Origin of the sequence: Spirillospora sp. NPDC048819 (genome assembly GCF_040650055.1) — a bacterium.
Classification (GTDB): domain Bacteria; phylum Actinomycetota; class Actinomycetes; order Streptosporangiales; family Streptosporangiaceae; genus Spirillospora.
Genome location: NZ_JBEZGN010000015.1, coordinates 113,038 through 170,708, shown reverse-complemented (window position 1 = coordinate 170,708; position 57,671 = coordinate 113,038). Strand labels below are relative to the sequence as shown.

At 72.6% G+C, this 57,671-nt stretch carries 46 protein-coding genes (2 of these 46 only partly in view); 19 read left to right on the top strand and 27 right to left on the bottom strand.

All coding sequences use genetic code 11. From position 1 onward, the window contains the following. The 4 genes from AB0C35_RS21525 to AB0C35_RS21510 all read left to right on the top strand — a co-directional run. Positions 1-1,215, top strand: partial view of an MFS transporter gene (locus AB0C35_RS21525; RefSeq protein ID WP_358458433.1) — the 3' portion only. Its footprint begins 207 nt before the window's first position; the window shows 1,215 of its 1,422 coding nt (coding positions 208-1,422); its start codon lies off the left edge, out of view; the stop codon is at positions 1,213-1,215. Positions 1,216-1,229: 14 nt separating this feature from the next. After that, positions 1,230-2,936 carry an AMP-binding protein gene (locus AB0C35_RS21520; RefSeq protein WP_358458431.1) on the top strand — a complete coding sequence of 569 codons (1,707 nt, stop codon included), beginning with the start codon at positions 1,230-1,232 and terminating at the stop codon, positions 2,934-2,936. 29 nt (positions 2,937-2,965) lie between these two features. After that, positions 2,966-3,883 carry a phosphotransferase gene (locus tag AB0C35_RS21515; protein WP_358458429.1) on the top strand — a complete coding sequence of 306 codons (918 nt, stop codon included), beginning with the start codon at positions 2,966-2,968 and terminating at the stop codon, positions 3,881-3,883. Between the two features lie 67 nt (positions 3,884-3,950). Then, a complete protein-coding gene (locus AB0C35_RS21510) occupies positions 3,951-4,223 on the top strand; it encodes a zf-TFIIB domain-containing protein (protein WP_358458427.1) in 273 nt (90 codons plus the stop codon). A gap of 122 nt (positions 4,224-4,345) precedes the next feature. On the opposite strand, the gene AB0C35_RS21505 is transcribed toward AB0C35_RS21510, so the two are convergent. Genes AB0C35_RS21505 through AB0C35_RS21495 form a run of 3 tightly spaced genes read right to left on the bottom strand, consistent with a single transcriptional unit; the run spans position 4,346 to position 9,221 of the window. Beyond that, complete coding sequence (locus tag AB0C35_RS21505) at positions 4,346-6,904, bottom strand: polynucleotide kinase-phosphatase (RefSeq protein ID WP_358458425.1); 2,559 nt, start codon at positions 6,902-6,904, stop codon at positions 4,346-4,348. Beyond that, on the bottom strand, positions 6,901-8,313 hold the full coding sequence (locus AB0C35_RS21500) for a 3' terminal RNA ribose 2'-O-methyltransferase Hen1 (protein ID WP_358458424.1): 1,413 nt from the start codon (positions 8,311-8,313) through the stop codon (positions 6,901-6,903). The genes AB0C35_RS21505 and AB0C35_RS21500 overlap by 4 nt, the downstream gene beginning before the upstream one ends. A 56-nt stretch (positions 8,314-8,369) precedes the next feature. Then, entirely contained in the window at positions 8,370-9,221 is an 852-nt protein-coding gene (locus AB0C35_RS21495; RefSeq protein ID WP_358458422.1) for a DUF3152 domain-containing protein, read from the bottom strand. A gap of 77 nt (positions 9,222-9,298) precedes the next feature. On the opposite strand from AB0C35_RS21495, the gene AB0C35_RS21490 reads away from it, so the two are divergent. Next, positions 9,299-10,126, top strand: a complete 828-nt coding sequence (locus AB0C35_RS21490) for a TIGR02452 family protein (protein WP_358458420.1) — start codon at positions 9,299-9,301, stop codon at positions 10,124-10,126. Between the two features lie 4 nt (positions 10,127-10,130). On the opposite strand, the gene AB0C35_RS21485 is transcribed toward AB0C35_RS21490, so the two are convergent. Beyond that, positions 10,131-10,778, bottom strand: coding sequence for a TetR/AcrR family transcriptional regulator (locus tag AB0C35_RS21485; RefSeq protein WP_358458466.1), 648 nt, complete (start codon positions 10,776-10,778; stop codon positions 10,131-10,133). Between the two features lie 69 nt (positions 10,779-10,847). On the opposite strand from AB0C35_RS21485, the gene AB0C35_RS21480 reads away from it, so the two are divergent. Beyond that, a complete protein-coding gene (locus AB0C35_RS21480; RefSeq protein ID WP_358458465.1) occupies positions 10,848-12,479 on the top strand; it encodes a DHA2 family efflux MFS transporter permease subunit in 1,632 nt (543 codons plus the stop codon). A gap of 58 nt (positions 12,480-12,537) precedes the next feature. Here AB0C35_RS21480 and AB0C35_RS21475 read toward each other — a convergent pair whose 3' ends face one another. Together AB0C35_RS21475 and AB0C35_RS21470 are read right to left on the bottom strand one after the other, a co-directional pair. Further along, positions 12,538-13,464: an LLM class F420-dependent oxidoreductase gene (locus tag AB0C35_RS21475; RefSeq protein ID WP_358458418.1), complete on the bottom strand. Its 927-nt coding sequence runs from the start codon at positions 13,462-13,464 to the stop codon at positions 12,538-12,540. Between the two features lie 105 nt (positions 13,465-13,569). Next, positions 13,570-14,082, bottom strand: a complete 513-nt coding sequence (locus tag AB0C35_RS21470) for a hypothetical protein (protein ID WP_358458416.1) — start codon at positions 14,080-14,082, stop codon at positions 13,570-13,572. A 213-nt stretch (positions 14,083-14,295) separates the two neighbouring features. On the opposite strand from AB0C35_RS21470, the gene AB0C35_RS21465 reads away from it, so the two are divergent. Then, entirely contained in the window at positions 14,296-15,324 is a 1,029-nt protein-coding gene (locus AB0C35_RS21465; protein ID WP_358458414.1) for a glycoside hydrolase domain-containing protein, read from the top strand. 16 nt (positions 15,325-15,340) lie between these two features. On the opposite strand, the gene AB0C35_RS21460 is transcribed toward AB0C35_RS21465, so the two are convergent. The 4 genes from AB0C35_RS21460 to AB0C35_RS21445 all read right to left on the bottom strand — a co-directional run bounded on the left by AB0C35_RS21460 (position 15,341) and on the right by AB0C35_RS21445 (position 20,709). Further along, a complete protein-coding gene (locus AB0C35_RS21460; protein WP_358458412.1) occupies positions 15,341-15,841 on the bottom strand; it encodes a DUF6221 family protein in 501 nt (166 codons plus the stop codon). A 44-nt stretch (positions 15,842-15,885) separates the two neighbouring features. Continuing rightward, positions 15,886-17,070 (bottom strand): GNAT family N-acetyltransferase, encoded by a 1,185-nt coding sequence (locus AB0C35_RS21455; RefSeq protein WP_358458410.1) that lies wholly within the window; start codon positions 17,068-17,070, stop codon positions 15,886-15,888. A gap of 266 nt (positions 17,071-17,336) precedes the next feature. Next, the gene (locus AB0C35_RS21450; RefSeq protein ID WP_358458408.1) at positions 17,337-18,683 is read right to left on the bottom strand and encodes a class I SAM-dependent RNA methyltransferase; all 1,347 of its coding nucleotides are present in this window, start codon (positions 18,681-18,683) and stop codon (positions 17,337-17,339) included. After that, positions 18,676-20,709: an APC family permease gene (locus tag AB0C35_RS21445; RefSeq protein ID WP_358458406.1), complete on the bottom strand. Its 2,034-nt coding sequence runs from the start codon at positions 20,707-20,709 to the stop codon at positions 18,676-18,678. Before AB0C35_RS21445 ends, AB0C35_RS21450 begins: the two co-directional genes overlap by 8 nt. 236 nt (positions 20,710-20,945) lie before the next feature. On the opposite strand from AB0C35_RS21445, the gene AB0C35_RS21440 reads away from it, so the two are divergent. Both AB0C35_RS21440 and AB0C35_RS21435 read left to right on the top strand, forming a co-directional pair. Continuing rightward, positions 20,946-21,611, top strand: a complete 666-nt coding sequence (locus AB0C35_RS21440; protein WP_358458404.1) for a TrkA family potassium uptake protein — start codon at positions 20,946-20,948, stop codon at positions 21,609-21,611. After that, positions 21,611-22,270 (top strand): TrkA family potassium uptake protein, encoded by a 660-nt coding sequence (locus tag AB0C35_RS21435; protein WP_358458402.1) that lies wholly within the window; start codon positions 21,611-21,613, stop codon positions 22,268-22,270. Before AB0C35_RS21440 ends, AB0C35_RS21435 begins: the two co-directional genes overlap by 1 nt. Positions 22,271-22,309: 39 nt before the next feature. Here AB0C35_RS21435 and AB0C35_RS21430 read toward each other — a convergent pair whose 3' ends face one another. Further along, positions 22,310-22,924 carry a DUF3159 domain-containing protein gene (locus tag AB0C35_RS21430; RefSeq protein ID WP_358458463.1) on the bottom strand — a complete coding sequence of 205 codons (615 nt, stop codon included), beginning with the start codon at positions 22,922-22,924 and terminating at the stop codon, positions 22,310-22,312. Positions 22,925-23,117: 193 nt separating this feature from the next. Then, entirely contained in the window at positions 23,118-23,540 is a 423-nt protein-coding gene (locus AB0C35_RS21425) for an OB-fold nucleic acid binding domain-containing protein (protein WP_358458400.1), read from the bottom strand. Between the two features lie 132 nt (positions 23,541-23,672). Here AB0C35_RS21425 and AB0C35_RS21420 point away from each other — a divergent pair, with 132 nt between their 5' ends. Both AB0C35_RS21420 and AB0C35_RS21415 read left to right on the top strand, forming a co-directional pair. Next, positions 23,673-25,163, top strand: coding sequence for an MFS transporter (locus tag AB0C35_RS21420; protein WP_358458398.1), 1,491 nt, complete (start codon positions 23,673-23,675; stop codon positions 25,161-25,163). Between the two features lie 131 nt (positions 25,164-25,294). After that, positions 25,295-26,212, top strand: a complete 918-nt coding sequence (locus AB0C35_RS21415; RefSeq protein WP_358458396.1) for a TIGR03619 family F420-dependent LLM class oxidoreductase — start codon at positions 25,295-25,297, stop codon at positions 26,210-26,212. Positions 26,213-26,218: 6 nt separating this feature from the next. On the opposite strand, the gene murJ is transcribed toward AB0C35_RS21415, so the two are convergent. The 4 genes from murJ to AB0C35_RS21395 all read right to left on the bottom strand — a co-directional run bounded on the left by murJ (position 26,219) and on the right by AB0C35_RS21395 (position 34,451). Further along, complete coding sequence (gene murJ, locus AB0C35_RS21410) at positions 26,219-28,051, bottom strand: murein biosynthesis integral membrane protein MurJ (protein WP_358458394.1); 1,833 nt, start codon at positions 28,049-28,051, stop codon at positions 26,219-26,221. A 110-nt stretch (positions 28,052-28,161) separates the two neighbouring features. Continuing rightward, positions 28,162-29,520: an FtsX-like permease family protein gene (locus AB0C35_RS21405; protein ID WP_358458461.1), complete on the bottom strand. Its 1,359-nt coding sequence runs from the start codon at positions 29,518-29,520 to the stop codon at positions 28,162-28,164. 5 nt (positions 29,521-29,525) lie between these two features. Continuing rightward, the gene (locus tag AB0C35_RS21400; RefSeq protein ID WP_358458392.1) at positions 29,526-30,323 is read right to left on the bottom strand and encodes an ABC transporter ATP-binding protein; all 798 of its coding nucleotides are present in this window, start codon (positions 30,321-30,323) and stop codon (positions 29,526-29,528) included. A 135-nt stretch (positions 30,324-30,458) separates the two neighbouring features. Further along, positions 30,459-34,451: a HEAT repeat domain-containing protein gene (locus AB0C35_RS21395; protein WP_358458390.1), complete on the bottom strand. Its 3,993-nt coding sequence runs from the start codon at positions 34,449-34,451 to the stop codon at positions 30,459-30,461. 48 nt (positions 34,452-34,499) lie between these two features. Between AB0C35_RS21395 and AB0C35_RS21390 the strand changes: the two genes are divergently transcribed. Beyond that, a complete protein-coding gene (locus AB0C35_RS21390) occupies positions 34,500-35,201 on the top strand; it encodes a PIG-L deacetylase family protein (protein ID WP_358458389.1) in 702 nt (233 codons plus the stop codon). Between the two features lie 241 nt (positions 35,202-35,442). On the opposite strand, the gene AB0C35_RS21385 is transcribed toward AB0C35_RS21390, so the two are convergent. Then, the gene (locus tag AB0C35_RS21385; RefSeq protein ID WP_358458387.1) at positions 35,443-36,276 is read right to left on the bottom strand and encodes a DUF3710 domain-containing protein; all 834 of its coding nucleotides are present in this window, start codon (positions 36,274-36,276) and stop codon (positions 35,443-35,445) included. Positions 36,277-36,279: 3 nt separating this feature from the next. Next, a complete protein-coding gene (dut, locus tag AB0C35_RS21380) occupies positions 36,280-36,771 on the bottom strand; it encodes a dUTP diphosphatase (protein WP_358458385.1) in 492 nt (163 codons plus the stop codon). A 300-nt stretch (positions 36,772-37,071) separates the two neighbouring features. On the opposite strand from dut, the gene AB0C35_RS21375 reads away from it, so the two are divergent. Beyond that, entirely contained in the window at positions 37,072-38,358 is a 1,287-nt protein-coding gene (locus tag AB0C35_RS21375; RefSeq protein ID WP_358458383.1) for a cytochrome P450, read from the top strand. 54 nt (positions 38,359-38,412) lie between these two features. Here the strand turns inward: AB0C35_RS21375 and AB0C35_RS21370 are convergent, their stop codons facing one another. Then, positions 38,413-39,300 carry a metal-dependent hydrolase gene (locus AB0C35_RS21370; RefSeq protein ID WP_358458381.1) on the bottom strand — a complete coding sequence of 296 codons (888 nt, stop codon included), beginning with the start codon at positions 39,298-39,300 and terminating at the stop codon, positions 38,413-38,415. Positions 39,301-39,395: 95 nt separating this feature from the next. Further along, complete coding sequence (gene valS / locus AB0C35_RS21365) at positions 39,396-41,921, bottom strand: valine--tRNA ligase (protein ID WP_358458379.1); 2,526 nt, start codon at positions 41,919-41,921, stop codon at positions 39,396-39,398. Between the two features lie 170 nt (positions 41,922-42,091). On the opposite strand from valS, the gene AB0C35_RS21360 reads away from it, so the two are divergent. Then, entirely contained in the window at positions 42,092-42,379 is a 288-nt protein-coding gene (locus AB0C35_RS21360; protein WP_358458377.1) for a DUF4235 domain-containing protein, read from the top strand. 66 nt (positions 42,380-42,445) lie between these two features. Here the strand turns inward: AB0C35_RS21360 and AB0C35_RS21355 are convergent, their stop codons facing one another. Further along, positions 42,446-43,270, bottom strand: coding sequence for a hypothetical protein (locus AB0C35_RS21355; protein WP_358458375.1), 825 nt, complete (start codon positions 43,268-43,270; stop codon positions 42,446-42,448). Positions 43,271-43,286: 16 nt separating this feature from the next. Beyond that, positions 43,287-43,583: a DUF4193 domain-containing protein gene (locus AB0C35_RS21350; protein WP_358458374.1), complete on the bottom strand. Its 297-nt coding sequence runs from the start codon at positions 43,581-43,583 to the stop codon at positions 43,287-43,289. A gap of 506 nt (positions 43,584-44,089) precedes the next feature. Between AB0C35_RS21350 and AB0C35_RS21345 the strand changes: the two genes are divergently transcribed. The 3 genes from AB0C35_RS21345 to AB0C35_RS21335 all read left to right on the top strand — a co-directional run bounded on the left by AB0C35_RS21345 (position 44,090) and on the right by AB0C35_RS21335 (position 51,356). Then, the gene (locus AB0C35_RS21345; RefSeq protein WP_358458372.1) at positions 44,090-45,760 is read left to right on the top strand and encodes a serine/threonine-protein kinase; all 1,671 of its coding nucleotides are present in this window, start codon (positions 44,090-44,092) and stop codon (positions 45,758-45,760) included. Further along, positions 45,757-48,540, top strand: a complete 2,784-nt coding sequence (locus tag AB0C35_RS21340; protein WP_358458370.1) for an ABC transporter substrate-binding protein — start codon at positions 45,757-45,759, stop codon at positions 48,538-48,540. Before AB0C35_RS21345 ends, AB0C35_RS21340 begins: the two co-directional genes overlap by 4 nt. Before the next feature lie 122 nt (positions 48,541-48,662). Continuing rightward, a complete protein-coding gene (locus tag AB0C35_RS21335) occupies positions 48,663-51,356 on the top strand; it encodes an ABC transporter substrate-binding protein (RefSeq protein WP_358458368.1) in 2,694 nt (897 codons plus the stop codon). A gap of 20 nt (positions 51,357-51,376) precedes the next feature. Here the strand turns inward: AB0C35_RS21335 and AB0C35_RS21330 are convergent, their stop codons facing one another. Then, positions 51,377-52,780, bottom strand: a complete 1,404-nt coding sequence (locus AB0C35_RS21330; protein ID WP_358458366.1) for a HAMP domain-containing sensor histidine kinase — start codon at positions 52,778-52,780, stop codon at positions 51,377-51,379. Further along, the gene (locus AB0C35_RS21325) at positions 52,777-53,430 is read right to left on the bottom strand and encodes a response regulator transcription factor (RefSeq protein WP_358458364.1); all 654 of its coding nucleotides are present in this window, start codon (positions 53,428-53,430) and stop codon (positions 52,777-52,779) included. The genes AB0C35_RS21330 and AB0C35_RS21325 overlap by 4 nt, the downstream gene beginning before the upstream one ends. 207 nt (positions 53,431-53,637) lie before the next feature. Between AB0C35_RS21325 and AB0C35_RS21320 the strand changes: the two genes are divergently transcribed. After that, on the top strand, positions 53,638-53,814 hold the full coding sequence (locus tag AB0C35_RS21320) for a hypothetical protein (RefSeq protein ID WP_165950362.1): 177 nt from the start codon (positions 53,638-53,640) through the stop codon (positions 53,812-53,814). 82 nt (positions 53,815-53,896) lie between these two features. Here the strand turns inward: AB0C35_RS21320 and AB0C35_RS21315 are convergent, their stop codons facing one another. The 3 genes from AB0C35_RS21315 to AB0C35_RS21305 all read right to left on the bottom strand — a co-directional run bounded on the left by AB0C35_RS21315 (position 53,897) and on the right by AB0C35_RS21305 (position 57,063). Then, the gene (locus tag AB0C35_RS21315; RefSeq protein WP_358458362.1) at positions 53,897-54,706 is read right to left on the bottom strand and encodes an inositol monophosphatase family protein; all 810 of its coding nucleotides are present in this window, start codon (positions 54,704-54,706) and stop codon (positions 53,897-53,899) included. Then, a complete protein-coding gene (locus tag AB0C35_RS21310) occupies positions 54,703-55,617 on the bottom strand; it encodes a ferrochelatase (RefSeq protein WP_358458360.1) in 915 nt (304 codons plus the stop codon). Before AB0C35_RS21310 ends, AB0C35_RS21315 begins: the two co-directional genes overlap by 4 nt. A 75-nt stretch (positions 55,618-55,692) precedes the next feature. After that, entirely contained in the window at positions 55,693-57,063 is a 1,371-nt protein-coding gene (locus AB0C35_RS21305; protein ID WP_358458358.1) for a lytic transglycosylase domain-containing protein, read from the bottom strand. Positions 57,064-57,332: 269 nt separating this feature from the next. Between AB0C35_RS21305 and AB0C35_RS21300 the strand changes: the two genes are divergently transcribed. Next, positions 57,333-57,671, top strand: partial view of a D-arabinono-1,4-lactone oxidase gene (locus AB0C35_RS21300; protein ID WP_358458356.1) — the 5' end (the start) only. Its footprint extends 972 nt past the window's final position; the window shows 339 of its 1,311 coding nt (coding positions 1-339); the start codon lies at positions 57,333-57,335; its stop codon lies beyond the right edge, outside the window.

Genomic DNA, 57,671 nt, shown 5'->3' with positions numbered 1-57,671 from the left:
CGGCGCCGGACCTTCGCCGCCGGGGTCGCGCTGTTCTGCACGAGCGGGCTGTTGAGCGCGGTCGCCGGGGACATCGTGACGCTCAACGCCGTCCGCCTCCTCGGCGGCGTCGGCGCGGCCGCGGCGGCCACGGGCGGCTCGGCGATCCTCGCCCAGGTGTTCCACGGGCGGGCGCGGGTGCGAGTCTTCGGCGCGCTCGGGACGGTGCTCGGCATGGGGCTCGCCTTCGGGCCGACGATCGGCGGGCTGCTCGTCGACGTGCTCGGCTGGCGCGCGGCGTTCGCCGCCCCGTCCGCCGTCGCGGGCCTGGTGCTGCTGCTCGCCCCGATGCTGCCCGCCGGGCGGGACGCCCGCGGACGCGGGGTCGACTGGCGGGGCGCGGTCCTTTTCACCTCGTCGCTGCTGCTGCTCATCTCCGCGGTCGTGGAGGGCGGCCGGCTCGGGTTCGGGCATCCTGCCGTCGTCGGCGCGTTCGCCGCGTCCGCCATGCTGGGCTCGCTGTTCTGGGTCGCCGAGCGCCGCGCGGAGGACCCGATGTTCGAGCTCGGGCTGCTGGCCGACCGCCGCTTCTCCTCGCTCGCCGTCGCGGCGGGCGCGATCGTGTTCGTCCTGGTGCCGTTCCTGGTGTACCTGCCGTCGTACCTCATCTCCGTGGTGGGGCTGGACGCGGGCGAGGCGGGCCTGTGGCTGCTGATGCTCACCGCGCCGACGGTCGTGCTGCCCACGGCCGGGTCGGCGCTCGCCAAGCGGGTGCCGAGGGTGGTGCTGGTCGCCGGCTCGGTGGCCGTGACCGGGGCCGGCGCCCTGCTGCTGATGACCATCGGCCCGGACAGCACGCCGGCGGGGCTGGCAGTCCCGCTCGTGCTCACCGGCGCCGGCTTCGGGCTGTCCACGGGCCTGCTGGACGGGCTGGCGATCAGCGTCGTGCGTCCCGAGCAGGCCGGGACGGCGGCGGGCATGTTCGCCACCTCCCGCCTCGCGACCGAGACCATCGGGATCGCCGTCGTCGGCGCGATGCTGGCGGCGCTCAGCGGCGGTCGCCTGGAGGGCTCCGCCTACACCGGCGCCCTCCACACGGTCTGCCTGGCCCTGGCCGCGTTCGCCGCCGTCGCCACGTGCTGCGTCCTGCTCCTCTTCCGCGGCGGCGCGGATCGCGGGCCGCACACGGCCGCGGGTAAAGATCTTGAACCCGCGACGCGGACGCCCGATAGATGATTGAATCGTCTCCTATGTGGCACTCGTCACAACGATCTTCTCCGTGGCGGCGGTCGTATCAGCCCGGCGTTCCCGGCGATCTCAACATCCCGGACATTCCCGTCACACGGCTGCTCGACGACGCGGCGGAGCGGTACCCGCGCAGGCCCGCGCTGTACTTCTTCGGCCGCGAGATCTGCTACCGGGACCTGCGCGAGGCCGTGGACCGGTTCGCCGACGGCCTCCACCGGCTCGGAGTCCAGCCCGGCGACCGGGTGGCGCTGATCCTCCCGAACTGCCCGCAGCAGGTCATCGCGTTCTACGGCGTGCTGCGCAGGGGGGCGATCGCGGTGCAGCACAACCCGCTGTACACCGAGGAGGAGATGCTCCATCAGCTCGCGGACTGCGGCGCCCGGGTCGCCGTGGTGCTGGATCGTTCCTACGCGACGGTGAAGGCCGTCCACTCCAAGCTGCGGCTCGAACACATCGTGGTGACGTCGCTCGTGGACTTCCTGCCGCTGCACAGGCGGATCGCGCTGAGGCTGCCGCTGGTGCAGATGCAGCGGCGGCGCGCCGCCATCACCGCGGACGTGCCGGCCGACCCGGCCGTGGTCCCGTTCAAGGAACTGCAGAGGGTGCCGCGGCAGCGCGTGGGCCAGCTGCCGATCGAGCCGTCCCGGCATCTGGCCGCCATCCAGTACACCGGCGGGACGGAGGGACGCCCCAAAGGCGCGATGCTGACCCACCGCAACCTCATCGCCAACGCCTGCCAGCAGCACGCGTGGGATCGCGACGGGCGCCCGGGAGAGGACGTGACGCTGGCCGTCCTGCCGCTGTTCCACTCGTTCGGGCTCATGAGCTGCCTCGTGGCGCCGGCGATGACGGCCGGGGCCGTGGTGCTGCTCCCGCGCTACGACGGCGACCGGGTGCTCAGCGCCATCCGCAAGTACCGGCCGACCATCTTCCCCGGCGTGCCGACGCTGTACGAGAAGGTGCTCGACAGCCCCCGGTTCCAGCCGTCCGACCTGAAATCGCTGCGCATCTACATCTCCGGCGCGATGGGACTGGGGCAGGGCACCATCGACCGCCTCGGACGGCTCGGCGCCCGGGGGCTGATCAACTGCTACGGGCTCTCGGAGGCGTCCCCCGCCGTCACCGGCAACCCGCTGGACGGCCGGGCCCGGAACCTGACCGTCGGCCTGCCGCTGCCCATGACCGACGTCGTCATCGTCGACCAGGACGAGCCGACGAAGGTCCTGCCCCCGGGCGAGCCCGGCGAACTCGTCGTGCGCGGGCCCCAGGTGTTCGTCGGCTACTGGAACGCGCCGCTCGCCACCGCCCAGGCCCTCTCGAAGGGGTGGCTCCGCACGGGTGACATCGCGGTGATGGACGAGGACGGTTTCATCACCATCCTGGAACGCCTGCGGGACATGATCAAGATCAGCGGGTTCACCGTCTCCCCCACCGAGGTGGAGAAGGTGCTGCGGCGCCATCCCGCCGTCTACGACTGCGCCGTCGTCGGCGTCCCGGACAGCCGGCGCGGGGAGCGCATCATCGCCCACGTGGTGGAACACCCCGCCTACCCGTTCTCGGCGGACGAGCTGCGGCGGCACTGCGAGCGCTTCCTGTCGCACTACAAGGTGCCGGACGAGTTCCGGCCCCGAACCGAGCTGCCGCGCAACATCATCGGCAAGGTCATCCGTCAGCGGCTCCGCGACGAGGCCGTCAACTCACCGGCGTAGACGTCGTGCGCCGGGTGTTTACTGGGCGGGTGCACATCGAGACCGTCCAGCCGGAGCTCCTCGCCCGGCTCGTTGAGATCGGACGCGACTCGGCCCGCGTCGCACCGCCGTCCTCCGCGCCCGCGGAGCCGGAGACGCTGTACGACCGGCACGGCGTGCTGGTCGTGCGGGTCGGCGACGTGGTGGTGAAGGCGCATCAGGCCGACCGTGAGCACGGGGCCCCGTTCCTCGAACGGATACGCCTGGCGGGCACCCTGCCAGGCGTCGTGATCGGGCCCCTGGGGCAGCCGCTCAGCGTGCAAGGGCGGACGGTCACGGTCTCCGTGTTCGGTGACCCGGTGGATCCTCAGCAGGACCTTCCCTGGGAGGACGGCGCGCGGCTTCTGGCGGAGCTGCATTCCACGACGATCCCGGCCTACGCGCCCCGCTGGGGACGTCCGACCCGTGTGGCGCGGCTGGTCTCCCGTCTCGCCGGCGGTTCCGCCGAGGACGAGGTGCGGCGGGCCTTCGCCACGCTCCCCTCCTGGATACGCGGTGAGGGCCGGGAACCGTCCGGGACAGGGGAACGCCTCATCCACGGCGACTGGCACCTCGGCCAGATGGTTCGCGCGCAGGACGGACGGTGGCGGCTCATCGACATCGAGGATCTCGGCAGAGGCGACCCCGCGTGGGACCTCGCCCGTCCCGCCGCGCTCTACTCGGCGGGTGTCCTGCACCCCGATGAGTGGGGCCGCTTTCTGGGTGCGTACCAGTCGGCGGGCGGTCCGGCGGTGCCCGCCGGCGGCGACCCGTGGACGGCCTTGGACGTGCCCGCGCGAAGTCTTGCGATCCAGATCGCCGCCACGTGCGTCATATCAGCCAGAAGGGAAGATCGGCCACTTGACGGGCCAGAGCAGGCGATGGTCGACGCCTGCGCGAGAATATCCGCGGCAGGGGGCACGGCATGACGTGGCGCGAAACCTGCCCTACATTTAGCCTCTACCTGGGGATCCAGACCGGAAGGACGACAAGGCGATGCACTGCCCTAAATGTCGTGGCGTAATGCGGACCTACACCCGCAGCGGCGTCCACATCGAGCAATGTGACAGCTGCCGGGGAATCTTCCTCGACTACGGGGAGCTTGAGGCCCTGGCCCAGATGGAGGCCCAGTACCGGGCGGCGCCGCCGCCCGCCGGGGCGCCGGGATGGGGAGCGCCTGCCGGAGGGGCGGCGGTGGTTCACCACCACCACGGCGGGCACCGCCGCCCTCACCACGGCAGCGTGTTCAACATGCTGTTCTCCACCTGAGCCGCTCCTCCGGAGCAGCCAGGCGGCGGCCTTGGCGCGGCCCGCCTCGCAGGGGTGCCCCCTGGAGGCGGGCCGCACGGCCATGGGCACGGGCCACACGGCCGCAGCCCTTGGCCGCCCGGTCACAGACGCGGGTCGACGGGTTCGGATTCGAGCGCCAGGACGGCGAAGACGGCCTGGTGGACCCGCCACAGCGGTTCACCGCCGGTGAGCCGGTCGAGCGCCTCGACGCCGAGCGCGTGCTCCCGCATCGCCAGTGAGCGCTTGCGGCCGAGCGACCTGCCGCGCAGCCGGTCGAGGTTCTCCGGCTCGGCGTAGTCCGGGCCGTAGATGATGCGCAGATACTCCGGGCCGCGGCACTTGACGCCGGGCTGGATCCGCCGGTCCTCCGGGAACGGCCCCAGCGGCTTGACGACCATGCCCTCGCCGCCGGCGGCGGTGAGCTTCTCCCACCACTCGGTGACGGCGGCCTCCGACTCCGCGGCGTTCAGGTCGGCGGTCACCGAACCCGTCCGCTGGACGAGCCCGGTCGGGTCGCCGTCCGCCAGCCGCCCGGCCACGGCCATGTGCCACTCGTGGTCGCGTTCGACGGCCCAGTTGCGGCCCTCTCCCGCGAGGATCTGGAACGGCGCGAGCCGGAGCCCGCTCAGCCCGTCCACCGTCCAGCAGTACCGCGCGTAGGCGTCCCGGAAGCGGGACGCGTTCGCGGCACGCCGGTCGACCCGCTCACGGAGACCACCGAGGTCGAGGCCGCGTTCGTCCGCGCGCGCGAGAACGTCGGCGGCCATCGGCAGGGCGGCGCGGGCGGCCGCGCCGGTCGCCGCGTACTGCGTGCGGATGAGGTCCATGGCCTTGGCCGACCACGGCATCAGCTCGCTGTCGATGACGAGCCATCCGGTTTCCAGCTCGTCCCAGAGCCCGGCGGCGCCGATCGCGCCGCGGAGCCGGTCCAGGACCTCCGCCGTGCGCGACGCGTCCCTGAAGAAGGACCGTCCGGTGCGGGTGTACACGGCGCCGGTCGTCCCGTCGGCCACGCCGAAGCGGTCGGCGGCGACGGACGCGTCGCGGCAGACGACCACCACGGCCCGCGAGCCCATGTGCTTCTCCTCGCACACCGCGCGGACGACGCCCTTGTCCCGGTACGCGGCTAGGGCCTCGGCCGGGTGCTCCAGGTATCCGGGCAGTGACGACGTCTCCGCAGGGGCCATGGTGGGCGGCAGGTAGACGAGCCACCGCGGGTCCACGGCGAACCGGCTCATCACCTCAAGCGCGGCCAGGGCGTTCTCCTCGCGGACGGCGACGCGGCCCATCAGGCGGGTCTCGACGCCCTGGTTGCCGAACACGTCCTCGATTTTGAGGACCTCGCTCTCCCTGTGCCCGCCCGCGCTGGAGGAACCGGCCGGCGCCTCCAGCGGACGGGTCGGCTCGTACCAGACCTGCCGCGCGGGGACGGACTCCAGCTCGCGTTCCGGATAGCGCAGCGCGGTCAGCTTCCCGCCGAACACCGCGCCGGTGTCCAGGCAGATCGTGTTGTTGATCCACTCCGCTTCGGGGACGGGCGTGTGCCCGTACACGACCATGGCCTTGCCCCGGTAGTCGCGCGCCCACGGATAGCGGACGGGCAGCCCGTACTCGTCGGTCTCCCCGGTGGTGTCGCCGTAGAGCGCGAACGACCGCACCCGTCCGGACGCGCGGCCGTGGTAGTCCTCCTTCAGGCCGGCGTGGGCCACGACGAGACGGCCGCCGTCCAGGACGTAGTGGCTGATGAGGCCGTCCATGAAGCTCAGCGCCGCGTCGCGGAATTCTTCCGTTTCCGCGGAGAGCTGCTCCATCGACTCGGCGAGCCCGTGCGCGAGGCGCACCTTGCGGCCGCGCAGCGCGCGCACGAGCTTCGCCTCGTGGTTGCCGGACACGCAGAGCGCGTCGCCGGCGGCCACCATGCCCATCACCAGGCGCAGCACGCCCGGCGAGTCGGGGCCGCGGTCGACGAGGTCCCCGACGAACACGGCGGTGCGCCCGCCGGGGTGGTTCGCCCCCGCGGCGCGTCCCTGCGCGTCCCGGTCGATCTCGTAGCCGAGGTCGGCGAGGAGGTCCTCCAGTTCGGCGCGGCAGCCGTGCACGTCGCCGATGATGTCGAACGGCCCGGTCAGCTCGCGCCTGTCGTTCCACGCCTTCTCGTAGGTGATCGTGGCGGCGTCGATCTCCTCGACGCCGTTCAGCACGTGGAACCGGCGGAACTCGCGTGCCAGCGTCCGCAGGCCGCGCCGCAGCTCGCGGCGCTGCCGCGGGATCACGTGCGCGGGCAGGTCCCGGTCCGGGCGGGCGGCGTTGCGTTCGGCGGCGACGCTCTCGGGGACGTCCAGCACGATCGCGACGGACCGCACGTCGTGGTCCTTGGCGATCTGCAGCAGCGACTGCCGCGCCCTGCTCTGCACGTTCGTCGCGTCCACCACGGTCAGCAGGCCGCGCCGCAGCCGCTTGGCCACGATGTAGTGCAGCAGGTCGAAGGCGTCGCCGGTGGCGGACTGGTCGTTCTCGTCGTCCGACACGACCCCGCGGCAGTAGTCGGACGACACCACCTGCGTCGGCTTGAAGTGCTTGCGCGCGAAATGCGACTTGCCCGAGCCGGTCACGCCGACCAGCACGACGAGTCCCATGTCCGGGAGCTTGATCTCGGTCATCGTGTGAACACCCCCATCTGCGTCGGTGCGCCGACCTCGGGATCGTCGTCGCCGACCGGCACGTACCGGACGCGGTAGCCGTGCGCGGCGGCGACCCGGCCGGCCCACGCGCGGAACTCGGCCCGCGTCCATTCGAACCGGTGGTCTGGGTGGCGCATGGCCCCCGGCGCCAGCCCCTCGTAGCGGACGTTGTGCTCGGCGTTCGGGGTCGTCACGACCACCACGCGGGGCGAGGCGTGCCCGAACACCACCCGTTCCACGGCTCCGAGGCGCGGCGTGTCGATGTGCTCGATGACCTCCATCAGCACGGCCGCCTCATAGCCGCGGAACCGTTCGTCGGCGTAGGTCAGCGCGCCCTGGAAGACGTCCTGGACGCGGTCGTTCTCCCGGCGCGGCTGCTTGTCCCAGCGGAGCCGCCGCCACGCGTGGCTGAGGGCGCGGTGTGAGACGTCCGAACCGGAGATCTCGCTGAAGAAGTCGTCCTTGGCGAGTCGCGTGAGCAGTTTCCCTGAGCCGCAGCCAAGGTCGATGACGCGCCGGGCGTTCTCGTCGCGCAGCTCCTGCACGACCGACTGGAGACGGCGTTCGGCCAGCGAGACGGACTTCTCCTCCGTCTCCTCCGCCGCCGGCTCCTCCTCGACCTCCGCGGGGTCGAGGGCCTCGTCGGGCGCGTCCTCGGCGTCGGCGAGGCGGCCCAGCGCCGTGCGGACGAGACCGCGCCGGTTGGCGAGATAGCGGCGGGTGATGGCCCCGCGGTCCGGGTGCGCGGCCAGCCAGCCCTCCCCCGCGCGGATGAGCTTGTCCACCTCGTCAGGAGCCATCCAGTAATGCTTGGCGTCGTCCAGGACGGGCAGCAGCACGTACAGCTGGTTGAGCGCGTCGGCGAGCCGCACCGTCCCGGTGAGCGTGAGCGTCACGTACCGGGAGTCGCCCCACTGGGCGAACTCCGGGTCGAGCGGAACGGGCACGGCCGAGACGTCCCAGCCCAGCGGCTCGAAGAACCGCTCGGCCTGCCGGGCCCCACCACGGCACGGAAGGGCCGGCAGGACGATTTCGAGCGGAATCGGCGTCGCCGCCAGTTCGGGACGCAAGTCGCACCGTCCGCGCATGGCGGTGCGGAACACGTTCGCCATCGCGGACGCCAGCAGCGAGGACGCCGCGTACGGGCGGTCGTTCACGTACTGGCCCAGGGAGAAGTCCGGCGTGCCTCTGCCGCGCGTGCGCACGAGCTTGACCGGATCGACGTCCATCAGCAGCGCCGCCGTGCACTGCCGCTCGCCGGCGTCGGGGTAGAAGACGTGCGCCGTGCCGAAGGACTGCTCGAACCTCTGCACCCGGTCGGGGTGCTTGTGCAGGAGGAACCCCAGGTCGGTCGCCTGGCCCATGGTGGTCTTGATCGTCAGAAGCACGCCCCAAGTCTGGCGGACCCCGCCGGATGCCCCACATCCTTTTTCGGGGCGAGGGCTCAGGGAACGGACGGCCCCTTGATGAACCGCCCCTTCCGGTCGTACGGCCAGCCGTTGACGCGGCAGCCCTTGAGCCCGAAGATCTGCTGTTGCATGACGGGCGCGAGACGTCCGCGTCCGGAACACGTCATGTGGCCGAATCCGAGGCGGTGACCGACCTCGTGGTTGATCGTCAGCGCGTGGTAGTGCTCGGGCTGGCCCTTGTAGTAGGTGGTGAGCAGCAGCCAGCGCTTGAGGTTGACGACGACCTGCTTGCCCGCGGCGCAGTTCACCTTGCCCTCGGTCGTCATCCCGTAGGCGCCGCAGATCTTGTCGACGGTGCCGGGCGAGGCCAGCTTCACCACGAAGTCGTACGGGCCCGAGTCGACGCGCTTGAACGCCCACTTGCCGCCGGCCGTCCATCCGCGCGGGTCCGCGAGGATGTCGTCGACGCCCTTCGCGAACGCCTCGGGGCTCTGTTTGAGGCCGCCCTCGACTTCGACCATGTAGCGCATCAGCTTGCCGTGCCCGTGCACTTTGCCGCTCGTGGCCGGACGATGGAACTTCCCCGACCCCTTGGCCGGGATGAACGGGCTGCGCTTCGGCTTGACGAGCGGCGGGTCGGACGGCTCCTCCTCCACCCTGGCATCGCTCCCCTGACCGGGGCGGCCGGCGGCGGACGTGCCGCGCGACGGCTCCGCACCCGGGAGGCGGAACCAGGCGAGCGCCCCGCCGAGCCCGAGCACCAGGACGAGCGCGGTGACCCCGGTGATCATGCCGCGTACCCGCGCCCGCCGAGCCCGCTCGAACTCCCGATCGAGGTCGGGCATCGCGCCGGGACGGGCTCCGTCCCGTGATCGTGTGGACCGCATGGCCCGCCAGCATGGCAGAAAATGATCTTAAAAGGGTTTGCGGACGGGTTCGCGGGACCAGCACAATCTGGGGCGACATGAGCAGACATCCACGCCGTATGACCGCGCAGGAGACCGTGACCATCCTCGAACGCGGCGGCTACACGGCGCCTTCCGGCCGCACCGTCCAGGTCGCGGACGGCTTCGCCCGTACCGTCGAGGGCACCGTCCTTTACCGGCCGGACGAGCTGAACGCACTCCTCAAGCGGCTTCCCGCCGGAGCCTCCGCCGAGACGCGCATCGAGGTCACCGGCGAGACGACCCTCGCCGCCGCGCGCCGGCTGTGCGGCGAGAGGACGGCCCCGTTCGCGCTCAACTTCGCGTCCGCGAAGAACCCGGGCGGAGGTTTCCTCAACGGAGCGCACGCCCAGGAGGAGGGGCTGGCGCGCTCGTCCGGCCTGTACACGTCACTGCTGTCGGCCAGGGAGTTCTACGACTTCCACCGCGCCCAGCGCGACCTCCTCTACAGCGACCACATGATCTACTCGCCGGACGTGCCGGTGTTCCGGGACGACGACGGACGGCTGCTGGAGGAGCCGTACGACGTCGCGTTCCTGACGTCCCCGGCCCCCAACCGCGGCGCGATCCGTGACGCCGAGACGGCGGAGCGGATTCCCGGGGTGCTCCGTCTGCGCGCCCGCAAGCTTCTCGCCGTGGCGCTGGCCAACGGGCACGACCGGCTGGTGCTGGGCGCGTGGGGCTGCGGCGTGTTCCGCAACGACCCGGCGGAGGTCGCGGAGGCGTTCGCCGAGCCGCTGCGTCCGGGCGGGGAGTTCGCCGGACGATTCGAGCACGTCGTCTTCGCGGTGTGGGACACCGCCAAGGGCGCCCCGAGCCGCACCGCGTTCGAGCGCGTCTTCTCCTGACCGGTCAGGCCGGGGGCGGCTCCTCGACGTAGGAGGCGATGCCCCGGACGATGAGGTCGAGCCCGAACTCGAACCGGCCGTCGTCGTCGGCGTCCGTGAGCTCCCGCACCATTCCGGAGAGGACCGGATAGCGATCGCGGGGCAGGGCGGCGAAGTACTCCTTGAACTGCCCGAAGTACTCCTCGAAGTACGCGTGCGGGTCTTCGCCGGCGGGCGCCTTCGCGTAGTAGATCGTCCCTTCGACGGCATCGGCGTCGAGGAACATGCCGAGCGTGTCGACGGCCATGCCGGCGATCTCCTTCGGAACGCCGCCGGCCCGCATGAGCGCGAGCTGTGACTCGGCGACGTCCAGCAGGTGGGGGCCGGTGGGGATGAGCCCCATCGACACCATCGCGATGTCGCGGTGCGAGATGTAGACGCGGCGGATCTCGCGTGCCAGGTCCTTCAGCTGCTCCTGCCAGCGCTCCGGGTCGGGAACGGGGAGCCTGATCTCGGCCGCGACCCGGTCGAGCATCAGCTCGCGCAGCTCGTCCTTGCCGGAGACGTGGGCGTAGAGGGACGCGGGACCGGTGCCCAGCTCCTGGGCGACCCGCCGCATGGTGACGGCTTCCAGCCCCTCCGCGTCCAGGACGCCGATCGCCGTCTCGACGATGGCCTCCTGGCTGAGCGGATGCTTCGGCGGTGCGGCCTTGCGGGGCCGGCGTCCGGGCGGCGTCGGTTCGTGATCCTGGCCGCCGAGATCATGGACATGCTGGACGCGCTGATCACCAACATCGCGGCCCCCACGATCCGCGCCGAACTCGGCGGATCGGCCGCCACCGTCCAGTGGCTCGCCGCCGGTTACACCCTGGCCATGGCGGTCGGCCTGATCACCGGCGGCCGGCTCGGCGACCTCTACGGGCGGCGGCGGATGTTCCTCGTCGGCGCGGCCGGGTTCACGCTCGCCTCGCTGCTGTGCGGCGTCGCGGTCTCCCCCGGAATGCTGGTCGGCGCCCGCGTCACCCAGGGTCTGTTCGGGGCGCTCATGCTGCCGCAGGGCATCGGGATGATCAAGCAGATGTTCGGGCCTAAGGAGATGGGCGCCGCGTTCGGCCTGTTCGGGCCGGTGATGGGGCTGGCGTCGGTCGGCGGCCCGGTGCTGGCCGGCTGGCTGATCGGCGCCGACCTCTTCGGCACCGGCTGGCGGATGATCTTTCTGATCAATCTGCCGTTCGGCGCCGCCGCCGTCGTGGCCGGCCTGAAGTTCCTTCCCGCCGGACGTTCCGAGCACGCCTCCCGCCTCGACCTCACCGGCGCGGCGCTCGCGTCCCTCGGCGCCGGGCTGCTGATCTACCCGCTGGTGCAGGGCCGCGAGCACGACTGGCCCGCCTGGACGTTCCTGATGATGGCCGCCTCGCTCGCCGTCTGGGCCGTGTTCACCTGGTACGAGACCCGCAAGCAGCGCGCCGGCGGCGACCCGCTCATCGTCCCGAGCCTGTTCCGCAAGCGCGGCTTCACCGGCGGCCTGGTCGTCGGCCTGGTGTTCTTCTCCGGCATGGCGGGGTTCGCGCTGGTGCTGGCCCTGTTCCTCCAGATGGGTCTCGGATTCTCCGCGCTCAAGGCCGGTCTCGCACAGATCCCCTGGTCGGTCGGCATCGTCATCGGGTTCGGCGTCGCGCAGGGCCTGCGGCGCTTCGGCCGCAAGGTCATCCACGGAGGCACACTCACCATGGCCGCCGGCATCGCTGGGCTCTTCGCCACGCTGCAGTACGCCGGCATCGACGTCACGCCCTGGCAGATCGTCCCCGCCCTGACGGTGACCGGGCTCGGCATGGGCATGCTCATGGCGCCGTTCTTCGACACCGTCCTCGCGGGCGTCGACCCCGAGGAGACCGGCTCGGCGGGCGGGACGCTCACCGCGGTCCAGCAGCTCGGCGCCGCGTTCGGCGCGGCCGTCCTCGGGACGATCTTCTTCGGCCTGCTGGGCGGCCACGTGACGGCCGCGGCGGACGACGGAGCCGCCGGGCTGCGCGAAGACCTCGCCGCCGCGTCCGTCCCCGCCGCACAGCGCGACCGCGTCGTGGACGGCCTGCGCGCCTGCGGACACGACCGCGCCACCGCCAAGGACGCCGCGGCCGTGCCGGCGTCCTGCCACCGGCTCCAGACCGGCGTCCAGGCGGCCATCGCCTCCGCGCCGCAGTCGGCCGCCGCCGTCCAGAAGGCGGTCGCGGACGCCGGCGAGCACTCCGCCAAGGCCGGCTTCACCGCCGCCATGAAGATCACGCTGTGGGTCGAGGTCGGGCTCCTCGGCCTCACGTTCCTGGCGACCTTCCTGCTGCCCGAGCACGCGCGTCCAGAGGAAGAGACCGTCTGACGGAAACGACGAGGCCCGCGGCCGGGGGACGTCCCCGGGCGCGGGCCTTCGCCGTCCGTCACACCTTGGCGAGGACCTCCGCGGCCAGGAGCTCCAGGTGGTCCAGGTCCTGCAGGTCGAGCACCTGCAGGTAGATGCGCTCGGCGCCCAGCTCCCCGAACCGGCCGATCTTGTCGACCACCTCCCCGGGCGTGCCGGCCAGGCCGTTCTCGCGCAGCTCCTGCACGTCCCGGCCGATGGCGTCGGCGCGGCGCTTCAGCTCGGCCTCGTCGCGGCCGCAGCACACGACCTGCGCGGCCGAGCAGACCGGCGGCGTCGTCCGGCCGGCGTCCGCGCACGCCGCGCGGACCCGCTCGAACGCCTCGCCCGTCTCCTCCACCAGCTTGAACGGGACGTTGTACTCGTCGGCGTACCGGGCGGCCAGCCGCGGAGTCCGCTTCAACCCGAACCCGCCGATGATGATCGGCGGGCCGCCCGCCTGGGCGGGCTTGGGCAGCGCGGGCGAATCGGCCAGGGTGTAGTGCTCGCCGCTGAACGCGAACGTCTCGCCGGCGGGCGTCCCCCACAGCCCGGTGAGGATCCGGACCTGCTCCTCCAGCCTCTCGAACCGCTCCCCCAGGCTCGGGAACGGGATCCCGTAGGCGGTGTGCTCCTGCTCGAACCATCCCGTCCCGATGCCGAGGTCGACCCGTCCGCCGCTCATCTGGTCGACCTGGGCGACCGAGATCGCCAGCGGCCCCGGGTGGCGGAACGTCGCGGACGTCACCAGCGTGCCGAGCCTGATCCGGCTGGTCTCCCTGGCCAGCGCACCCAGGGTGATCCAGGAGTCGGTCGGGCCCGGCTCACCCGTCACGCCGCCCATCTTGACCCAGTGGTCCGAGCGGAAGAACGCGTCGAACCCGAGGTCCTCCGTCGCCTTGGCGACCGCCAGCTGTGTCTCGTAGGTCGCCCCCTGCTGGGGCTCAGTGAAGATCCGAAGTCGCATGCCCCCATCCTGCTACCTGCGCGGCGCTGCTCGGGCCACCGGGTCAGAGCCCCTGACGATCCCGGGTGCCGGTGGTCGGCGAGGCCGCCTTCCGGGACGACTCCCCTACGGGATCGTCGCGCCGGCCCGGGCCGTCGCGAGGGCCGACTCGGTGAGGGCGAGGTCGGCGGTCTTGGCGACGCGCACGGCCGGGAAGCCGCGGGTGGCGTCCGCCTTGCCCCACGTCACCTTCCCCCGGAAGGTGATCTTCTGCCCGGCCGCGGCCCGCCCGGACACCTTGGCCTTGATCACGCCCTTGACCTTCCGCCCCTTCTTGACTGTGCCGAGGCGGCAGACGACCTTGCGCTTCTTGGACGTGCAGTTCTTCTCACCGGACACGAACTCCAGCGACCTCGGCAGCGTCGTCCGGAACACCGCCTTGCCGGACTTCGCCGGGCCCTTGGCCGCCACCTTGAACGTCCACGCGTAGGTGCGCCCCGGCATCACGTCCTTCTTGGGGGCGGCCGTGCGGAGCACCACGCCCTCATCGGCGTGCGCCCCGGACCCCAGCGGGACGACTCCCAGCAGCGGCACGGCCGTCAGCAAGGCGAGACCGCGCTTCTTCCCCGTCCAGATCACAATGAGCCCCCCGTGGCCTGCGGTTTCTTTCGGACACGTCCGTTCTAGCGATCCCCGGGCCGTCGACCTAGCGCCATGTCGGTGTGTCGTCACAGACAGTGATCTCTGGCCTCCGCGCCCGTATTGGAGCGTCTTCCGCCGAATCCCCTGCGCCGTCCCGGGAGCGCGCTGTTGAATCGACGATGACCGACCCCCCGACCGTGGAGTTCACCGGTGGCCGTTTTCGGTGTCGACTACTCATGGGGCCGCCCCGGCGTGGCCGCGCTGAAACGCGCCGGGGTGAAGTTCGTGTGCCGCTACCTGTCGCACGACACGACCGGCAAGAACCTGACCCGCGCGGAGGCCGACGACCTCTCCGGCGCCGGAATCTGGCTGGTGGTCGTCTGGCAGACCACCAAGTCCAGGCCGCTGGCCGGACGGTCCGCCGGAGAAGCCGACGCCAGGGACGCGGCCCGCCAGGCCGAGGCCTGCGGCATGCCCGGCGACCGCCCGATCTACTTCGCCGCCGACTGGGATGCCTCCCCGGGCCAGCAGGACGAGATCAACGCCTACCTCGACGGCGCGGCGAGCGTCATCGGCCGCGGGCGGGTCGGCCTCTACGCCGGCCACGGGCCGATGAAGCGAGCGTTCGACGCCGGGAAGATCAGCTACGGCTGGCAGACCTACGCCTGGTCGGGCGGCCGATGGGAGGCCCGCGCCCAGCTCCAGCAGTACTCCAACGAGCACACGCTCAACGGCGCCGCCGTCGACTACGACCGTGCCGTCGCAAGCGACTACGGGCAGTGGCGCGTCGGCGTCTCGCCCGAGGGAGACGACATGCCCGACTACGTGTCCGTCGGAACCGGCACCGAGCAGCGCCTCGCCCCCGGAAAATGGACGAACGTCACCTGGGAGGACGAGTACTCCGACCGGGAGCGCCAGCATCGGGACCAGGGCGGCCCGGACGTCCTGACCGGCTCCGCCCACTACAGCATCTCCGTGGGGGCGACGGTCACCGGCGTTCCCGCGGGCACCCTCATCCAGGCCCGCGTGATCGAGGTCGAGACGGAGGACACCGCCAAATACCAGGGCGGCCCCGTCCAGGACTTCCTGTCCGTCGGCGACAGCACCCACCTGGTGTACGGGCTCGCCGCCGACACCGTCACGGCGGGCCACCGGGTGCGGTTCCAGCTGATCCAGCACGGCACCGCCGACGCCGCGGTCGCGGGCGGCAGCGCCAAGGTCCTCTTCTGGAGACGGTGACGCCCGGAAAGTTCCCTCAGACCCGCCAGGCCGCCCGGTACGCCGGGTGGTCGGCGTACGGCATCGCGAGGAGCCGCAGCGTCGTGCAGCCGCCCTCCCGGACGCGCTCGCCGCACGCCTGGCAGACGCCCGTCCCGTTCATCCGCGAGTGCATTCCGAGCAGCCGCCGCTTGACCTGCACCTCCGCCACCACCCGCCCCGGCGAGTGGCGTGCCATGTGCAACGCGACGCCCTCCTTCACGAACGACACGTCCAGGACGAGATGCGGCCCGAAACCCGGTCGGCTCTGCCACGGGTACTCGTTGACGCTCCGCAGCGAAACCGGCCTCTGCAGATGGTCCATCGGCCGCCGCCCCAGCCGCAGCCGCTCCCCGGTGTGCGGATCGACCCACTGCCACCGCTCGTCCCCCGACAGGTCGGCTCCGCCGTTCGGACGGGAACGGTAGTCGGCCGCCCACCGCGCGGTGTCCTCGTCCTCGAAGAGCCGGGCCCGCAGGAACTCCACCAGATCGCTCACAGCCACTCCAGTACCGCCGTCCACAACCGGCACCGATCTTGCCATCAGAAATCGTCGTTGATGTACGGGGCCAGCGGGACGGTCAGCGCGGCGTCCAGCCGTGCGGCCGCGCCCGGCGCGTGCTCGGCCACCGCGCCGACGCGGGCCAGGGTGGCCAGGCGGTTGCCGCCCAGGTAGACGGCGGCCAGGTCGGCGGCCGGCAGCGTGAGATCCGGCGCCGCGGCCGTCCGGTCGCAGGCGGGGGCGGCGCCGGTGGTCAGGCGCCAGCGGCCCTGGTTCGCCGGGATCCGGTCGTCGAGGACCTCCAGGACGAACGTGTCATCGGTGGCCCAGGACCGGGAGCGCAGCGCGGCCGGGACGTCGACCAGCCGGAGCCAGAGTGCGCCGTAGTCGCGGTTGACGACGACCTGGTCGGGGTCTGCGGCCATGTGCGGGAGCAGGTCGTCCACGGGACGGCTCGGCGCCTGGATGCGGGATGTCAGGTCGATCGACGCGAGATACCGCCAGAGCGCCGCCTCCGCCTCCGGGGTTTCGGCGACGAGATCCACGACCCTGACCGTTTCCTCTTCGCTGGTGCGGTACACGGCGTAGCCGGCCGGATGGACGACGACGCGCGGCTCGGTGAAACCCGGGGCCTCATGGCCGACGGGGCGCAGGACGGCCCGCGTCCACCATTCCGGGTCGCGGACCAGGCCCCCCGGGCGACGGGCGAGCGCCCGGCCGTGGATCGGGTCGAGCGTTCCCGGCGCGGAGGCGGCGTCGACCATCCGGAGGGGCCGCTCGTCGGGGACGGTGCGCAGGCCGAGGGGCCGCGACGTGTCGACCTCCAGGCTGATCGCCCGGGTCGCGAGACCGAAGCCGTACCGGCCGTAGATGACGCCCTGGGACGCCCAGAGCGCGGCGACGGGACGGCCGGCGGCGACGGCGTCGGCGTGCATCCGGTCCATCATGGACGTGAGGACGCCGCGCCGCCGGTGAGTGGGCAGCACGCCGACGAACGTGACCGCCGAGCAGTCGAGGAACGCGCCGGGGACGGCGAGCCGCATCGGAATGGAGGCGAGCTGCCCGGCCAGGACCTCGCCGTCATAGGCGCCGATCCGCTCGGCGCGGCGGACCCGCCACGAGTCGCGCTCGTAGTCGTCCTTCTCGATGCGGATATGGAACACCATGCCCGCGAGGTCGACCATGCGGTCGACGTCGGCCTCGGGAATCTCCCGGATCTCGATCACAAGTCCACGGTATGCCGCGGCGCAACCCGGTTTTCCAGGTGGCCGGCCGTGTCTCCGCCCAGGCTCCAGCCCCGGCCGCGGCCCCCGGTGTCCTCCGCTAGAGCCGGCGCTCCACTCCGGACGGCGCTCCGCCCCGGACGGCGGTCAGCCGGACGGCGCTCCACTCCGGACGGTGGTCGGCCGGACGGTGGTCAGCCGGACGGTGGTCAGCCGGACGGTGGTCGGCCGGACGGTGGTCGGCCGGACGGTGGTCGGCCGGACGGTGGTCAGCCGCGGATCAGGGTGGCCAGGCATTCGACGTGCTGGGTCATCGGGAAGGCGTCGAAGGCGCGCAGGGACTCCAGCGTCCAGCCGCGCTCGCCGAAGTAGGACAGGTCGCGGGCCAGGGTGGCGGGATCGCACGACACGTAGGCGATCTTGCGGCCGGCGAGCCGGGTGATCTGCTCGACGACGTCGCGGCCGGCGCCCGTGCGGGGCGGGTCGAGGACGACGAGGTCGGCGCGGCGGACCCGCTCCCCGCCCCGGTGACCGGCGCTCCCGCCGCCGCGCTTGTTCTGCGCGCGGGACCCGCCGGACGCGCGGCCGAACTCCAGGTCGGCGACGACCTCCTCGACGGGGCCGCGCTCGATGGACACGTTCGGCAGGTCGCGCAGGTTGAAGCGGGCGTCGCGGACGGCCTGCCCGTCGGACTCGACGCCGACGACGAGCCCGTCCCGCCCGACGCGGTCGGCGAGGACGCCGGCGAACAGGCCGACGCCGCAGTACAGGTCGAGGGCGATGTCGCCCGGCTTCGGTTCGAGGGCGTCGGCGACGGCGTCGGCGAGGAGCTGCGCGGCGCCGGGGTGAACCTGCCAGAAACCGCTGCCGCTGATCTGGTACAGCCGTCCCGAGACCTCTTCGCGGACGTAGGGCAGCCCGGCGCCCGGCTCGGGCTTGCCCCGGACGAGCCGGACCGGCACGTCCAGCCGGGGCACCCGGATCTTGCGGCGGTCACGGCCGCGGAGCACGACCAGGCGGTCGCCGGTGGTGGCGGAGACGATGCCCTCGACACCGGACGCGCCCGGCCAGCGCTTGCGTTCGATGCCCATCAGCTCCACGCCGGGGTGGGCGATCAGGCATTCGTCGATGGGCTCGATGTCGTGGGAGCGGTGCCGGCGCAGGCCGACGGCCCCCGACGAGACGGAGAACTGCACGCGGGTTCGCCAGCCGAGCCCGGGCGGCGGCAGCACTTCGCTCTCGACCGGGTACGGGACCTCTTCGACGGTCACCGTGCGGGTGATCCCGGCGAGGCGCTCGAGCTGCTCCTCGACCACGGCGGCCTTGAGGGCGCGCTGCGCGGGCAGCGAGGCGTGCTGCCAGTCGCAGCCGCCGCAGCGTCCGGGACCGGCGAACGGGCACGGCGGCTCGACACGGTCCGGGGACGCCTTGATGATCTCCACGGCGTCGGCGCGGAGGAAGTTCTTGGTGCGGTCGGTGACGCGGGCCCGCACCCGTTCGCCGGGCAGGGCGTGCCTGACGAAGACCACGCGGCCCTCGTGCCGGGCGACGCAGAAACCGCCGTTGGCGACGTTGCCGACCTCCAGGTCGAGGACGTCGGGCTCCAGATCAGTCACGGTCCGAAACACTACCGCCACCGGGGCGTGCCCCGGTCCGCGGCGGCCGCCGCGACGCGCCGGGCCCGGGGGGCTCGACCCGTCCCTTGAGCCGGTCGGACGACTGCAGCTGCCACGCGACGCTCGTCACCATGACGCCCGGCTGGAAGAGCAGCCGGCCCTTCAGCCGCAGGGCGCTCTGGTTGTGCAGGAGCTGCTCCCACCAGTGGCCGACGACGTACTCGGGGATGAACACGGTGACGACGTCGCGGGGGCTCTTGCGCCGGACGCCCTTGACGTAGGCGAGGACCGGGCGGGTGATCTCCCGGTACGGCGAGTCGAGGATCTTCAGCGGGACGGGGATGTCGAGCGCGTCCCACTCCGCCTGGAGGCGCTGCGACTCCTCGGCGTCGACCGCCACGGTCACCGCCTCCAGCGTGGAGGGCCGGGTGGCGCGGGCGTAGGCGAGCGCCCGCAGCGTCGGCTTGTGGATCTTGGAGACGAGCACGATGCCGTGGTTGCGGGCGGGCAGCACGACGTCCTCACCGGAGGGCACCAGCTCCTCGGCGACCCGGTCGTAGTGCCGCCTGATCCCCTTCATCAGCAGGAACAGGACGGGCATCGCGATGCAGACGATGTAGGCGCCGAGCGCGAACTTGGTGGTCAGCACGACGACCAGCACGATGCCGGTGAGGGTGGCGCCGAACGCGTTGATGCCGCGGGAGGTCTTCATCCGGCGGCGCTGCGCCGGGTCGCTCTCGGCGGCCAGCAGCCGGTTCCAGTGCCGGACCATGCCGACCTGGCTGACGGTGAAGGAGACGAAGACGCCGACGGTGTAGAGCGGGATCAGCCGGCTGACGGACGCGTCGTAGGCGTAGATCAGCAGCCCGGCCATGGTGGCGAGGATGACGATGCCGTTGCTGTAGGCGAGCCGGTCGCCGCGGGTGTGCAGCTGCCGCGGCAGGAAGCGGTTCTGCGCGAGCACCGAGCCCAGCACCGGGAACCCGTTGAAGGCGGTGTTGGCGGCCAGGAACAGGATCAGCGCGGTCATCGCGGCGACGAGCGCGAAGCCGACCTCGAAGTTGCTGAACACGGTGTGGGCGACCTGCGCGATCACCGGGTCGGCGTGTTCGACCGTGCGCCCGGTCCCGGGGTCGACCAGGTGGGCGCCCTGGTCGGGCTCGGCGACCTTCACGTCGGTGATGTAGGCGAACGCGGTCACGCCGCCGAACATCGTCATCGCGACGAGACCGAGCATCAGCAGCGTCGTCGCGGCGTTCTCCCCCTTGGGCTTGCGGAACGCGGGCACGCCGTTGCTGATGGCCTCGACCCCGGTGAGCGCGGCGCAGCCGGACGAGAACGCCCGCAGCAGCAGGAAGACCAGCGCGAACCCGGCGAGGTCGGTCTCGTCGCCGCGGATCTCGTAGCCCGCGGTCTCGGCCTCCAGGTCGTCGCCCGCGACCAGGCGGACCAGGCCCCACGCCAGCATGCTGAAGATCGCGAACATGAACAGGTAGGTGGGGATCGCGAAGGCGACCCCGGCCTCCTTGAGGCCCCGCAGGTTGCCGATCGTGAGCAGCACGACGATGCCGATCGCGACGGCGACCTCGTGCGGCCGCATGAACGTCAGCAGGGCGCCGAGGTTCTCCACGCCGGACGACACCGACACCGCGACCGTGAGGACGTAGTCGACCAGCAGCGCGCTCGCGACGACGACGCCCCAGTTGCCGCCGAGGTTGGTGGTGGCGACCTCGAAGTCGCCGCCGCCGCTCTGGTAGGCCCGGACGTTCTGCCGGTACGAGGCGACGACCGTCAGCAGGATCACCACGACCGCCGCGGCGACCCACGGCGTGTAGCTGTACATCACCAGGCCGCCCGCGGCGAGGGCGAGAAGGATCTCCTGCGGGGCGTAGGCCACCGACGAAAGGGCGTCGCTGGCGAAGACCGGCAGCGCGATGCGCTTCTTGAGGAGCTGTTCGTGCTGCTGGGCGCTGCTGAGCGCGCGGCCGACGAGCAGCCGCTTCGCAAGGTCCGAAACCTTTGGCACGGGAGGAGACTCTAGCTCTTGGGAGGGACGCCGCGGTTCCGCTCCCCGGCGTCCCGTGAGGGAAAGCTGGTTGGGTAGTACTCGCCTGGGCGCATGTGTAGGTTTGCAGCCCGGCAGGGATCATTCACTGGAAACGATCCTCGGGTGCAGCACGGCGTCGGCGGCGCAGCGACGAAGCCGTGCGCGGCGCGGGGGGTACAGGGGGAGGGTCCCCCTGGACGGAAGAAGGAACGGCCGTGCATATCGTGATCATGGGGTGCGGGCGGGTCGGGTCGACCCTCGCCCACATCCTTGAGGACAAAGGCCATTCGGTGTCCATCATCGACCAGAACCCGGAGGCGTTCCGCCGGCTGCGCAGCGGGTTCCGGGGCCGCCGCATCACCGGTTTCGGATTCGACCGCGACGTGATAGCCGAGGCGGGCATCGAGCGCGCGTCGGCGTTCGTGGCCGTCAGCAGCGGCGACAACTCCAACATCATCTCGGCCCGGGTGGCGCGCGAGACGTTCGGCGTCGACAACGTGGTGGCCCGGATCTACGATCCCCGCCGCGCGGAGGTCTACCAGCGGCTCGGCATACCCACGGTCGCGACGGTGCGGTGGACCGCCGACCAGATCCTGCGCCGGCTGCTGCCCGAGGGCGCCGAGCCGCTGTGGCGCGACCCGACCGGCGCGGTCGTCCTCGCCGAGCTGGACTCCGGGCACCTGTGGGTGGGCGAGAAGGTCGGGGCGCTGGAGGAGCACGCCGGCACCCGGGTGGCGTTCCTGTCGCGGATGGGTGATGCCCTCGTCCCCGAGCGGGACACGGTGATCCAGGACGGTGACATCGTGCACATCATGGCGGGCGCCGATGACATCGAGCGCGTCAACGCCGCCGTCGCGGCACGGAACGGGGAGGACGCCTGATGCGGGTCGCGATCGCCGGAGCGGGCGCGGTGGGCCGTTCCATCGCCCAGGAGCTGCTGGTGAACGGCCACGAGGTGCTCTTGATCGACAAGAACCCCAAGGCCATCAAGGTCGAGATGGTGCCGCGGGCGGAGTGGCTGCTGGCCGACGCGTGCGAGATCTCCGCGCTGGACGACGCGGCGCTGGAGCGCTGCCAGGTCGTGGTCGCCTCGTCCGGGGACGACAAGGTCAACCTGGTGGTGTCGCTGCTGGCCAAGACCGAGTACGGGGTGCCGCGCGTGGTGGCCCGGATCAACCATCCGAACAACGAGTGGCTGTTCAACGAGTCGTGGGGCGTGGACGTGGCCGTGTCCACCCCCCGGCTGCTGTCCGCGCTGGTGGAGGAGGCGGTCAGCGTCGGCGACCTGGTCCGGCTGATGACGTTCCGGCAGGGCGAGGCCAACCTCGTCGAGCTGACCCTGCCGGACGACGCGCCCCTCGGCGGGCAGCGGGTCGGGTCGGTGGACTGGCCGCGCGACACGGCGCTGGTGGCGATCCTGCGCGAGGGGCGGGTGCTGGTCCCGACGTCCGACGACACGCTGGAGCCGGGCGACGAGCTGATGTTCGTGGCCAGCCAGGACGTGGAGGACGAGCTCGCCGAACTTCTCGGCGGCCATTGACGTCCGCTCCGATTCACGGAGACCCGCCCGGCCGGACGGTCAGGCGGGTTTTCCGCGTTCGATGGGGGTGCGGCCGCGGGCGAGGAGCCACACCATGGCCGACAGCGCCGCCACCTGCAGCGGCCAGCCCATCGCGATCTTGGCGGCGCCGAGCAGGCCGCTCTGGTCGCCGTCGGCGATGTAGATCGGGTACTGGACGACGACGCGCGCGACGCACGGCAGCAGCAGCAGCCAGGTGAGCCGGGAGCACAGCTTCACGATCCCGGGGTCGCGGCGCCAGGCGGTCGGGTCGCCGGTGACCGAGCCGATGATGAAGCCGACGATGGGCCAGCGGACCGCGATCGAGAAGATCATCACGGCGGCGTACCCGGCGTTCAGCATGATGCCGGGCAGGAACGCGTCCTCGGCCTTTCCGGAGCGCAGCGCGAAGAACGCGGCGATCGCGATGCCGACGAGGCTGTTCAGGACGAACTGCGGGCTGGAGCGCTGCGCCAGCCGGACGCCGAGCAGCACCACCGCGGCGCCGATGCCGGCGACGACGGCGAGCTTGACGTCCTCGATCACGACATAGGTCCCGGTGAAGGCGATCACGGGGACGGCGGCCTCGATCATGCCGCGGACGCCGCCGAGCGCCTTGCTCAGCTGCGCGCGCACGGCCGCCTCGACGGTGTCGTGCGCGTTCGCCTCCCGCTCCGTGCCGGAGGCGGGGGATGCCCCGGCCTCGCCGGCGGTCTCCGCGGGCTCCTCGTCCCCGCGGCCGCCGGACGGCGTGGTCTCCGCCCCCACGCCGCTTCGTCCGCCCGTTCCCAGTTCGCTCACATCGCACTCCCGGCCGCTCGCGGCGGCCTCACGAACCGCCGCGCAGTTCGTATCGCGGATTGAAGATGACCTTGCGTCCGTCCTGCACGCTCACCAGCCCCTCGGCGCGCAGCCTGCGGCCGGGGTCGATGCCGGCGATCCGGCGGCGGCCGAGCCAGACGAGGCTGATCACGTCGGTGCCGTCGTAGAGCTCGGCCTCCAGGGCCGGGGCGCCGCCCCGCGGCCGGAGCGTCACCGTACGTAGCGTACCCGCCACGCGGTGCCGCTTGCGCTCGGCGCAGTCGGTGATCGGGGTGGCCCCCTCGCCGCCTGCGCTCTTCTGCAGATCCTCGGCCTCAAGCTCGGCGTTGCTCGACGCCATGCGCCGCAGGAAGCGCCGCAGGCCGCCTTTGCCGCCCTTGCCCGGTTGCGGCCCCGCGCCCGGCGATGTGCCGGCCGAAACCTCGTCCATGCCTCGAAGCGTATGACATCCCCGGATGAATCGGTCCCCTCACCTTGTCCCGTCTCGCCCAGCAGTGGAATGAAGCGTTCCGTTCTGCTACTCTTGGAACAGAGCATTCCGCTCCAACAGGAAGGAAGAGCCGTGACCGCCACGCTCGACACCCCGGTCGCCGCCCCCGGAACCACGCCGTCCGGAACCACGCCGTCCGGAAATGCACCGGACCCGCGCCGCTGGCTCGGCCTGTCCGCGATCCTGGCCGCCACCCTGCTGAACCTCCTCGACTCCACGGTCGTGAACGTGGCCGCCCCAGCGATCCGCGCCGACCTCGGCGGCTCCTACGCCGCGCTGCAGTGGATGGCCGCCGGCTACACCCTCGCCCTCGCCGTGGCGCTGCTCACCGGCGGGCGGCTCGGCGACATGTTCGGCCGCCGGCCCGTCCTGCTCGCCGGCGCGGCCGGGTTCCTGGCCACCTCGGTCGCCTGCGCGTTCGCCTGGTCGCCGGAGACCCTCATCGCCGCCCGGGTCGCGCAGGGACTGTGCGCCGCGGTGATGATCCCGCAGAGCTTCGGGCTGATCCGGGACCTGTTCGGCGCCGCCGACATGGGCAAGGCGTTCGCCCTGTTCGGCCCGGTGATCGGGCTGGCCACCATCCTCGGCCCGGTCGTCGCCGGGCTGCTGATCGACGCCGACCTGTTCGGCACCGGCTGGCGCGCGATCTTCCTGCTCAACGTGCCGATCGGCGCGTACGCCTTGATCATGGGCGCCCGGGTGCTGCCCGCCCCCGCCGCCACCGACCGCCGCGGCGGCCTGGACGTCACCGGCATGCTCCTCGGCGGCCTCGGCATGAGCATGCTCGTCTACCCGCTCGTCCAGGGCCGCGAGCTCGGCTGGCCTGCCTGGACCCTGGCGCTGCTCGCCGGCTCGCTGCCCGTCCTCGCCGTGTTCGTCCTGCACCAGCTGCGACGCGCCCGCGCCGGCCGGACGCCGCTGGTCCGGCTGACCGTCTTCGCCAGCCGCTCCTACAGCTCCGGGGTGCTGTTCGTCATCGTGTTCTTCGGGACGATCACCGGTTTCTCCCTCGCCGTCGGCCTGTTCCTGCAGCTCGGCCTCGGCTACACCCCGCTCGCCGCGAGCCTGGCCATGGCGTCCTGGGCGATCGGCGCGTTCGCCGGGTCGGCGTTCAGCGGCATGACGATGACCACCCTCGGCCGGCACATCCTGCACATCGGGCTGTCGATGATGGCCGCCGGCATGGTCGCGCTGTACACGGTGTTCGAGACGGCCGGGACGGGCCTCGGCGGCTGGCACCTGGCCGCGCCGCTGCTGCTGTTCGGCGCCGGCATGGGCATGATCTTCGTCCCGCTGTTCGACATCATCGTCGCGGGCATCGCCGACCACGAGGTCGGGTCGGGCTCGGCGGCGCTGGAGTCGGTCCAGCAGCTCGGCGCGACGCTCGGCATCGCGATCCTCGGCACCGTCTTCTTCGGGGCGGCCGGCGACCCGGCGGCCGGGCACGCCATGGACCCGTCCGCCGCGCTCGGCGCCGCGAAGCAGGTCGCCGCGCTCACCCTCGCCCTCACCCTGGCCGCCGTCCCGGTGGCCTTCCTCCTCCCCCGCCGGGCCCGCGGCTGACCTTCGCGCCGCCTCACCGGACTCGCCGCCCCGCGGGCGCCCCCGCGGCCGGCGAGTCCGGCGTTTCCGGGCGATGAGTTCCGTTCATCCGGCCGGTCCTCATCTGTGCACCCGAGACGAAGGAGAACGGCATGAGCGGCGTGGAACTCGGAATCGGCCTGCCGACGAGCGGCCTGCACGCCTCACCGGAGGCGATCGCACAGACCGCGGAGGAGGCGGAACGGATCGGGCTCGGCTCGGTCTGGGCGTTCGAGCGGCTGCTCCGCCCGACCGTCCCCATCGCGATGGGCGGCAAGGGAGGGCCGGTGATGGACCCGCCGGAGGCGTTCGGCACCGTCTACGACCCGCTGGAGACGCTCACGTACGCGGCCGGCCGGACGAGCCGGATCCGGCTCGGCACGAGCGTGCTCGCCGCGCTGTTCCACAACCCGGTCGTGCTGGCCCGCCGGATCGCCACCCTCGACCGGCTGAGCGGCGGGCGGCTGCTGGTCGGCCTCGGGCAGGGCTGGATGGCGCAGGAGTTCGAGGCGGCGGGCGTGCCGATGGCGCGGCGGGGCGCGGGGTTCGGTGAGCACATCGAGGCGATGCGGGCGGTGTGGGGGCCCGACCCGGTGCGGTTCGACGGCCGCTTCTACCGGATCCCCGAGTGCGAGATCGGCCCGAAGCCGGTGCGGCCCGGCGGCCCCGCGGTCATGGTCGGGGGCGTGGCCCCCACCGCGATCGAGCGGGCGGCTCGGCTCGGCACCGGCCTCAGCCTGGTGGTCTTCGAGTGGGACATGCTGCGGGACACGATCGAGACCTTCCGCCGCGCCGCCGAGGCCGCCGGGCACGACCCGTCCGCCCTGCCCGTGACGGTGCAGGTGAACGGGGACGTCACGGCCGAGCCCCTGGACGGGCGCGCTCCGCTGACCGGGTCGCCCGAGCAGGTTGCGGGCGACCTGACCCGGCTGAACGACCTGGGCGTCCACCACGTCCTGTGGATGTGGATGAGCGACACCGAGCCCGCCGAGCGCCTGCGGCTCATGGAGCGGCTCCTCGCCCACGCCTGACCGCGGTCAGGACCCGCGCAGGCGGGCGGCGGCCATGGCGGTGAAGTAGCCGATCTCCGGGACGTTCATCAGGCGGGCGGCGAGGACGTAGAGCGCCCCGCCGCCGAGGCCGCCGACGAGGACGGCGAGCAGGTCGGGGAGCCGGTCGCCCGGCATATGGCCGAAGGCCCAGACGACCGCCGCCGCGAACGCGACGGCGGGCAGGGCGGCCAGGTGCAACCGGGTGAGCGCCCGCAGGATGCGGCGCCCGTCCATCCCGCCGAGCCGCCTGCGCAGGACGAGGGCCGCGCCCGCCGCGCCGGTCGCGTAGAACAGCCCGTACGCGACCGGCAGCCCGATCACGACCTGCCGCGCCGGGACGGTCCACAGCAGCGCGAACGCCGTGACCGCCTGCGCGATCCCGGCCGGGACGGCGATCAGGCCGGGCGTGCGGGTGTCGCCGAGGGCGTAGAAGACGCGCATGAGGAGCTGGTGCAGCGTGAACGGCAGCACCATCACGGCGAACACCATCAGGACGACGCCGATGCGCCGCGCCCCGTCCGGGCTGAGGCTGCCGTAGGCGAAGAACACGACCGAGCCGGGGACCGCGAACACCAGCATCCCCAGCCACAGCGGGACGAGCAGCGCGCAGGCGAGCCGCAGGCCGCGGGAGAAGTCGGCGCGGAGCAGGTCGCGGCGTCCCTCGGCGACGTGCGCGCTCATCCTCGGCAGCAGCGCCGTGATCACCGAGACCGCGATGATCGCGTACGGCAGCTGGAAGACGACGAGGGCGAACTTGTAGGTGGCCAGGCCGCTGCCCGCCACCGCGTGCCCGGCCTCGGCGGTCGCCCGGTCGGCGGCGCGGGTCGCCACGTTCGCGGTCACCAGGACGCCGATCTGGGCGACGACGATGTAGAGCAGCATCCACGTCGCGGTCCGCGCGGCCTCCCCGAAACCGGAGCCGCGCAGGTCGAGGCGCGGGCGGAAGCGGAACCCGGCGGACCACAGCATCCAGCCGAGGAGGCCGCTCTGCGCGACGGTCCCGAACGCGGAGCCGGCGCCGAGGAGGGTGAGCTGGGCGTCGGTCACGGTCTCGGTGGTCTGCCCGCGTCCCGCCGCCCACAGGAACAGCAGGCCGGCGCCCATCGTGATCAGGTTGTTGGCGACGGGCGCCCACATCGGCGCCCCGAACCGCCGCCGGACGTTCAGCAGCGTGCTGGCCAGGCCGCTGACGCCGATGAAGAAGATCTGCACGAGCAGCAGCCGGGTGAGCAGGACCGCGACCTCGCGCTGCCGGCCGGTGTACGCGCCCGCGTACAGGGAGATCAGCTGGTCGGCGGCGAGCACCGCGACCACGGTCAGCACGCCGAGGGCGAGCAGGACGACGCCGAGCAGCCGCTGCTCGGTCGCCTGTCCCCCGTCGGCGTCCCGGATCCGCCGCCTGACCAGGAACGGGACGAAGACGCTCGCCAGCAGCCCGCCGAGCAGCAGCTCGTACACCGTGTACGGGATCATCTCGGCGGCCTGGTAGGCGTCGCCGAGCAGCGCGGTCCCGAGCGCCGCGCCGATCACGACCGTGCGCAGGAAGCCGGTCAGCCGGGAGAAGAGCGTCCCGATCGCCATGACGGCGCTGGAGTGCGCGACCCCGGGCGGCGCCGCCTGCGCGGCGCCGCCGATCTCGTCGCGCTCCGAACCGGGCCGGCCGGCGGTGCCCGGGTCGCCGACGTCTCCGGGGTCGCGGACCGGGACCAGCCCGGTCTCGGGTTCGCCCGGCGGCTCGGCGCGCTCGGCCTCGTCGATGACCCCCGGCATGAGGATCCGGCCCGTGCCGCCCGTCCTGCGCTTGTGCGGCCCGTCCATCGGCACCACCCCCGGACGCGCCAGTATGCCCCGTGGCCCTGGACCGGGAAATGCGTGAGCGCTCACCCTGAATGGATGAGCACTCACGGTCCGGCCGCCCCCGCGCACACTCAGTTGAGCGCCGCCTCGACCGCCGGGACGCGGATGGTGCGGCGTGTCGCGCCGTAGGCGGTCACCCCGGTGACGACGGCGGCGAGCGCGACGACCGCGAGGTAGGTCCACACGTCCCCGTCGGGGGTGAGCGTGTCGCGCCGGGCCAGGCCGAACGGCACGATCGTGAAGACCGCGGCGACCGTCCCGACGATCACGCCGGTGACGGTCAGCACCACCGACTCCAGCGCCGCGGTGGCGAGCACCTGCCGGGGCGTCGCCCCCGCGAGCCGCGTCTGCCCGAACTCGCGCCGCCGGTGCGCGGTCGCCGCGATCAGCGTGTTGACCAGCATGATCGCGGTGAACAGCACCACCATGCCGATCACGACGAAGTTCAGCGTCTCGATGTTCTTCTGCTCCGCCGTCTTGGCCAGCCCGGCCGCCTCCATCGCCGCGTTCTCGGTGGCCTGCAGGAACAGCGTGCCGACCGCCGTGCCGACGAACAGGATGATCGGCGTGACCGCGGCGGCCATGGCGCCCGTCCGGCGGCGCATCACGCTCGCCGCGAGGTCGCCGGTCGCACCGCCCAGCACCCGGATCGGCCCGGCCGCCAGCGCCGTCACCCGGCGCATGATCGCCGGCGCGAGCAGCGCCAGCCCGATCGCGGCGAAGATGTCGGCCTGCCCGGACGTCGCCATCGCGTCGCTTCCCTTGCCGTCCATCACCGTGACCGTGATGATCGCCTCGCTCAGCGCGAGGAGGAGGAAGAGCACCGCGAACACGATCCGCTTCCTGCTGAGCCTCCCGGTGTCGGTCGCCGCGGCCGTCATCGACTCGGCCACCCGGACGCGGGCGGCGCGGCGCGCGGTGATCAGCGCGGCGGCGGTCGCGGACACGAACATGATCCCCAGGCCCATCGTCAGCGCGATCGGCCCGAAGCCGTAGCCGACCTCCGCCGGGACCTGGCCGGTGTCGTGCAGCAACCCGAGCAGGCCCCGGCCGAGCAGCATCGCGGGGAAGATCCCGAGCAGCGCCGCCGCCACCGCCAGCCCCGCGGCCTCGCCGACGATCATCCGGGCGAGCTGGCCGGGGGTCGCGCCGACGCTCTTCAGCAGCGCCATCTCCCCGGCCCGCTGCCGGACCGACAGGGTCATGGTCGAGGCGACCGCGAAGACCACCAGCAGCAGGCCCCAGCCGCCGACCACGTTCGCCATGATCACGAGGGTCTCGCGGGCCGTCCCGGTCGCGCCGCTCGCCTCCGCGGTGTCCAGCATCGAGGCGAACGCCATGATGATCGCCGAGCCGAGGAACATCGCGAGGAAACTCGCCGTGAACGCCCCGGCCCGCCTGCGCAGGGAACTGATCGCCAATCCGAACATGCCGCTCACGCCCCCGCCATCGTCCGCTGACGCTCGACCTCGTCGGCCAGGTGCGTCATCCGCTCCGCGACGGCCTCGGCGGTCGGCGCGGCCTGGTGCCCGACGATCCGCCCGTCCGCGAGGTACAGCACCGAACCCGCATAGGACGCGGCGACCGGGTCGTGGGTGACCATCACCACCGTCTGCCCGAGCATCTGCACCGACTCCTGGAGCAGGCCCAGCACGTCACGGGCGCTGCGCGTGTCGAGCGCGCCCGTCGGCTCGTCCGCGAACAGCACCCGCGGCTCGGTGACCAGCGCCCGCGCGATCGCCACCCGCTGCTGCTGCCCGCCCGACAGCTCCGCCGGCAGGTGGCCGAGGCGGTCGCCCATGCCGACGCGCTCCAGCACGGTCCGCGCCCGCGCCCGGTCCACCTTGCGGCCCGCGAGCTTCAGCGGCAGCACCACGTTCTGCATGACGTCCAGCGTCGGCAGCAGGTTGAACTGCTGGAAGACGAAACCGATCCGGCTGCGCCGGAACTTGGTCAGCGCGGCCTCGCCGTCCCCGGACAGCTCGGTGCCGTCCACGAAGACCCGGCCCTCGGTGGGACGGTCGAGGCCCGCCGCGCACTGCAGCAACGTGCTCTTACCCGACCCGGACGGGCCCATCACCGCGGTGAACGACCCCGTCGGAAGCGACAGCGACACGCCGTCCAGCGCGACCACCCGGTTGCCCTCGGCTCCGTACACCTTGCGCACGCCCGCCAGGCGGAGCGCCTCACCCGTGCGCCGTCCTGCCGGATCCGGGCCCTTACGTCCGAACATCGTCCTGCCTCCAGCCCGGCGCCCCTCATGGGCGCCTCCGGAAACGAAGTTACGGACGGTGAAGGCCCAAGAGGATGGGTCCAGCACGCCGATCGGGGTAGGCAAAACCCCACCGTTCAGCCGCGCCGCCGCGGCTCAGCCGATCCCCTCCAGCACGGCGGTGTAGCGGTGCCGCCGGTCCGGGCGGGCGCGGCCCTCGGCATGGCGCAGCGCCGGAACGGCGGGTGCACCGATCATGACGAGCGCCGCCGCGGCGGCGGCGCGGACGGGCTCGCGGGGATGGGCGAGCAGGGCGACGAGTCCGGGGATCGCGGGCTCCCAGGCGGCGTGGCCGAGGGTCCTGACGGCGGCGCGGACGACGTCGGGCTCGGGATCGTCGAGGAGGCGGGTCGTCTGCTCCAGGTACCGGGGCCGGTCCAGGACGCGCCGCGAGATGCGGTGCGCGTGCAGCCGCACCTTCGTCTCGCGGTGGACGATCAGCTCCGCGAGCAGCTCCTCCAGCTCGGGGTCGGGGTCGGCGTGAGCGTCCTCGTGACGTTCGGCGAGGCCGGTGAGCGCGCGGCGGACCTGTTTGGGGCCACCCTCCCTGGCCTGCCGGAACAGCTCCGCGCGTGCCGGTTCGCGGACGGCGCCGGCCCTGCGCTCGCGCAGGCTCCTCAACGCGGCCTCGTCCTGGACGGCCGCTCCGGGTTCCCGCAGCGGGCCGGCCTCCAGGACGAGCAGTTCCGCGAGGTCGTCGCGTCCCTCGTCGTGCAGGCGCCGGAGGACCCGGTCCAGTTCGGGGGTGCGCAGCAACGGCCGCCGCGCGAGGAGGTCGAGCAGCCCCCAGGCGCCGGTCGCGAGCCGCGCGGAGACGGCCCCGGCCACGACGTCGGGCGACGCGCGCCGGAGCGCCCGGCCGGCCGCGTCCCGCGCGGCGGCGTCCCCGTCCTCCCAGGCAGCGATCAGGGCGGCGACGAACCGGTCCAGGCCGGCCGGTTCCAGGTGGACGGCCAGGCGCGCGAACCGCTCGGCGGTCTTGCCGTCTCCGTCTCCGTCCCCGTCCAGGTCCGCCAGGGCCGCGTCGTCCAGGGCCCGCGCCAGGGCCGTCGTGACGGTGAGGTCCGCGCGGCCGTGCAGGAACGCCTTGAGGACCGCGAGCCTGGTCTGCGGCTCGGGCCAGCCGAGCAGAATGCGGGCCGCCGTCTCCCGCCGCTCCGCCTGCGCGTCGCCCAGCATCTCCAGAAGGCGCAGCCGCTGGGCGCCGGAGCGGGGCTGGTCCAGGTCGCCGGCACGCGGCGTCCGGACTTCCGGGCCCGGGCGGCGGGACTCCTCGGCGAGCGTCCAGGGCGGGGCGCCGAGCGGCTGCAACTCCACCATCCAGTCGAGGAGGACGCCGCGCACGTCTGGCGGGGCCTGCCGGAAAACGCTGATCAGCGCGTCGAGCACGTCCCGCGACGGCGCGTCCGTCCGGGCGCGCGTCCGCCGCAGCGACGCGATGTCGCGGACCTCGCGGCCGAGTTCCTCCCGGAGCGGGGCGGAGCCTTCGACGGGCTCCTGCCCGAACGCCTCTCGAAGGACGGCCTCCACCTCCCGCTCCGGGCGTTCCGCACGCCCGGCGGCGGCCACGGCCCGTTCGAGGTCGTCCCGCGTCGGAATGGCGCCGCAAAGGCGCAGCAGGACCAGCGCCGGCCGGCCGAGCTCCAGCCGGCGCACCCGCTCGGCGATCTCCAGCCGCCCGGCGGGCCCGGCGCGCGGGATCGCCTCCTCCAGCAGCCGGAGCAGCCGGTCGTGATCACCGGGGATCGTCAGGCCGTCGGCCAGGGTCGCGGCGGACCGGGCGAACACCTCCAGTTCGGCGTCCGGCCACGGCGGCGGGCAGATCCCGCCGACCAGGCGGAGGACGCGAAGATCGGAGCCCGCCATGTCCAGCCAGCGCGGGAGCATCGGACGCAGACGCGCGAACGGTGGAGTCCGGGGCTCGCGCTCGTAGGCGTCCACGACCCGGCGCGCGACACCGGCGTCCCACCCGTGATCGAGCAGAGCGTCCACATCGGGGACCGGCGAGGGCTCCTTCGCCCGAACCGTGATGCCGCGCCGGGCCAGCGCGGCGACCTCCCGCGCGCCGAGCAGGCCGTCGAGGCTCCGCAGCAGCAGGGGCCGGTCCGGTTCGCGTTCCGCCGCCGCGAGGACGGTCGCGGCGAAGGCGTCGCCGAGGACGGCGCGCAGCGCCCCGGTGAGCGCCTCCCGCAGACCCGGGTTGTCGTGCCGGCCGAGCCAGAACAGCAGCTTCGGGACGGCCCCCGGCGCGCCCGCCCGGGCCAGGGCCGACGCCGCCGTCTTCTTGACGTTCATGTTGGGGTGGTCGAGGCAGTCCGCGATCGCGGGCGCGGCCCAGTCCGCACCGGCCTCCGCCAGCGCGAGGATCGCCTGCCGGACCGTCTGCGCGTCACCGGCGGCGGTGAGCGGGATCAGGCTCGCCGACAGCGCCCGCGCGTCGCCGCCGTCCGCGGCGAGGACCGCGATCACCCGCCCGCGGACGTGCCGGTCGCGGTGCCGCAGCAGCGGATGCACGCGCGCCCTCGTGCGGCGGTAGGGGGCGCGGCGCAGCACGTCCAGCAGAGCCGTCAGCTCCGCCGGCCCGAGCCCCGGACGGTCCAGCAGGCCGAGGACCATGTCCGCGAGCACGGCGTCGCCGGCCTCCCCCGCACCGGCGGCGTCCAGCAGGCAGCGGGGCCGGAGCGCGCTCCGCCGGAAGAGGCGGCCGCCCAGGTCGCGAACGGCGGCGAGGGCCTCGTCCAGGTCGGGCGCCTCCTCTTCCGACACGACCCGGAGCAGCAGGTCGGCGATGGCCGGCAGCGTGGTCGCGTCACCGTTGCGGGCCAGCCTGCGGAGCGCCTCGGCCGGGTTCTCCGGGTCCAGGTCCGCGCGGAGCAGCGCCAGTTCCCGCGGGTCGGGCCCGCCGAGGTCGTCGGCGATGCGGCGGGGCACATCGCGCGGGTCGAGCCGTTCCAGGACGGCTCGCCGCGCTCCCGCGTCGCCGGTGAGGTGCCAGAGCAGTTCCAGAGCCCGGTGCCTGAACGGCCGGAGATGCGGGGCGATGCCCCCGCCGTCCAGCCCCAGCCCGGCGCGCAGGACCGCGACCGTCCGGGCGCCTCCGACGGCTTCGAGGGCGCCGAGGGCCTCCCGCGGCGAACGCGGCAGCAGGGCCAGGACGGTCTCCTCGGCGGCCGTGTACCGGAGCCGGCGGAGCGCCCGCAGGAACGGCGCGGGGTCGGCGCCGGCTTCGGCGCAGCGGCGCACCGCTGCGGCGACGGCTTCGCCGATCTCCAGGCCCGGCACGCCCTGCTCGTCGAGCGCGATCAGCAACTCCAGGCGCCGGGGCCAGTCCCCGTCCGCCGCCGTCAGCTCCCGCAGGGTCTCGTGCCTGCGCGAGTACAGGACGGTGGCGAGGTCCCTTGCGGGGACGCGGTGGTCGGCGAGGGCCAGGCCGACGATCGCCGGGACGTCCCGTCCGGCCGGGAAATGGCCGCGCCGGTGCATGCCGCCCAGGCACGCGACGGCGGGGCCCGCGAGCAGCAGCGGATCCCGGGCGGCGATGGCCACAAGGGCGCCGGCGTCCTCGCGGGTCGCCAGGCCGCCGAGCAGTTCCAGGGACCGGCGCCGCAGCGCCGGGGGCCGCGCGGGGTCGGCGGCGAGGCCGGTGAGGACGTCACGATGGCCGTGCCGGGCGGCGACCTCGACCGCGGCGTCGGCGGGCCCGGTGCCGAGGAGGCGGCGGACCCGCTCGTGCGGGAGCGGGTCGAGCGCCGCCCACGGCTCGGCGAGTTCCCGCAGCGCGTCCGGGACGTCGGCCGCGAGCCCCTCGACGACCGCCCGCGCGCGGGCCGGGGCCATCAGGGCCGCGTGGAGGGCCTCACGTGTGATCCGGAAGGCCTCGGCCCGGAGCACGGCGTCGGGACGTCCCGCCAGTCCGGCGACGAGCGGTTCCGGGTCGTCCACGTCCAGCGCGCCGATCCCGCGCACCGCCTGGTAGAGCAGTTCGCCGGCGGGCTCGTCCCGGACACGTTCCGGACGGCCGATGATCCCGCTCCGCAGCCGCCTGATCCGCACGGGAACGGACGGCTCCGGGGATTCGGCGGCGGGCATGGCGCCGATCTTAGGCTTCGCGCGGGCGGCATCGGACAGGATGAGGGGATGGAAGCGGTACCTGAGGACTGGGAAAGGGCGCTGACGATCGTCGCGCACCCCGACGACCTGGAGTACGGGGCGTCCGCGGCGATCGCCAAGTGGACCGGCCGGGGCAAGACGGTGACGGAGGTGCTGGCCACCCGCGGTGAGGCCGGGATCGACTCGATGGACCCCGATGACGTCCGCCGGATCCGCAGCGCCGAGCAGATCGAGGCGGCCCGCCGGGTCGGGGTCGACGACGTCGAGTTCCTCGACCTGCCCGACGGCATGCTGGAGTACGGGCTGACGCTGCGGCGCGCGCTCGCGGGCGCGATCCGGCGGCACCGGCCCGAGGTGGTGCTGTCGATCAACTTCCGGGAGTCCTTCGCCGGCGGCGGCTTCAACATGGCCGACCACCGGGTCCTCGGGCTGGCCGTCGCGGACGCGATCAGGGACGCGGCCAACCGGTGGGTGTTCCGCGACCTCGGCCTCGAACCGTGGCAGGGCACCCGGTTCGCGCTGTTCGGCGGATCACCGCGGGCAACGCACTATGTGGACGTCACCGGGCACCTGCGGGCCGGCATCGACTCGCTGCTCGCGCACCGCGTGTACCTGTCGAATCTGGGCACCGGGTTCGACGCGGCGGCGTTCCTCACCGGCATCGCCGAGCAGGACGGACGCGCCGCCGGCGTCGAGCACGCGATGGCGTTCGAGATGATCGAGACCTAGACGACAGGGTCGTGGACGACCGACACCTAGCGGCGGGCGTTGGGCCGCTTGCCCTTGTTGCTCTTGCTGCGCTTGCGGGCCCGGCGTTTGCGCGTCTTCTTCGACATGTCCCGATTGACCACCCGGCGGGCGTCCAAGGCAAGGGGGCGGACGTCCGGCACACGGCAAAAACCCGCCCGGCCGCACGACCGAAAAGGCGTGCGGGCGGGCGGGCCGATGTCGTCCGGTCCGGCGGTCCGGGTCAGCGGACCTCGGTGATCTCGGGGCCGCGCTCGAAGGGGCTGAAGGTCTCCTCGCCCTCCTGCTCCTCCTCGCCCTCCTGGCCGGCCTCGCTGAACTCCTTGGGGATCTGCAGCTCCAGCAGCTCGCGGGGCGGCATCGGCGCGTCGCCGCGGTGGACGACCACGCCGCGCAGCACGTCCTCCAGGACCTGCCACTGCTCCTCGTCCTCGATCGCGGCGCCCTGCACCACGGCCTGCAGGAACCAGCGGGGGCCGTCCACGCCGAGGAAGCGGATGATCTGCGGCGCCCAGCCCTGCTCGACGAACTCGGCCGGGATCTGCTCGCGGACCTCCTTCGGCATCTCCGCGAGGACCTCCTCGGTCAGCGCCGCCGGGACCATCGCCAGCAGCTCGGCGCCGAACGGGCCGTCGCCCTCCTGGGTCTGGCCCTGCGCCTCCTCCTGGATGTCCTTGGCGGTCTCACGGCGCACGTCGTCCCAGATGCCGCTGCGCTTCGGCGCCGCGAACACCTGCAGCTGCATGGCGCTCTCCTCGTACTGCACCAGCACGGCGACGGGACGCCCGTCGAGCGGGTTGCCCTCCTCGTCCACCTGGGTGGCCTCGAAGTTCACCTGGAAACCCAGCCCGGGCGCGATCGGCACCTGCATGGCCCCGAAGTCGAGCCGCTGCAGCTCGGGGAAGGAGTCCTCGGAGTCCCACGGGCCGCCCTCGGCGGACTCCGCCTTGGCGGACTCCTCCTCCTCAGCGGCCTCCGCCGGCTCCTCGGTCACCTCGGGCCCCTGCTCAGGCCCCTTCGCGGGCTCCTCGGCCTGCCGGCGACGTCCAAAAGCCACGACTCACGCTCCTTCTCGACTGTGCTCATTGTTCCCGAAATCACGCGTGGGACCGAATCCGCCGGTGGAACCGAACCCGCCGGTGCCGCGCGCCGATCCGGGAAGCTCGGCGACCTCGTGGAACACCGCCTGTTCCACCCGCTGCACGACCATCTGCGCAATGCGGTCTCCGCGCCGCAGCGTCACCGTGGCGCGGGGGTCGGTGTTCAGCAGGGTCACCTTGATCTCACCCCGATAGCCGGCGTCGACCGTACCGGGTGCGTTGACTATCGTCACCCCCAACCTAGCGCCCAAACCGGACCTGGGGTGAATGAAAGCGGCGTAGCCGTCCGGCAGCGCGATCGCCATGCCGGTCGGGACGACGGCGCGCTCTCCCGGCGGCAGTTCGACGTCCACGGCGGCGACGAGATCGGCGCCCGCGTCGCCCGCGTGGGCGTACTGCGGCAGAGGCAGCCCGGGGTCCAGCCGCCGGATCAGAACATCGACCTTGCTCACGGGATCACCTCACGCGCCGCCTGCCGGAGAACCCCACGACCCTATCCAGGGCGCCGTGCCCGGCCGGCGCTGAAACGCCGCCGCCGCGCGAGTCCGGCAGTTGACCCTACCCGCTCGTACGCGATGCCCACCCTTCCAGGAAACCAGGCGGCGCCGGGCACGCCGGTCGTAGCAGATTTGTCACGCATAGTGGCCCAGATGGGGTGAGATCGGCCGATTCGCCTTGACGTCGTCATTGGACCTCGATTCGATAGAAACCGAACCAGATTCTGGATACGGCTTCGAGGGTGGTGGCGCGGCATGACGACCACGGCGCGGGAGAAGGTCGACGGCAACCTGTCGAACCTGGAGTTCTGGGCGCTGCCGCCCGAGCGGCGCATGGCGGCGTTCGCGGAGCTGCGGCGGCGCGAGCACCCGGCGTTCTTCCAGGAGCTGAAGCTGCCCTTCGTCAAGACCGGGCCCGGTTTCTACGCGCTGGCCAGGCACGCCGACGTCGTCGAGGCCAGCCGCACGCCGCAGATCTTCAGCAGCGAGCCGTGCTCCAACAGCATCGCCGACCTGCCGGGCTACCTGGCCCGCTACTTCGGCTCGATGATCAACATGGACGACCCGCGGCACGCCAAGATCCGGCGGATCGTGTCGCGGGCGTTCACCCCGCGCATCCTGGAGAAGATGGAGACCGACCTTCAGGCGACCGCGACCCGGATCGTGGACGACCTGATCGAGAAGGGGTCGGCGGACTTCGTCACCGACGTCGCGGCGCGGCTGCCGCTCCAGGTCATCTGCGACATGATGGGCATCCCCGAGCGGGTGCGCCCGATGGTGTACGACCGGACGAACACCATCCTGGGCCTGGGCGACCCCGAGTACAGCGGCGGCAGGGACTACACCCGCGACGGCATCACCCGCCTCGGCGCGCTGTACGGGCTCCTCAAGGTGATGGTCGCCGGGTACGAGCTGAACCACCTGGCGATGAAGCTGGCCCGGAAGCGGCGCCGGTACCCGGGCGACGACCTGGTGTCCGCGCTGATCTCGGCCGAGGTGGACGGGGAGCGGCTCACCGACCAGGAGATCGGCTCGTTCTTCATCCTGCTCGTGGTGGCCGGGAACGAGACGACGCGCAACGCCATGTCGCACGGCCTGAAGCTGCTCACCGACAACCCGGAGCAGCGCGCCCTGCTGCTGGAGGACTTCGACACCCACGCGCCGGGCGCCGTCGAGGAGATCGTCCGGATGGCCACGCCGGTCATCCAGTTCCGCAGGACGCTGACCCAGGACTACGAGATGAACGGCCACGAGTACAAGGCGGGCGACAAGGTCCTGCTGTTCTACAACTCGGCCAACCGCGACGAGTCGGTGTTCGAGAACCCCGACGCCTTCGACATCACGCGCTCACCCAACCCGCATGTGGGGTTCGGGGGTCCCGGCCCGCACTTCTGCCTCGGCGCCAACCTCGCCCGGCGGGAGATCACGGTGATGTTCCGCGAGCTGTTCACGCGCGTCCCGGAGATCCGCGCCACCGGCGAACCCGACCGGCTGTTCTCCAGCTTCATCAACGGCATCAAGCATCTGCCCTGCGAGGTGTGAGCGGCGGGCCCCGCCGCCGGTCGGCGCGGTCGCGGCGGCCGGGCCCGCCGCGGCTCAGGACGCCCGGTGGCCGGCGGCCCGCGCGGCGGGCGAGACGGCCAGGTAGTCGAGGGCGCGCTGGGTCGAGCATTCGCGGGACGGGTGGTAGTCGCGCCGCAGGTAGGCGCGGGCGGCGGCGATCATGAACCGGTTGCTGGGGAACAGCCCCCGCCGCACCGCCCGCCGGTAGTCGCGGATCCGGGGCCGGACGCCCTTCAGCGCCGGGTCGGCGCGGCACAGGTACACCGCCCCCGCGTACACCATCAGCGGCATCGCCAGGACGCCGAGGAAGAACGCGACGAACCGCATCCAGTACCGGCCGGCCACGTGCTCGTAGACGTCGAAGGCGACGGAGCGGTGCTCGACCTCCTCGGCGCCGTGCCAGCGCAGCAGGTCCATCATCGTGGGGTCGGCGCCGGCCTCGTCCAGTTCGCGGGCGTCCAGGATCCACTGGCCGAGCGCGGCGGTGTAGTGCTCGATCCCCGCGATGATGCCGATCCGGACGTGCAGCCAGCGCCGCCCGGACATGCCGGGCAGCGGGCACCGGTCGCCGAGCAGCCGCTTGAACATCCACTCGATCCGGACGGTGAGCGGCCGCGGATCGAGGCCCTGGGCGAGCATCTGCCGGTCAAGGACGCCCTGGTGGGAGTAGGCGTGCACGGCCTCCTGCCCCATGAAGCCCTTGACCTCGCGGTAGAGGCGCTCGTCGTCCTCGACGAGCGGGAGCGTCTGCTTGTAGACGTGCACGAACCATCGTTCTCCGGCGGGCAGGAGCAGATGCAGCACGTTGATGAAGTGCGTGGCGACCGGCTCGCCGGGGATCCAGTGCAGCGGGGTGCCCGCCCAGTCGAACTTCACCCTGCGCGGGGTGATGGCGGGGTGCCGCTCATCGATCTCGCCCATCCGTCCCCTCCGACCCGGCCCAATTAGACTCGTCATCTAATATGGGGATCGCGCGGAGCCCGGGTCAAGAGGGGAACCACCTCCTGCGGGGTGATCTAGCTAACGGGCGCGAGGACGACGTCGACGGTCAGGTCGGCGGGGGCGTCCTCCAGCGTCAGGTCGGCGATACGCCCGGCGGCGGCCAGATCCGGCCGCGCGATCCGCAGCACCTCGGCGCCGCGCACCGTCGCGTGGGACACGTCGGCGCGCATCGACGCCTTCGCCTCCGACTTGGCCTTGCGGACCTGCCGGAGCGCCTCACCCGTCGCGGCCAGGACCGCCGGGTCGCCGCCCGGGGGCAGCTCGGCCGCCGACGGCCAGGACGCCGTGTGCACCGACCCGTGCCGCCACCACGACCAGACCTCCTCGGTCACGAACGGCAGGATCGGCGCGAACAGGCGCAGCAGAACCGACAGCGCCGTGCGCAGCGCCGCCCGCGCCGACCGCGCCTCCGGCCCGTCCCCATAGGCGCGGGCCTTGACCAGCTCCAGATAGTCGTCGCAGAACTCCCAGAAGAACCGCTCGGTGCGCTCCAGAGACCGCGCGTAGTCGTAGCCCTCGAACGCCTCTGTCGCGTCCTTGACGACATCGGACAGCACCGCGAGCATCGCCCGGTCGAGCGGCTCGGTCACCGACACATCGGCATCGACCTCGCCCAGCCCCAGCACGAACTTGGACGCGTTGAGGATCTTGATGGCGAGCCGCCGGCCGACCTTGATCTGGCCGGTGTCGAACGCCGTGTCGGTCCCCGGGCGGCCGCTGGCCGACCAGTAGCGGACGGCGTCGGAGCCGTACTCGCGCAGCAGGTCGATCGGCGTGACGACGTTCCCCTTCGACTTCGACATCTTCTTGCGGTCGGGGTCGAGGATCCACCCCGACAGCGCGGTGCCCTTCCACGGCAGCGAGCCGTGCTCCAGATGCGCGCGGACGACCGTGGAGAAGAGCCACGTCCGGATGATGTCGTGCCCCTGGGGACGCAGGTCGTAGGGGAACACCCGGCCGAACAGGTCGGCGTCGCGCTCCCAGCCGCCCGCGATCTGCGGCGTCAGCGACGACGTCGCCCACGTGTCCATGATGTCGGGGTCGCCGGCGAAGCCGCCCGGCTTGCCGCGCTGGTCCTCGGTGAAGCCCGGCGGGACGTCGGAGGACGGGTCGACGGGCAGCACGTCCTCGGACGGGACGATCGGCTCGTCGTAGCGCGGCTCGCCGGAGTCGTCGAGCGGGTACCAGACCGGGATGGGCACGCCGAAGAACCGCTGCCGCGAGATCAGCCAGTCGCCGTTCAGGCCCTCGACCCAGTTCTCGTAGCGGGCCCGCATGTAGCCGGGATGCCACTCCAGCTCGCGGCCGCGCGCGAGGAGCTCGGCGCGCACGCCCTCGTCACGTCCCCCGTTGCGGATGTACCACTGCCGGGTCGTGACGATCTCCAGGGGCTTGCTGCCCTTCTCGTAGAACTTCACCGGCCGGCTGATCTTGCGGGGCTCGCCGTCCAGGTCGCCGGACTCGCGCAGCAGCTCGACGACGCGTTCCTTCGCGGAGAACACCGTCTTCCCGGCCAGCTCGCCGTAGGGGTGCGCCGGGACGCCCTGCGGCGGGTCCGCGGCGAAACGCCCGTCCCAGCCGATGACCGCGCGGGTGGGCAGGTCGAGCTCACGCCACCAGGTGACGTCCGTGACGTCGCCGAACGTGCAGATCATCGCGATGCCGGAGCCCTTGTCGGGCTCGGCCAGCCGGTGCGCGACGACCGGGACCCGGACATCGAACAGCGGCGTGCGGACGGTCGTCCCGAACAGCTCCCGGTACCGCTCGTCGTCGGGATGCGCGACCAGCGCGACACACGCGGGCAGCAGCTCGGGACGCGTCGTCTCGATGTAGACGGGCCGCTCGTCACCGTGGAAGCGGATCCGGTAGAAGGCGCCGGGCTGCTCGCGGTCCTCCAGCTCGGCCTGCGCGACGGCCGTGCGGAACGTGACGTCCCACAGGGTCGGCGCCTCCGAGAGGTACGCCTCGCCGCGCGCCAGGTTGCGCAGGAACGCGCGCTGCGACGCCGTGCGGGAGGCGCTGCCGATCGTCGTGTAGAGCCGACTCCAGTCGACCGACAGGCCGACGCGGCGCCACGTCTCCTCGAACGCCTTCTCATCCACCTCGGTGAGCTGCTCGCACAGCTCGATGAAGCTGCGCCGCGAAACCGGCACCTGTCGTTTCGGGTCGGGCCGGGCCGGCGGCTCGAAGTCCGGATCGTACGGCAGCGACGGGTCGCACCTGACACCGAAGTGGTTCTGGACGCGGCGCTCGGTGGGCAGGCCGTTATCGTCCCAGCCCATGGGGTAGAAGACCGCCCGACCGCGCATGCGGTGGAACCGCGCGACGGCGTCGGTGTGGGTGTAGGAGAAGACGTGCCCGACATGGAGGGAACCGCTCACCGTGGGCGGCGGGGTGTCGATCGAGTAGACCTCGCCGCGTGGCCGGGTGCGGTCGAAGCGGTAGACGCCGTCGTCCTCCCAGGCGCGTACCCACTTGTCCTCCAAGCCGTCGAGGGAGGGCTTGGCGGGGACGTGCGGAGTACGCGGCTGCTCTGTCATGGCCCAATGGTATTGACATCGGCCCCGCCCGCATGCCATTTAACGGCGCCGACGCGGCGATCACCTCCGCCGCCGGAGGCGGGCCGTTCCGGTAGCGTCGGAGGCGGCACGCACGGGCGGACTGCCGAGGGCTCGCGGGCGCGGACAACACTGACGAGTGGAGGACGATCATGGCGGACAAGGGCGACATCGGCTGGCGGGTGATGGCCGGCGCCGCGGCCTTCGCAGGCGGCTTCGTCGCGAAGAAGGCCATCACGCTGGCCTGGAAGAAGACCACCGGCAAGGAGCCGCCGACCAACCCCGAGTCCCCTGACGTGGACCTGCTGGAGGCACTCGGCTGGGCCGTGGTGATGGGCGTCGGCATGGAGATCTCGCGCCTGCTGGCGACCCGGGCCGTCGCGCACCAGTGGACCAAGGGCACCGGCGACCTGCCGGCCCACCTCAGAAGCGACGGCTAGGCGGCGGGGCCCGGCTCGACGGGCCCCGCTCGGTGCGGGCGACCGGGGGCGTCGCCCGCACCGGCCCTAGTCCGCGGATTTCTTCAGACGGCGGTGATCCTGCGGGAGCGGGGGCGGGGTGCCGACGGCGTGGCGCAGGTCGTTGCGAACCTTGGCCGCCAGGACCTTCGTGGCCGAGCGGTTGAGGGCGGCACCGGCCGCGGCGCCGGTGAGGAACGGGCCCATCGTGCCCATGCTGCGGCCGAAGGTCCGCAGCATGCGCTTGCGCAGGGCCGACTTCGCGGCCGTCCCCAGGGCACTGGTGAGGGAGCCGGTCTCCAGGGGGTTGATGCCGCGCTGCCGGGCCCAGGACGTGATGAACGCGGCGCCGCGGGCAGTGCCGGTGCCCTGGACGCGGACGCCGTAGACCTCGTGCAGCTCGGCGATCATCTTGACCTCGATGGCCGCGATCACCAGGGTCTCGGCGGCGAGCTGGGCGGGCGCCGTCAGCAGCAGCGGCGGGGCGGTGAACTGCACGGCGGCCAGCGCGCCGCCCGCCGCGCCGACGGCGGTGGTGCCGTTTCCGGCCACTTTGACGAGCTTGTCGGCGAGCTGCTCGCCCATCAGGCCGGGATGGTGGGCCTGCAACGTCTCGAGGTCGCGGATCGGGATGTGCGGGGCGGCCTCGATGAGCAGGTCGCCGAGCAACCGGCCGCGCCCGATCCCCGCGGCGCCCACCTTGCGGGCGTTCTGGCCGAGCAGCCGGGCCAGTCTCCCGAGCAGGCGGCCGCGGGTCTCGCGGTCCATGTCCTCGTCGCCGGTGAGCCGTCCAATGAGCTCACCGAGTTCGGTGGAGCCGTCGCCGTGCGCCGGCTCCACGTCGTCATGACGTCGTTCGATCTCTCCCGTCACCCGCGGCCACTCCCGGTCAGGCGGCGCACTCGCGGCAGATCGGCTGGCCGTTCTTCTCGGCGGCCAACTGACTGCGGTGGTGCACCAGGAAGCAGCGCGTGCACGTGAACTCGTCGGCCTGCCGCGGAACCACCCGGAAGGTGAGCTCCTCGTTGGACAGGTCCGCACCGGGCAGCTCGGCGACCTCGCCGGCGTCCAGGTCCTCATCGATGATGCTGGCCGCCTTGTCGGCGCGCCGGGCCTGGAGCTCCTGGAGGCTGTCCTCGCTGAGATCGTCGTCTGTCTTGCGTGGGCTGTCGTAGTCGGTCGCCATCTTCTATCTCCATCCCCCTCAGTGCTTTATGCGCCCCGTCGCGCGGATCTAACGCTCGGGGGACCGTTCTTGTGCCCGATCCGGGCGGGAAATTCTGTCACGGTTGGTGACCTGTGACACACAAGGCGCGACCGTTCCCACGAGTGACACCCGTCACCCGGATCTCTTCCTCGTAATGTGTCTTCCGTCACATACCCGGCGGCCGTCTCGGCGTGGAATCCGAAACCGGGACATCCGCCGGGGATCCCGCGGCGGCGGGGATCATATCGGTCCCGGGGACGTTATGCGCGCCGACCGGCCCGGCGCGGCGCGGCGGCCTGATCCGGCTGGCCGGCGATCGAACCAGACGCTTCAGTGAAACGTCTGAACTAACGCGATATCGTGCCCGCCTGAGGTTGGGGGCGGGCCCCCTGCGGGGCCAGTCCGGCAATCGCCGGCGGATGGCCTCGCGACGGGGTCCGGCGCACAATGTCGCGGGACATCACTGCGGGTCACTGGAGGGTCAGATGCCGGATGCCGCTCCGCTGGAGCCGGGCGATCCTAGGGCACTGGGACAGTACGAAGTCGTCGGACGACTGGGCGCCGGGGGTCAGGGCGCCGTCTTCCTCGGCAAGACGCCGGGAGGTGAGTACGTCGCGGTCAAGCTGCTGCACGCGCAGATGGCGAACGACCCGGCGGCGCGTGCCCGTTTCACCCGTGAGGTGAGCGCCGCGCAGAAGGTCGAGCCCTTCTGCACGGCCCGCGTGATCGAGGCCGACGTCCACGGCGACCAGCCGTACGTCGTCAGCGAGTTCATCGACGGGCCGTCGCTGCACGACGTGGTCGCCCACAACGGCCCGCGGAGCGCCGCCGAGCTGGAGCGCCTCGCGATCGGCACGGTGACCGCGCTCGCGGCCATCCACGAGGCCGGCATCGTGCACCGCGACTTCAAGCCGAACAACGTCATGCTGGCCTCGGACGGCCCGCGCGTCGTCGACTTCGGCATCGCCCGGACGGTCAACTCGCAGGAGAGCGCGGTGACCGCCACCGGAATGGTGGTCGGCACCCCCGGCTACCTGGCGCCCGAGCAGCTCACCGGCGCGCCGCTCACCCCTGCCGTGGACATCTTCGCCTGGGGCGCCACGATGGTGTTCGCCGCCACCGGGCAGTCGCCGTTCGAGGCCGACACGCTGCCGGTCATCATCAACCGGATCCTCAACGAGGAACCCGACCTGTCGGCGCTGCCTCCGGGCCCGGTGCGCGACCTGGTCGCCCGCTGCCTGTCCAAGGACGCGGGCCTGCGCCCGCCTGCGGCGCAGCTCCTGCTGAACCTGCTGGGGCACGTCGGCGCAGCGCCGGCGGGCCAGGGCGGCCAGGAGGACCTGCTCAACCAGGGCACCCGGATCGCCTCGCAGCTTCCGCCGCCGCCTCCGGTGCCGCCGGCCCCGCAGCCCCGGCCGCAGCAGCAGCCGATCACGCCGCCGCCGATGGCGATGCACCAGGGCGCGCCGGGCCCGACCACGCCGCCTCCGCAGCCGATCACGCCGCCGCCGATGCCGATGTACCAGGGCGGGGCGATGCCGCCTCCGCCGCAGACGCAGCCGCGGATGCCGATGCCGATGCAGCAGCCCGTCCCGCCGGGACCGGGATACGGGCGGCCGCCGAAGCAGTCCGGCTCCGCCGGGCCGATCATCGCGATCGGCTGCGGTGTGCTGGCGCTGATCGCGTTCATCGCGGTCATCGCGTTCGTCGTCATCGCCGCCGACAGCGACGAGGACCCGGATCCGTACCTGCCGCCCGCCACCTACACGCCGAGCGAGCGGCCGACGTCGACGACCACCGCCCGGGGCGGGCTTCTCGGCGTGTTCGCGGGCGACGGGAACCAGCCGGGCGCCGGAGCCGGGCACACGAGGTTCGAGGTCCGGTTCGCGCTCCTGCGCACCAGCGGCACCGCGCGGTACGAGTACCCGTCCGGCTCGCAGGACAACTGCTACACCAGGCTGTCGCTGCTGTCCGGTGACGAGGAGAGCTCGAAGATCGAGTACCGGGAGGAGCCGATGGCGAGCATGGATCCGAGCGAGTGCGCGCCGGGTTACATCACGTTCATCCCCTCCGGATCCGGTGACACCATGCGGTGGGAGTGGCGGCAGCGCCGGTCCTCGCCGTCGCCCGACGCCTACGGGACCGTGAGCAAGTGACGGCGGCGGTCACCCCGCTACGCCCGGGTGATCCGCCCCAGCTCGGCCCCTACCGCCTGACCGGCCTCCTCGGGGAGGGCGGTCAGGGCGCCGTCTATCTCGGGGAGGACGAGCCGGGCCACCGGGTCGCCGTGAAGCTGCTGCACGCGCGGTTCAGCGGCGACCCGAGGGCGAGGTCCCGGTTCGCGGCCGAGGTCGCGGTGGCCAAACGGGTGTCGGCGTTCTGCACCGCCCGCGTCCTGGACTCCGACGTCGAGGGCGACCGCCCGTACATCGTCAGCGAGTACATCGAGGGCCCGTCGCTTTCGGAGGTGCTGACGGCCGACGGCGCGCGGAGCGGCGCCGACCTGGACCGGCTGGCGATCGGGACGATGACGGCCCTCGCCGCCATCCACCAGGCGGGCGTCGTGCACCGCGACTTCAAGCCCGGCAACGTGCTCCTCGCACCGGACGGCCCGCGAGTGATCGACTTCGGGATCGCGCGGGCGCTGGACGCGACGGGCACGATGTCGAGCACGGCCGTCGGCACGCCCGCCTACATGGCGCCCGAGCAGATCTCCGGGGCGCAGGTCGGACCGGCGGCCGACGTGTTCGCGTGGGGCGCCACGATGGTCTACGCGGCCAACGGGCGGCCCGCGTTCGGGCAGGACTCCATCCCCGCGGTCATGAACCGCATCCTCAACCTCCCCCCGGAACTCGGGGACCTGCACGAGCCGCTGCGCGAGATCGTGGCGAACTGCCTCAGCAAGGACCCGGCGCTCCGTCCCGCGTCCCAGCACGTCCTGGCGCGCCTGCTGGACCTCGCGGGGAGCCTGCCGCAGCCGGGCGCCCAGCAGGACGCTGAGGCCGGCGAGAACGCCGTGATGCTCACCCAGGGCGCCGCGACGGCGGCCACCGGGTCGGCGCGGCTGCGCGTCCAGCCGGCGCCGCCGCAACCCCACGGGCACGCACCGCAGCCGCAGACGCCTCAGCCCTTCCCCGGCATGCCGATGCCCGCTCCCCCGCCGCCGGGGCCGCCATGGTCGTCACCGGCACCGCAGGGCGGGCCCGGCGGCCCGACCTGGCCGTCCGGACCGTCCGGGCCGTCGTTCCCGGCCCCGGGCACCGGCCCCGCCAAGCCGCCGGGGAAAGGCGGCAGGCCCGGGATCGGCGTCCTGGCGAGCGTCGGCGGCGCCGCGCTGGTCGCCCTGGTGCTCGTCACCACCGTCGTCGCCGTCCAGCTCGCCCGCGAGGACGAGCCCGACCCGCCGGGCACCACGGGCGGCCGCACCGGCGGCACGTTCCGGATGGCGGCCCTGCCGCCCGGCACCGGCGGCGGGGAGATCGACCCGTCGCACGTCTACGGCGGTACCGGGCGGTTCCTGGTCAAGCAGCTGTTCACCGGCCTGACCGAACTCGGCGCGGACGGCACGGTGCGCAACCGCCTCGCCACCGGCATCACACCGGACCCGGCGTGCCGGCAATGGAAGATCGGCATCAAGGACGGGACGACCTTCAGCGACGGCACGCCCGTCGACGCGGAGGCGTTCGCCCGCGGATGGACGCGCAGCGCCGCGACGAAGGCCGGCAGCGCCGCCTACCTGATGAACGACATCGAGGGCTTCCTCGATGTCGCGGACGGCAAGGCCGACGAACTGTCCGGGGTCAAGGTGGTGTCCGGCACCCTCCTCAACGTCACGCTCACCTCCCCCAACTGCGACTTCGGCGCCCGGCTGTCCGAACCGGCCTTCATGCCCGTCCCCGAGGCCGCGGGGAACGCCGACAACGAGGCTTTCAACACCCATCCCGTCGGGAACGGGCCGTTCACGCTGAAGGAGTACAGGGAGGACGCGAGCGCCTCGCTCGTGCGCAACGACTCCTGGGCGTTCGGCAAGACCAAGCTCGACGGCGTCGAGCTCCTCCTGGGCGAAGCGGCGAAGGGACGCGCGGCCTACGTCGCCGGCCAGGTCGACTGGTATCCCGTCGAGACCGACGACCTGTCCTCGACCCCCCGGAAGGACATGGTCACCCGTCCCGGCCCGTTCACGAGGATGCTCGTCCCGATCACCGCCCGGGGGCCGATGAAGACCAAGCAGGCCCGGGAGGCCGTCTCCTACGCCATCGACCGCAGGAAGCTCAGCGACATGCTCGGCGGCGTCCTCAAGCCCGCCCACGGCATCGTCCCGGCGGCGATCCCCGGCTTCGGCGCGCCCGGACCGTGCCCGTCGTGCGAACGGCCGGACCCGGAGAAGGCCAAGACGCTCGCCGAGCAGGCGGGGCTCAAGCCGGGCGCGAAGGTCAACCTGTACTACCGGGTGTCGCCGATCTACCGGACCCTCGCCGAGGCGGTGCGGAACGAGTTGCAGTCGACGCTCGGCTGGAAGGTCGAGTTGAAGCCGACCCCGCTCGCCGAGTTCACCCAGTACCGCGACACCCTCGTCTCGGACGACGCCTCCGGGCTGGCGATCTTCGCCTACGGCCCCAACTACCCGGGCGCCTACTCGATGCTCTGGCCGCTCCTCGGCGGCGATCTCGTCGCCACCAGCGAGAACTCCTACTACAACCTCGCGGGCTGGAAGAACGGGCAGTTCGACGACCTGATGTCCCGCGCCCTCCGGAACCGGGCCGCCGACGGCCGGGCCACCCTGTTCAAGCAGGCCGAGAAGCTGGCGCTGGACGACATGGCCCTCATCCCCCTCGTCAACGACGGCCACGCGGCCGTCGTGAAGAGCGGCAAGTACGTCGGCCTGCAGATGGACTACGACGGCGACCCGACCGTCGCGACCGCCGCACTCACGTAGGAGGCCGGGCCTGGGTGATCATGGGCACGATTTCGAAGGAGATCTTCTGGTGACAGCACGCGGTGGGAGTGGCGGCAGCGTCGCTCGGCCCCGACCGCGGACGCCTGCGGGACCGTGAGCAAGTGACGGGGGCATCCGCCCCGCTTCGCGCGGGGGACCCGTCCCGGCTCGGCCCCTACCGCCTGACCGGCCTGCTCGGGGAGGGCGGTCAGGGCGCCGTCTACCTCGGGGAGGACGAGCCGGGCCACCGGGTCGCGGTGAAGCTGCTGCACGCGCGGTTCAGCGGCGACCCGAGGGCGAGGTCCCGGTTCGCGGCCGAGGTCGCGGTGGCCAAACGGGTGTCGGCGTTCTGCACGGCCCGCGTCCTGGACTCCGACGTCGAGGGCGACCAGCCCTACATCGTCAGCGAATACATCCAAGGGCCATCACTTTCCCAGGTGGTGGCCACCGGCGGACCGCGCCGCGGCACCGACCTGGACCGGCTGGCGATCGGGACGATGACGGCCCTCGCCGCCATCCACCAGGCGGGCGTCGTGCACCGCGACTTCAAGCCCGGCAACGTGCTCCTCGCACCGGACGGCCCGCGAGTGATCGACTTCGGGATCGCGCGGGCCCTGGACGCGACCGGCACCATGTCGAGCACCGCCGTCGGCACCCCCGCCTACATGGCACCCGAACAGATCTCCGGCGGGCCGCTCACGCCGGTCGTGGACATCTTCGCGTGGGGCGCCACGATGGTCTACGCGGCCAACGGGCGCCCGGCATTCGGACAGGACTCCATCCCCGCGGTCATGCACCGCATCCTTAACCTGCCCCCGGACCTGGGCGACCTGCACGAGCCGCTGCGCGAAATCGTCGCGGACTGCCTCAGCAAGGACCCGGCGCTCCGCCCCACGGCCCAGCACGTCCTTGCGCGCCTGCTGGACCTCGCGGGGAGCCTGCCGCAGCCGGGCGCCCAGCAGGACGCCGAGGGCGGCGAGAACGCCGTGATGCTCACCCAGGGCGCCGCGACGGCGGCCACCGAGTCGGCGCGGCTGCGCGTCCGGCCGCCCGACAGGCCACCGCAGCCACGAACACCACAGCAACAGACAGCCCCGCCGACGCCCGGTCCCCAGCCACAGGTACCGCAGCGGCCGTCACCGCCGCCTGGGAAAGGCGGCGGGCCCCGCATCGGCGTCCTGGCGAGCGCGGGCGGCGCGGCACTGGTCGCCCTGATGGTCGCCGGCACCGTGATCGCCACCCAGCTCACCCCGGGCGACGGCGATCCGGAACCGGACACGAGTCCGGCCGGCCGGACGGGCGGCACGTTCCGGATGGCGCTCGACTCCACGACGTCCTACGCCGGCACGATCGACCCCTCGCACGCCAACAGCGGAAGCGAGCGGTTCCTTGTCAGGCAGCTGTTCACCGGCCTCACCGAGCTGGGCCAGGACGGACTCGCGCGCTACCGCCTCGCCACGCGGATCACGCCGGACGACACGTGCGGGCAATGGAAGATCGGCGTCAAGGGCGGGACGACGTTCAGCAACGGCGAACCCGTCGACGCGCAGGCGTTCGCCCGCGGTTGGGCCCGCAGCGCGGCGGTCGCGGACACCGGCGGCGGCTCCTCCCTGATGACCGACATCGAGGGCTTCACCACCGTGGCGGACGGAAAGGCCGACGAGCTGTCCGGGGTCGAGGTGGTGTCCGGCACCCTCCTCAACGTCACGCTCACCTCCCCCAACTGCGACTTCCCGGCCCGCCTGTCGGAGCCCGCCTTCATGCCCGTCCCGCGGGAGGCGGGGAAGCCGGACAACGAGACGTTCAATTACCACCCCATCGGCAACGGCGCGTTCACGCTTCAGGAATACGACCGTGATGCCGATAAGGCCGCGCTCGTCCGCAACGACGCCTGGGCGTTCGGCAAGACCAGGTTCGACCGCGTCACCGTCATCGTGAACACCAGCGCGGCCACGGGCCGGGCGGCCTTCGCCGCCGGCGAGGTCGACTGGGCCGGCGTCCAGGCCGGCGGCCCGGCCTCTGCCCCCGGGGAGGAGCCGGTCACCCGCACCAGCCCGCGCGCCAGGATGCTCGTCCCGCTCACCGCCCGGGGGCCGATGAAATCCAGGGAGGCCAGGCAGGCCGTGTCCTACGCCATCGACCGCACCAGGCTCGCCCAGATGCTCGGCAGCGGCTACGAACCCGCCCACGGCATCGTCCCGGCGGCGATCCGCGGCTTCGGTGAGGCCGGCGCCTGCCCGCCATGCGACCGGGTGGACCCGGCGAAGGCCAAGGAGCTCGCCGGGCAGGCCGGGCTCGGGCCGGGCACGGAGGTCAACCTGTACTTCCGGGAGTCGCCCGTCTACCAGAAGCTGGCCGAGGCGGTGGGCGGCCGGCTGCGGACGACGCTCGGGTGGAAGATCGAGATGAGGGAGACCCCGGTCACCGACTTCGAGAAGTACCGCGAATCCCTCGTCTCGGAGGACGCGTCAGGCCTGGCCGTATTCGCCTGGAGTCTCGATTATCCCGGCGCCTGTTCGATGTTGTGGCCCCTGCTGCGAGGCACTGCCGTCGCCACCGGCGAGAACTCCTACTTCAACTACTCGGGCTGGAGGAACGGCCGGTTCGACGGCCTGATGTCCAGCGCCCTCCGGAACCCGGACGCCGGTGCGCGGACAGCCCTGTTCAAGCAGGCCGAGAAACTGGCACTGGACGACATGGCCCTCATCCCCCTCGTCGGTGACACGTACACGGCCCAGGTGAGGAGCGACAAGTACGTCGGCCTGCAGATGGACTACGACGGTTTCCCGACCGTGGCCACCGCCGCACTGAAGTAGCGCGCCCGGGGCGGGACCGGTCAGCCCGGCGGGAGGCGGACGGTGACGATCAGGCCGCCGCCGGGGCGGGGCGCCGCGTAGACCGCGCCGCGGTGCGCCAGCACCACCGACCGGACGATCGACAGCCCGAGCCCGGCGCCCTTGGACGACTCGACCCGGTCGGCGTTCAGCCGCCGGAACGGCTCGAACAGCCGCTCCACCTCGTACGCGGGGACGGCGGGGCCGGTGTTCTCGACCTGGACGGTGGCGTACCCCTCAAGGAGGCCGGTGCGGATCCACAGCTCGCCGCCGTCCTCCTCGTTGTGCTTGACCGCGTTCTCGACGAGGTTGGACACCAGATGCTCCAGCAGCACCGGGTCGCCGAGCGCCTTCCCGGACGTCAGCTCCGGGTGGACGGACACGTCGTTGTCGTGGTCGCGGCGCGCCGAATGCTCCAGCACCGTCGCCGCCACCTCCGCCAGGTCGACCGGGGTGCGGGTGGTCAGCTCGCGTTCGCTGCGGGCCAGCAGGAGCAGGCCCTCGATGAGCCGCTCGTGCCGGGCGTTGGTCGCCAGCAGCGTCCGCCCGACGGCGCGCAGGTCGTCGGAGACCTCCGGGTCGCCGAGGGCCACCTCCAGCAGCGTCCGGTTGATCGCGAGGGGGGTGCGCAGCTCGTGCGAGGCGTTCGCGACGAACCGGCGCTGCGAGTCGAACGCGTGCCCGAGCCGCTCCAGCATCGCGTCGAAGGTGTCGGCCAGCTCCTTGATCTCGTCGTCGGGGCCCTCCAGCGCGATCCGCTCGTGCAGGGTGCTCTCCGACAGCCTGCGGGCCGTGGTCGTGACCCGCTGCAGCGGGCTGAGCGCCCGGTCGGCGACGAACCAGCCGAGCACCAGGGTGATGACCCCCACCCCGCCGAGCGCGAGCAGGGACCGCCCCACCAGCTGCTTCATCGTCTGCTCGACGAACTGGCGCTTCAGTTCGGCGGCCTCGGCCTCGGAGATGCCGAATCCGATCACCTGGACGTTGCCGAGGATGTTGGCCATCAGCACCGACATCACGAACAGCAGCAGCGCACCGGCCATGAAGAACAGAAGCCCGTACAGCAGGGTGAGGCGCAGTCGGACGCTCATGCGGCCGGGCAGCGCCTTCAGGTCGGTGAACGAGCCGCCGCCGTCGGCGCGCCACATGCCCATGCCCCTGGCGGCCGGAGGCGGCTGCGGCACCTGCTGGGGCCCCGGACGCCGCCACGGGCCGCCGCGCCGGCCGCCGGGGACCGCCGTCGGCTGCGTCGCCCCCGCCCCCTCGAGCGGCGGCGCGGCGGACGGCTGGGTTTCGCCGGTGCCGGGGCCGGGCCCGGGTTCGCCGGAGCCGGTGCCGGCGTCCGAGCGGGCGGACGGCTCGTCCGGCTCGTCCGGGCCGTTGCGGGGTGCGGGCCCGGCGTTCAAAGCCGGTACCCCACGCCGGGCACGGTCTCGATCACCGGGGGGTCGCCGAGCTTCTTGCGCAGCGTCATCATCGTCACCCGGACGACGTTGGTGAACGGGTCGATGTGCTCGTCCCACGCCTTCTCCAGGAGCTGCTCGGAGCTGACGACGGCGCCGTCCGCGCTGAGCAGCACCTCCAGGACCGCGAACTCCTTGCGGGTCAGGTCGACGGGGCGGCCGTCCCGGGCGACCTCGCGGCGGGCCGGGTCGAGCGTGATCCCGGCGCGTTCCAGCACCGGCGGCAGCGGCGCGGCGGCGCGGCGGCCGAGGGCCCGGACCCGGGCGATCAGCTCGGCGAACGCGAACGGCTTGGCCAGGTAGTCGTCCGCGCCGATGGACAGGCCCTCGACCCGGTCGTCCAGCTCGCCCGCCGCGGTCAGCATGATGATCCGCGCCGGGTAGCGCTGCGCGACGAGCTGCTTGCAGACGTCGTCGCCGTGGACCTTGGGCAGGTCGCGGTCCAGGACGATGATGTCGTACTCGTTGACGCCGGCCCGCTCCAGCGCGCCCGCGCCGTCGTAGGCCACGTCCACGGCCAGCGTCTCCCTGCGCAGGCCGGTGGCGATCGCGTCGGCGAGCACCCGCTCGTCCTCGACGACTAGAACACGCACAGGGTCCCCCTCCTGGTCGGGGCGCGCGCCCGCGCCCGCGCTCCAGATATGCCACGGGAGCCGTAAGACGCCCGTAAGCAGCTGTTCTTCCGGCGTCCGCCGACCCACGCCGTCGCGGACGCAAGAATCCGCGAAAATTGCATCGGCGGACAGGTTTACCTTCAGCCTAGGCCTGGGTACAGATGGGCACGATCCGGGAGGAGGCCCATGGGCGAGTTGTCACGCATGATCCAGCAGCGGCTCGATGACGCGTACGCGTCGCTGCGGAGCGCCCACGCAGATGGAGACACCTACCTGGCGGACATTCGCCAGGAGGAGATCAACGACCTGCGCCGGATCGCAGCGAACAACGACATCGGCGTCGAGGCGCCCCGCTGCGACTGAGGCACGACCGTTACGGGGAGCCCGGGACCACTCCCGTCTCCGGCTCCCCGTTCCCGTGTGCGTCCGTGCGGCGGCCGCTCGGTCAGCCGGTGAGCGGGTCCAGCGGCGCCAGGAGGTCGTGCAGGGCCTCGAACGTGCCCGGCCCCCCGGCCACGGTCAGCTCCGGGCCCGCGGGCGCCCCGTGCAGTCCCTCGACGCGTCCGCCCGCCTCCTGGACGATCAGCGCCCCCGCCGCGATGTCCCACGCCTGGACGCCGCGTTCGTAGTAGGCGTCGACGCGTCCCGCGGCCAGCGAGCACAGGTCCACGCAGCACGAGCCGCCGCGCCGGATGTCGCGGACCGCGGGCAGCACACCGGTGAGGACCTGGGCCTGCCGGGCCCGCCGCGCCGACGAATACCCGAACCCCGTGGAGACGAGCGCCCGGTCGAGCGGCACCTGAGAGTTCACGCGGAGTTCACGGGTGCCGGACGCGGTGTGCAGGAGCGCGCCCCCGCCGCGCACCGCGGTGCAGGATTCGCCGCGGCGCGGCATCTCCACGGCCCCGGCGACCGCCGCGCCGTCCACCTCGGCGGCGATGCTGACCGCCCAGTCGGGCAGGTCGTAGAGGTAGTTCACGGTGCCGTCGATCGGGTCGATCACCCAGCGGACCCCGCTGCCGCCGGCGTGCGTGCCGCCCTCCTCGCCGAGGAACCCGTCGTCGGGGCGGGCGGCCCGGATCCGCTCGATGATCAGCTGTTCGGCGGCGCGGTCCATCTGGGTGACGACGTCGGTCGGGGACGACTTGGTCTGGACGACGTCCGGGCCGTCCGCGGGGCGCTTGTCGACCAGCATCCGGCCGGCCTCCCGCGCGGTCGCGGCCGCGAGCTCCAGCAGTTCCTCGGCCAGGCTCATTTCCGCTCCTCGTCCCGCAGAAGCCCGCGGGGCAGCGTGGCGAACCGCGGGTCGGTCCCGGGCGTGGCGGCCCGCGCGAACTCGATCCCGAGTTCGGCGGCCAGGTCCGCGGCCTCCACGTCGAGGTCGAACTTGACCTCCATGTGGTCGGAGACGAACCCGATCGGGACGACCGCGACGGCACGGACGCCTTCGCCGTGCAGCTTGCTCAGATGGTCGGTGATCTGGGGCTCCAGCCATGGCTGACCGGGTGGGCCGCTCCGGCTCTGGTAGACGAGATCCCACGGCGTTCCAGGGGCCGCCTTCTCCGCGACCGTCCGTGCTGTCTGCTCCAGCTCCGCGACGTACAGCTCCTGGTTGGGTTGCGACAGGGGCACGCTGTGCGCGGTGAAGACCAGGCGTGCGCCTTCTGGGAGACGGCTCAGCGCGTCCTTCGCGGCGTCCGCGAACGGATCGATGAACTCGGGCCTGTCGCAGTAGACGGCCAGCTTGTCGATCTCTGGGGCGTCCTCAACCTCTTCACGCGCGCGCGCAATGTCGTTGAGGTACTGGTCGTTGGTGGAGTAGCCGCTGTAGGCGGACGTGACGAACGCGGCCGCCCGCCCGATCCCGTCGGCCTTCATCTGCCGGACGGTGTCGGCGAGGTAAGGAGACCAGTTCCGGTTGCCCCAGTAGACCGGCAGGTCCACGCCATGGGCGGCGAAGTCGGCCTCGATCGCGGCCTTGAGGTCCCGGCACAGCTGGTTGATCGGGCTGACCCCGCCGAACAGGCGGTAGTGCTCCCCCACCTCTTCCAGGCGCTCCCGCGGGATGTTGCGGCCACGGGTGACGTTCTCCAGGAACGGGATCACGTCATCGGGCCCCTCCGGGCCGCCGAAGGACAGCAGAAGCAACGCGTCGTACGACGTCATGCCTCCATCCAATCAGCCCGGACGCGATGCCCCGTTCCGGGTCCACGTCCTTTGCGGGAGGCGCCTCCGGACCGGTCAGGTGTAGCGCGCCGCGTAGGCCTTGGCCAGGTTGAGGACCTTCTGGACGTACCAGTCGGCGTGGTTGTAGTGCCAGATCGCCCGGTAGAGCTGGCGCCCGCCCCTGCCCGCACCGTTCGCGCACAGGTACTTGGCCGCGCCCGGGATGGCGTCGTAGGGGTTCATGATGTCGGCCTTGCCGTCCCCGTCGCCGTCCACGCCGTACGCCTTCCACGTCGCCGGCATGAACTGCATCGGCCCGAGCGCGCCCGCGGTGGAGGGGCCGACGTTGCGTCCATGGCTGCTCTCGACCTGCCCGATCGCGGCGAGGACCGTCCAGGAGAGTCCCGGGCACGTGGCGGCGGCCTGCTTGTACAGGTCCATGTAGCTGGTGGCGCGGCCGCCGTCCGACTGGCCCTGGTACTTGGTCTCGTGCAGGTTCAGCACGTCCGTGCCGGGGCCGAGCACCTTGGACACGGCCTTGACGACCTTGGCCGGGTCCACGCCGGGGGCGTTGACCAGGACGGCCACGTTCGGGACGAGGCCCATCCCGGTCCCGGACTTCTTGCTGACGAGCATGTCGATGCCGGGCAGGCCGAGGGGTCCGGCGCCGCCCATCGTCAGGGTCGGCATCGTCCGGCCCACCACCGGGTACTGCGTTCCCCGGGCGAGCTGGAGCTGCTCGGCGGCGGCCGGGGACACCACGAACCGGTCGCCGGCCAGCGCCTCCCACAGCTCGGTCTTCTTGGCCGTCCCGGGCGGCGTCCAGGAGCGGAACGTCGACGGGTCCACGGCGAACGTGTTCACCTGGCGGCCCTGGAGCTGGACGGCGCCGCCCGCGACCGCCATCACGTCCCTGACCTTGCCCAGCTTCGCGATCTTCTGGATCTTGGCGGCCGGGATCGAGGTCCCGCCGACCGCGAGCACGTCCGGCGGCACGACGCGCTGCAGCGGCGCGACCTGGCCGCCCCTGGCCACGTTGACCGGATCGCCCGTCGGCACGCTCGGCGGGGCGGCCTGCGTCGGGTCCGACGCGGCGGGCTCCGCCTTCTGCGTGGTCAGCGCCGTGTACACGCCGCCGGAGGCGCTCGCCACCGCGAGAACCGCGATGCCGGTGATGACGAGCGGGAGCGCCCGGCCGCGTTCGTGCGTACGCGCGTACTTCTGCTGCCGACTCCGCGGCTTCTTCTCCGGCTTCGGCCTGCGCGGTGGGCCCGCGGGTGCCGCGCCGCCGTTCGCGCCGCCGCCGTCCGCCGCCCCGTTGTCCGTGTCGCCGGGCGCGCCGGCATCGCCGGGGGATCGTTCCCCGGAGCCGGATGCCTTCGAGGGCGCCTTCTTGGCGGCCGCGTTCGCTATGGAGCCGGCGCGCGGTGCTGATGGAGGAGCCACAACATTCCCAACGAGTGTCGCTACGGACGGTTACCCATTTTCACTTCTTTCCCCCATGTAACGCGATCATGAGGGTGACCATGGCCGGCCGGGACCACCTCGTCCCGGCCCGATGTCCGCGGTTACCGGATCGTACGGTATCGCCCGATCCGGGATCGTGATCTGGTCTTCCCGCCGGTCGACCCGCCCACGGGCCATCGCCCTGCGGGGTCACGGACGGCCAGAAACATGAACTTTCCTCACGATCGATTGCCGAGTAGAGTCGCCGCATGTCCCCCGGAAACAACCAGAAGTGGCAGAACTGGGCGGGAAACCAGCAGGCCACACCGCATCGCGTCGCGACGCCCCGGACCGCCGGCGAGGTGGCCGCGGCCGTACGGTCGGCCGCAGGCGACGGCCTGACGGTGCGCATGACCGGCACAGGTCATTCCTTCACCGGCGCGGCGGTCGCCGAAGGCGTCATGCTCCGTCCCACGGCGCTCACCTCGGTCCGCTCGGTCGACACCGCGACGGGGCTGGTCACCGTCGAGGCGGGGCTCCCGCTGCACGAACTCAACCGCGTCCTGGACGAACACGGTCTCGCGCTCGCCAACATGGGCGACATCCAG

Bases quoted from the DNA above. Each gene is read 5' to 3' on its own strand.
- AB0C35_RS21520 (WP_358458431.1), top strand. From the start codon at position 1,230: ATGTGGCACTCGTCACAACGATCTTCTCCGTGGCGGCGGTCGTATCAG.
- AB0C35_RS21510 (WP_358458427.1), top strand. From the start codon at position 3,951: ATGCACTGCCCTAAATGTCGTGGCGTAATGCGGACCTACACCCGCAGC.
- AB0C35_RS21505 (WP_358458425.1), bottom strand. From the start codon at position 6,904: ATGACCGAGATCAAGCTCCCGGACATGGGACTCGTCGTGCTGGTCGGC.
- AB0C35_RS21495 (WP_358458422.1), bottom strand. From the start codon at position 9,221: ATGCGGTCCACACGATCACGGGACGGAGCCCGTCCCGGCGCGATGCCC.
- AB0C35_RS21490 (WP_358458420.1), top strand. From the start codon at position 9,299: ATGAGCAGACATCCACGCCGTATGACCGCGCAGGAGACCGTGACCATC.
- AB0C35_RS21475 (WP_358458418.1), bottom strand. From the start codon at position 13,464: ATGCGACTTCGGATCTTCACTGAGCCCCAGCAGGGGGCGACCTACGAG.
- AB0C35_RS21435 (WP_358458402.1), top strand. From the start codon at position 21,611: ATGCGGGTCGCGATCGCCGGAGCGGGCGCGGTGGGCCGTTCCATCGCC.
- AB0C35_RS21425 (WP_358458400.1), bottom strand. From the start codon at position 23,540: ATGGACGAGGTTTCGGCCGGCACATCGCCGGGCGCGGGGCCGCAACCG.
- AB0C35_RS21415 (WP_358458396.1), top strand. From the start codon at position 25,295: ATGAGCGGCGTGGAACTCGGAATCGGCCTGCCGACGAGCGGCCTGCAC.
- murJ (WP_358458394.1), bottom strand. From the start codon at position 28,051: ATGGACGGGCCGCACAAGCGCAGGACGGGCGGCACGGGCCGGATCCTC.
- AB0C35_RS21405 (WP_358458461.1), bottom strand. From the start codon at position 29,520: ATGTTCGGATTGGCGATCAGTTCCCTGCGCAGGCGGGCCGGGGCGTTC.
- AB0C35_RS21400 (WP_358458392.1), bottom strand. From the start codon at position 30,323: ATGTTCGGACGTAAGGGCCCGGATCCGGCAGGACGGCGCACGGGTGAG.
- AB0C35_RS21395 (WP_358458390.1), bottom strand. From the start codon at position 34,451: ATGCCCGCCGCCGAATCCCCGGAGCCGTCCGTTCCCGTGCGGATCAGG.
- AB0C35_RS21390 (WP_358458389.1), top strand. From the start codon at position 34,500: ATGGAAGCGGTACCTGAGGACTGGGAAAGGGCGCTGACGATCGTCGCG.
- AB0C35_RS21375 (WP_358458383.1), top strand. From the start codon at position 37,072: ATGACGACCACGGCGCGGGAGAAGGTCGACGGCAACCTGTCGAACCTG.
- AB0C35_RS21370 (WP_358458381.1), bottom strand. From the start codon at position 39,300: ATGGGCGAGATCGATGAGCGGCACCCCGCCATCACCCCGCGCAGGGTG.
- valS (WP_358458379.1), bottom strand. From the start codon at position 41,921: ATGACAGAGCAGCCGCGTACTCCGCACGTCCCCGCCAAGCCCTCCCTC.
- AB0C35_RS21360 (WP_358458377.1), top strand. From the start codon at position 42,092: ATGGCGGACAAGGGCGACATCGGCTGGCGGGTGATGGCCGGCGCCGCG.
- AB0C35_RS21350 (WP_358458374.1), bottom strand. From the start codon at position 43,583: ATGGCGACCGACTACGACAGCCCACGCAAGACAGACGACGATCTCAGC.
- AB0C35_RS21345 (WP_358458372.1), top strand. From the start codon at position 44,090: ATGCCGGATGCCGCTCCGCTGGAGCCGGGCGATCCTAGGGCACTGGGA.
- AB0C35_RS21320 (WP_165950362.1), top strand. From the start codon at position 53,638: ATGGGCGAGTTGTCACGCATGATCCAGCAGCGGCTCGATGACGCGTAC.
- AB0C35_RS21315 (WP_358458362.1), bottom strand. From the start codon at position 54,706: ATGAGCCTGGCCGAGGAACTGCTGGAGCTCGCGGCCGCGACCGCGCGG.
- AB0C35_RS21310 (WP_358458360.1), bottom strand. From the start codon at position 55,617: ATGACGTCGTACGACGCGTTGCTTCTGCTGTCCTTCGGCGGCCCGGAG.